Raw genomic sequence first — 57,671 nt, forward strand, 5'->3', positions numbered from 1 at the left:
CACGACTTGGCGATGTAGTAGCGGTATTTGGAGCTGGAACGATTGGCATTTTAACGATACAGTGGCTGAAAATTGCCGGAGCAAAAGAAATTATCGCAATTGATATTTCCGATGATAAATTAGCTGAGGCAGCTGCCTTGGGATGCGAGAGAACCATCAATCCAATGAAAGAGGATTTAACTGAAAAAATTAGCGAGTACACAAGTGGAATAGGCGTGGACATTGCGCTCGAGTGTGCGGGGTCTAAAGTAACACAGGAACAGTGCTTGCTGGTTACGCGAAAAAAAGGAAAAGTCGGCTATTTAGGAATCGCTTATTCAGATGTTCATCTTTCCGAACAAGCATTTGAGAGTATTTTTAGAAGAGAATTAACATTAAAAGGGTTTTGGAATTCATATTCAGCTCCATTCCCGGGTGAAGAATGGACGAAGAGCATCGATTTTATCAATAAAGGGAGAATCGTGCTAAAAGAATTAATTTCTCATCGTTTTGGGCTCGAAGATACGCAAAAGGCCTTTAACATGATCATAAATCGGGATGAGACGTATGGAAAAGTGCTGATCATCCCAAATAAGGAGTGAATAGACATGAAAGCAGTAATGAAAACAGCACCGGGACAGGACAATATGTCACTTGAAAATCTACCGGAACCAAAAGTGCAAAATGATCTGGTCAAAATCAAAGTGGCCTATACAGGAATCTGCGGTACAGACATTCATACCTTTACTGGGGAATATCGAAATTCAAAAACGCCTGTTGTGCTTGGGCATGAATTTTCTGGGACGGTTGTAGAAGTTGGGAATGGTGTTACAAAAGTTAAAGTAGGAGATAAAGTAACGAGCGAAACCACATATACTACGTGCGGAAATTGTGTATATTGCTTGGAAAAAGATTATAACCTGTGTTCAAACCGCACCGGAATAGGCACACAAGTAAACGGAAGCTTTGCAGAATATGTACTCTCCCGTGAAGAAAGCATTCACGTACTGCCAGAGGACATTAGCCTGAAAGCAGCCGCTTTGACCGAGCCGCTTGCTTGCTGTGTACATGCAGCATTAGAAAAAACAACTATAGAAGAAGACGATAAAGTCCTTATTTTTGGACCGGGTCCCATTGGTCTTCTGCAATGTCAGGTAGTCAAGGCTCAAGGTGCTTTCGTCATTATGGCGGGTATTACAAAGGATAAAAATCGGCTCGATTTGGCTAAATCACTGGGTGCAGATGTTATTGTTGATATTCAGGAAGAGAACTTGGAAGAAATCGTTTTTAAGCAAACAAACGGTTACGGAGTGGATAAATTATTTGAGTGTTCTGGTGCAGTGCCGGCTATTAATCAAGGCCTGCCATTGGTGAAGAAAAAAGGTACATTCGTACAAGTTGGCATTTCTAGAGAGAAAATGAATCCAATTGATCAAGAATCGGTCATTCAAAGGGAAATTCAGTATGTTGGCACACGCTCTCAAAAGCCAAGCTCTTGGCATACAGCATTGGAGCTGCTGAAAGAACATAAGATCGATACAGAAAAAATGGTGACGAAAATTGTCTCATTGGAAGATTGGCGCCAAGGATTTGAAGCAGTTCTATCGGGAAATGAAATTAAAGTCCTTGTTAAATCCCTGTCATGATAACACCTTAGTATGCTGAAAATTAAATCATCATACCCGTTCCTCTTAACTGGAGCGGGTATTCCTACAATTTCGGGGAGCATCGATCTTCCTCTGAAGGTGATAAATTATGCAGTCTGCTACATTTCTCACCTAATAATAATAGTCGAAAAGGGCAGTCAATCCCACATATCTTTCCTGCTTCTTTTTAGACTTCAAGCTTAAGAAAAGTTTGAGTTTACGATTGTCTCAACCCTGTGTTTTACTATATATCAATGCCACTGGTTGTTAAGTGACACGATAAAGGAGGATGATAAGTTGTCAAAGGGATATCTTCATCATATTGAGCTGAATGTTACAAATTTAAAGAGGAGCATTGATTTTTGGGCCTGGTTTTTGGACGAGATGGGCTATGAGCCATTTCAGGAGTGGGTAAGCGGGAAGAGTTGGAGATTGGGTGATATGTACATTGTTTTTGTACAAGCGGAAACAAGGTTTCTTGACATTCCCTATCATAGGGGACGAGTGGGTCTTAACCATTTAGCCTTTCACGCCACTTGCCGGCAACAGGTTGATGAGATCGCAAGAAAGTTAAGGGGCAGAGGAGTTACCATCCTTTATGCCGACAAGCATCCATTTGCCGGCGGGAAGGATCATTATGCCGTATATTTCGAAGATCCCGATCGGATGAAGGTCGAACTCGTGGCCCCTTAATCTACGTAATAGTTGGCATAGCTATAATGTCCTTTCTCAGGTTGTTCGGGTTCTGGGCCAAGTGAAAAGGCCTCGATCAATATAAATGCACCGAAAACTTGGGTCCAGCTGCCTAGTAAAAGAATTTGTTCTCCCATCCGTACTTTTTCATTTAAAATGAAGATATTTCCGACCGATTCCAAAAAAGAACCGGCTGCAATGAGTCCATTTCCCTTGACTTCAAAAGAGCGTGAAATGGACTCCTCCGTCAATGATGCCCCGAAGGCTTCAAAAACGGCACCAAGGCCTTGGATTCCACTGCCGATTGCATCGGTTCTGGTGCCCTCCTCCACTGAACCACTCAACTGCATATCTATTCCAACTGCATTTGCGATATTGCCAATAGCCTCAAGCCAAGCACCGAATATGAAATAGGTTTCCGAATGTTCATTTTCCGGGTTCAGCATTTTCGAACGGCAGATTGCTTGCAGCGAATTTCCAACGGCTTCAATACCATTCCCTTTGAGGACGAGATCTTTTCCAAGATTAGTGCTCGTTAAAGTTTGCCGGGTTTGCCCGATTGCACCTACAAGTGTGCCGATGCCGAGTAACCATGCTCCTGAAATAAGGAGGTCATCTCCATGAGTGATCATATCTCAAACGCTCCTTAAAAGTGGTTAGATTATATTATTCAGGTAACAGTGTTTGTTTACATATTGCTTTATCACTTTGGGCTCGGTTGAAAATTACCCACTTATTGGTATAATGACAGCTGGAGGAGATGATATTGACTTTTAATAATTTTTTACAAATGATTATCACTGCACTTTTCTTTATGGTTTTTACGTTTTGTACCTGGTATGAAGGCAGTGAAATTCTGGATAGACCTTCGGAATGGAAGTATTCCACGCCTTTCACACAAGTAAATGATGATCAGGCAATGGATGCAGATGATATTTTGAATTTCGATTATTTCGTGTATGCCGCAAAATTCAAACCGTTATTTCCATTTCTTATGGTCCTAGCCTCATCGTACTTAATCATACTTACGGGATATATCCTGTTCAAAAGAAGGATTAAAAAAATGGCTCTATTCTTGTTGGGATTTGGTGTCCTTTTTCTGTTTTCAAGTGGTTTTGTATCCAATTCCCCGACTGTTGGAGGAAATATCTTTACAGCATTTTTTCTGATAGGCGGAATGATAGCGATAATAGGTGCAGCTCTATATTTTTTCCGGATGCCAACAGGATTCAATACGATCATGAAGTAAGCAAGGCTGCCGATGAGGCAGCTTTTTTTTGTGCAAAATGTTGACACAAAATAACGAAAAATAATAGTCATTTTCGCGAAATTCTTAGATTGAACTTCACTGTAATGTAGTTTATAGTTAAGGCGAAATTTAGTAGACCAGTTGCTATATTACCGGCGATGAACCCTATCGAATGGATAAACCAGTGATTGAAGAATAAAGCGAAAAGGTGATAATATGTCAGGCAAAATCAAAATTGAACAGCCAAAAATCCCCCAAGACTTAACACAAGCGAACTTTCAGGAAATATATTATCAGGATGAGCCTTATCTTGAGTCCCGTATCATAACCAACTGCACGATCGATAGAGAAAAAATGGACAAAATCGTATTATCACAGATTGTTTTTAAAAATGTGACATTCAGTGATGTATCATTCAGGAATATCGAGCTGACGGATGTCATCTTTGATCATTGCGATTTAACGAATGCCGATTTCATGGGCGGCTCGATTCATCGTGTGGAATTCAAAGAGTCCAAACTTTTAGGCATTAACCTGTCTGACGCAAGCTTAGGGAATGTCTTCTTTGAGAATTGCAACCTGAATTTAAGTGCCTTTGGTTATTCCAGTTTAAAGCAAGTGGGGTTCGATCATTGCTCATTGGAAAGTGCTGATTATTATGAGTGTAAATTCATTAAAGTGAAGTTCGAAACATGTAGATTAAATGAAGTGAACTTTTCCCGGACACCGCTCAAAGGAATTGATATTAGCAGTTCTACATTTCAAAGGATTACCGTATCCCCGGAAGATCTGAAAGGATGCGAAGTTTCCCCGGACCAAGCGATAGTTTTTGCAGCCATGCTTGGACTGAAAATTAAAGAGTGAACCTTTCAATAAGGCTGAAACGAGGGACCACCGAATTTGGCGGTCCTTTTTGAGTTATTTGTGGTAAAGATAGGAAGGTTGAATAGAATTATATGGTTTTTGAATAGTACGGAATGTTTGCATAAATGCAGGATATCTTTACAATATTTGTTAAGTGGAAGGGGGATTGGATGTTGATTATCAATAAGGTCACTTTGTATAGTCATGCCTGGATTGAAATGCGGAGTTTTTATGTTGATGTATTAGGATTTGAGTTACTATCGAAAACTGATGATGGTTTTGAAATTAAGGCTGGGGAAAGTGTGCTTGAAATTAAAAAATATCATCACAAGGAAAAGCCTTTTTACCATTTTGCCATGAACATACCGACCAATTTATTTACTTCGGCAAAAGCATGGGCGAAATCAAAAGTGGAATTGACTAGAGAAGATGATGATGACGAAGTTTATTTCAGCTTTTCAGACGCACATTCTTTTTATTTTTTAGACCCTTCAGGCAACATTGTCGAATTCATATCGAGATATTCCGTATCACCCGAATCCGAGGCTGAGTCTTTTTCAGCTCAAAACATCCTGTGCATCAGTGAAATAAACATTACGACAGATGAAGTCAGGGCTTTGGGAAATCAGTTAATAAGTAATGGTGTACCTGTAAGGAAGGGTGAAGCGATAAGTGAAGATGGATTGAATTTCATGGGGGAACATGAAGCAGGTTCGTTTTTACTTTTAGGTCCAAGGAAACGGCGTTGGATTTTCTCGGATAAAGAGTCGGAAATCTTTCCGCTTTCGCTAGTCATAAATCAGCAACTGGATATTTCATTGGATGGCGAAGGATTTATGGAACTGAAAAAGGTGGAATGATGTAGATTTATATTTTGGTAATGAACTTCAAGCGACCGATTGGAATCATGAAAGCTAGCACAGAAGCAGGGCTGCCTGTATTTCCTATGCCGGTTTTATCATCGGGATTGTAAAAGAAGGAATGAAAGAATAATTTTCAATAATAACAAGAAGAAGGTAATTTATGCTTAACATGATAATTCTCCTATCAAGTTACTTAATAGGTTCCATCCCATTTGCTTTGGTCATCGGGAAATCGTTTTACAGTACCGATATCCGCGGATATGGGAGTGGAAATCTTGGCGCAACTAATAGTTTTAGGATATTGGGCAAGACAGCAGGGGCGATTGTGGCATTTGCTGATTTATTGAAAGGTTTCATAGCCTGCGCACTCCCGATGGCGCTGCATACCAACGTTTCCCCTGCACTATGCGGCTTACTTGCGATAATTGGCCACGCCTTTCCTGTTTTCGCGGGATTTAAAGGGGGAAAGGCCGTGGCAACATCGGCGGGGGTGTTTTTATTTTTAGCTCCATTAGGTACATTCATTGCTAGCATGGTATTTCTCATTAGTTTGCTATCTTCAAAATATGTATCTCTCAGTTCGATGCTGGGGTGCATTTCCATATTGATATACAGCTTATTATTTGAAGGCAGGATCATCATTGCACTCTCATCATTTATTTGTTTATTCGTCGTCATTTTGCATCGGGAAAATATAAAGAGAATTTGGAAGGGCACGGAAGCAAAAGTGGGCAGGACCTTTTGATAGCAGGAGAGAATTACATACAAATATTTATGGTTCGCTCAATATTCTAAGTGAATACAATAAACTTCTTTTTTCATGGCTTTGCTCCTTGGGTTATGGTGAAATCAATGTTCGTGTTACTGCCTTATTAGATTTAGTCAATATCATTAGATAAGAGGAGAATTTCATGAAACCAATTTATTTTCTTTCTTTAATTCCTGTAATCGCCATACTTGGCGGGCCTTTTTGGGCTAATAGTATCGAACCGTATATTATTGGCATGCCGCTATTCTTTTTCTGGAACTTTTCGTGGCTGATCTTTACCGCATTAGTGGTTTTTATTATTTATATGTTAGATCCCAAGAATAAAGAGAGGGAAGAGAAATGATTATTGCGATCATCATTATTTTCAGTTTCCTGCTGCTGTCACTATATTTAGGGATTAGGGCTAGAAAAGGCAGGGATATGGACCTTGAACAGGGGACGGTAGGCGGACGCGGGTTCGGTCCCCATTTCGAGGATTTCTTCTTTCATAAACGAGAGATTTGGACTCCAAGAAAAGGCTGCATCGCGCAAAGCATAACCGGGCAAGAGTTAGATTGTTCAGGATAAACCGTTTGTGCTGTGAAGGAATTAATTATATATTAATCCTTGAGTACATTAATTCATGGATTAAAGTATGATGATAAGAAAAGCCCGGAGGAGACAATCATGAAAAATATCAATACAGAACAAGAATATCGTGAACAAATCAACCAAGAGGGACTGACAGTCGGGATTTTTACGACTACATGGTGTCCGGACTGCAAACGTTTAGACATGTTCATCGATGAGATCACTCATGAACATCAAGACAAACAGTGGTTTACGATCGATCGTGACGAGTTCCCTGAGATTTCTGAAGAGCAAACGGTAATGGGAATTCCATCACTATTAGTATTTAAAAATGGGGAAAAGGTTGCGCACCTCCACAGTGCAAATGCTAAAACTCCAGAAGCGGTCAATGAATTTCTAAATGACCTATAAAAGATCTTGAAAAGGTGAACCCCTTATTGTGCTGTAATGAGGGGTTCATCTTTTTTTTTAGAAATTTTTTCTAGAAATGACTTGATTTCTAAGGTGAAACGGGTTTTAATTATAGATACCGAATATCCATTATGGATATATGATATCCACATACATATTAAAAGAGGTGAACTGATTTGCAATTAACAAAAGGGGTGGAGCAAGCCATATGCATCATCGTTATACTCTCTACCCAGGATAAAAATGTCCCGCTTTCGTCTAATGAGATCAGCAGGCGATTAGAGGTGTCTCCTTCTTATTTGAAAAAAATCATAAGGAAATTGGTCGTAAAGCAGATAATCACTTCCGTTCCTGGTAATAACGGCGGCCTTACTCTTGCCAAAAGTGTAGATAAGATTAAAAACCTTGAAATTATTGAGGCGATGGAAGGTCCCATTTCGATGTTTCCGGATACAGGACTTATAGAAAAAGCGTTTAAAGATGGAGAGTATGCAGAGAAGGGAATGGACGTCCTTCGTCGGATGTTTTCTCGGGCGGATCAACTTTTAATAGAGTTCTTTTCCAGCCAAACAGTGGCAGATTTGCTTAAAGAAAGCTTTGGCACCACGGACATACCGACTCTTAATTGGAATACCGCGTCATTGAGTGATGTACTGCGTGAAAAGAAAGGTGAAAAGAAGTGAACATGCTTAAACAAGAATGGAAGCTTTTCCTTACAAATCGAAAACTGGTCGGTGTCGCAATCGTTTTACTGTTCGTCCCGATTATTTATGGGGGGTTATTCCTTAGTTCTGCTTGGAATCCATACGGAAATACAGGCAAATTGCCTGTTGCAGTCGTGAATAAGGATGTGAAGGCGGAATATGAGGGAAAAACCTTAACAGTCGGTAATGAGCTAGTCGAGCAATTAAAGGACAATGATGATTTAGAATGGCATTTCGTAACGGAAAAAGCGGCGAAAAAAGGGTTTGATGATGGTACATATTATATGGTCGTTACCATTCCGGAGGATTTTTCAAAAAATGCTTCTACCGTCATGGATGATAAGCCCAAAAAAATGAATCTGACGTATGATGTGAATCCAGGACGCAGTTTCGTTTCTGAAACGGTCGGGAAACAGGCAACGAATAATTTGAAAACGGAAATTGCCGAAAGTGTCACAAAAGAATATGCGGAAGCGATCTTCTCCCAACTGGATGAAATCGGAGAAGGATTCGGCGATGCGGCAGATGGGGCATCAAAATTGGATGACGGTGCAAAAAAACTGCATGATGGAAACAAAGAAGTGACGGAAAATCTGAATAAGTTAGCTTCGAGCACATTAACTTTTAAAGATGGAGCGAATAAACTTCAAATTGGCGTTGGCGAGTTTTTGGAAGGAGCCAACAAGCTTGAAAGTGGCGCATCGGATCTAAATAAGGGAATTTCACAATATACTTCCGGTGTCGGTCAGTTGCAAAAGGGTGCGGATGAACTAGCATCAGGCACAGGGGAATTAGCTAGTAATAGTGAAGCACTTATACAAGGTTCTTCCCAACTTTCCACTGGTTTGGCCAAAGTGGTTCCAGGAGCGCAAACTTTAAATACTGGATTGGCACAAGCGCAAACAGGCAGTGCGAATTTGAATGATGGGTTGAATCAATTATCACAAAATGCAAGCCAGCTGACGGACCAATCGACAGGAATTCCAAAATTGGCAGCAGGTCAGCAGAGTTTAAATCAGGGAATCAATAAACTGGCAGAAGGTAGCCAGGCATTAAATGACGGCCTGAAAAAAATGGATGGCCAATTGCCCGCAGAAGAACAGCTGAATCAGCTTAAGCAAGGACTGACAAGCATTCAAAGCGGTGTAAATCAATTGCAAGAAGCGGTTCCAGCAGGAAGCAGCACGTCCGGTACCGTATCCGGCATTACCGAAGATCTCAATAACAGTCAAGCGGCTTTAACGGAACTTCAATCAACGATTGCGAATAATGGTCAGAGCACGATCAATGCCGTTCAAAACACGGAAGCCTTCAAAAGCATGACCAGTGAACAGCAATCCGAATTAATCGGAGCGGTTCAAAATGAACTTCAAAGCCAGGCGGAAGCACAAAAACGAATCGCATCGACTCTTGCTGCAAGTGTATCCGACTTATCAACGCAATTAACGGATAAAGTAATGCCTGTATTGAATGGATTAGGCCAGCTTCCGGAACAAGTGGCCAATTTAAATAATGCGGTGAATAAAGTCAATCCAAACGCTGTTTCAGCGTTAAACGGATATACGGCAATAAGGAACGCACTGGAAGAACAATTGATTCCTGGTGCGACCCAATTAAATGGCGGCTTGAATGAAGCTGTCGAAGGAAGCAATCAATTAACGGCGGCAACACAAAGTTTAAATGAACGGACACCAGAATTAGTGAAGGGGATTAACCAGTTAGCACAAGGCGGTTCCTCGTTAAATAATGGCCTTTCAAAACTAACTGAGGGATCTGGTCAGTTGGTTGATGGAGTTTCACAACTGCAATCAGGGTCATCCTCCTTTGGGAATGGTCTTGAGAAGTACGCATTTGGTGTTAGCCAAGTCGGCGAAGGGGCAAGCAAACTGGCTAATGGGGCCAATCAACTGAATGCCAACTCAGCGGCCTTGAACGAGGGCTCATCAGCACTTGTTAAAGGCACTGAACAATTGGCAAGCAATCTGCCTACTTTGAGCAATGGAGTCATCCAGCTTGCTGATGGCGCAGGTAAGATCAATGAAGGTTCATCAGCACTTGCTGAAGGTTCCGGTAAATTGGGTGATGGAATCTCCTCACTTGAAGATGGAACTGTCGAGCTTTCGGAAAAACTCAGTGATGGTGCAGAAGAAATAAGTGAAAATAAAACAAACGATGATAATTACAGCATGATTGCTGAACCGACACAGGTCAAAGAACAAAAAAGCAGTGACGTGCCGAATTATGGTCATGCACTGGCTCCTTATGTATTGTCTCTAGGGTTATTTGTTGGAGCTATTGCCTTCAATATGGGATTCCCGACAGGATTGCCTTCTACAAGGCCTACATCAGGAGTGGCATGGTGGTTCAGTAAATTTACGGTCCTATTCATCCAAGCGACGCTTTCTGCATTAGTGTTGGATGCGATCATGGTTTGGGGAATGGATTTACAGGTCGAGAACATGGGGCAATTCATTGGGGTTTCCATACTGACTTCACTTACGTTCATGTTCATCGTTACTTTCTTGACCGTAGGGTTTGGAAATCCAGGTCGTTTATTGGCGATGATATTCCTTGTATTACAGTTAGGTGCAAGCGGAGGAATGTTCCCTGTGGAGCTGACCAATAACTTCTTCAGTCATGTTCACCCGTTCATACCGATGACATACTCTGTCATGGGCTTCCGTCAGGCGATGAGTACGAGCCTTGGAGCGGATGCATTGACAACGAGTATAGTGTTCCTTACTGGATGCATCATTGTCTTTAATCTGCTGCTATTGCTAACGATGGTCATCAAGAAGCGCAAAGCACACAATATTGAGATGGATGCATAAACTAATGAAGAAAAACCCCGGTGCAATGCGCCGGGGTTTTTCTTCATTATGATGGTTCATTCGTGTCCTTTTCTTTTTCGATGACTTTCAATCCATTTTCCCCTGAATTTTCAATCGCATGTTTAAGGATGGATAATTTGTTATCCCAGAATCGATCGTAAAAAGAAAGCCACTGTTTCAATTCAGCTAAAGGTTCCGGCTGAAGCCGAAAGCGTTTCTCTCTTCCTACCTTCCGGCCACTGACCAATTCAGCTTCAGAAAGGATATGAAGGTGCTTGGCAATCGCTGTACGGCTCATGGAAAAGTGAGAAGTGATTTCTGAAATGGGTAAATCCCCTTCAGCAAGCAATTGCAGGACCTTTCGGCGGGTCGGGTCGGCGATAGCCTGAAATACATCATGTTTTTCTGCTGCAGACACTTAGCCCTCAACAGCCTTTTTAAGACCTTGATTAACGATTTGTTCCCAGCCATGATTCATTCTATCGCGAATCACTGAGCTTTTTTCGTTCGGTTTCGGAAGAATCGTATCAGGCTCTTTCCAACCGCCATGAATAAGGGTGAACTCCGTTTTGCCATCCACTTCTTTTAAAATGAAGGAAATGAACCAACCGTCCGTATCCCAACTGAATGAAAGGCGATGAGGAGCATCTAACTCCATTACCTTACAAGGAGATGGACCGAAGGGGGATTGCACATGGAACTCATGTCCCACTTTCGGTTGAAAATCATTTGGCATGAACCATGAAGCTATGCCCTCTGCAGTGGAAACTGTATCCCAAACTTTTTGGATAGGTGCTTCAAGAATAACCGTCTTCTTGATATCCTGTAATGTATTTTCCATAATGATACTCCTTTTTAAGTGAAAATGTGAAACCAATTGGTTTTGCTTTGTTGATTATATAAAACCTTTTGGTTTCATGTCAATAATTTGTTTCAGGCGAATCCTTTTTATTCATTGCATGATGCTTAATTTCCCAACTCTTCAATTTGTTTTGCCAATCCCGTTATATTATCGATTGATTTCATTATCTCTGAATCTTCCAATGCCTTAGGATCAATTTGGCCCTTTTCAATATTATTCAGATATAATTCAATTCCATCTGAAAGCTGTTGATTTGAGCTGACGATCTTCTCATGGATGCCTTCAGCGATTTGGGGTGGTTCAGTTGCATTGAATTCTTCAATTTCCGTTTTCATCAATTCCAGTTCCTTTTCAAGATTTGCTCTTACTTCGGCATTCGTGACGGCGTCCTGTGACATTGCGGGAACCTCATTGGAAAAATCCTTAACGGTATTTACATACTCCGTCGCATTATCTGCATACTCCAATGATGAATTGACTTCTTCTAAAGCTGAGCATCCGCTTAATGTAAGGATGGACAGCAGAGCAATGGTCATTATTTTTTTCATATGTGCCTCCAATGTGATTTTTTTATAGTAAGGATCAGATGGGCAGAAATCTCTTTTTATAAATCGCTGCAATGGAATTCAGTATGAAGCTTGGAATCTTCTTTGGAAAAAATGACTTCGAATAGAAAAGGTGAAAGGCACTTTTCAAGTCGTGCCACTGATTGCAGGATTTCACTTGCTTAAACCTTGCAACGTCAATGATCTTCACCTTTTTTTCGGAAGTGATGAAGATGTTTCGTAAATGGATATCCGAAGGGTTCAATCCCTCTTTCCTTGCCAATTGCAGGGCATGGTCTATCTCCGCAATGTTTTCTTCCGTTATCGGGATTCCCAATGTTAAACATTCAAAAAGAGTGTTGCCTTCAATGTGATCTATAACCAGGTAATTTACCCCCGCATCATATAGGGTTGGATAGTAATCGATGGATTGGACGGTTTTGTATATTTCAGCTTCAACTTTAGCTGTGTGTGTATGATCCGGGAAAAACACTTTTAGTGCCTTATTGGTGGAATGTATCCGGAATACATATGCGCTGCGGCCTTTTCCGATTAGTGATAAAGATGGGTCGGCATCAAGCAATATATGCTTTTTATCATCGGAAATCTTAACGCTTTTAGCTAATTCATTATAGTTCTGCATACTTTTCACCTCTATTGTGCAATTTTTCGAATCAAAAAAGACGGTATAACCGATTATTGGTTATACCGTCTTTTAAAAATTAAAAGACCTCACCAAATAATCGGCAAGGTCTTGCAAACAACTAAAATCAGTTGCCAATAAAGCCGAGGATTCAATCCTGTACTGACGACTTTATTGTATAGCTACTCCCCTTAACAGAAGGATTCTTATAAGTTATATACAGTAATTATATAGGTTATTGCCTCTATCCGTCAAATATAAGGATTGGTGCTTACCCTATATATATATTCGATTTAGGCAGAAAGATGCTCGTCTCATCCTTATTAATTTGAGTGGTAAGTAATTATATCAATATACTTTATATTCATCATTTGTTTGTCGCACAAGCTTCATTGCGAATATTTCTATTTAATTACTTAAATTTCTATTAGTTTACTATTATGTTACAATCTGCTTCATCTCCATATAGATCAAATGGAATATGATATATTTTAGATGAATAAGTATATTTACCTATATTATTATACTGATTTTAACCGATATTTAAATAAATGTTAAAAATATAATTCTTTAGTAGGGAGAATGAGATGAAGAAATTAATTATACCAACTTTCTGTTTTGCGGTGTTGTCGACAGTTGCTTTCGAAGAAAAAATATCTGCAGCTCCACTACATGCGGAACAGGCCAAAACTGAAGACGTCATGTTTGTACAGGTAAATTCTGGATCGCTCAATATGAGAAAAACCGGGGCGGAAGGTGCAAGCATAGTTGCAAAGCTGGCAAATGGCACACAGGTAACGGTGTATTCGGAATCCAAAGGCTGGGCGAAAATCAAAGCCAATGGGAAAGAAGGATATGTCAGTACCAAGTATTTATCGGCAACAAAGCCAGGGACTTTAACGAAAACTGCAGTAACCATTAAAACGACAACAAAATATGTGAATGTAAGTACAGGTTCACTTAATATGCGAAAAAGCGGCAGTGATAGTGCCAGCATTGTCACGAAACTGACAAGGGGCACACAGGTGACTGTGTATTCGGAATCCAAAGGCTGGGCGAAGATCAAAGCCAATGGAAAAGAAGGATATGTCAGTTCCAAGTATCTCTCGGCAACGAAGCCTGGAGAGGTAAATAAAGCTGCGGCGACCGTTAAAACGACAACAAAATATGTGAATGTGAGCACAGGTTCACTAAATATGCGGAAAAATGGGACAGATAGTGCCAGCATAGTCGCGAAGCTGACAAGAGGTGCACAGGTAACGGTGTATTCGGAATCCAAAGGCTGGGCGAAAATCAAGGCCAATGGAAAAGAAGGATACGTCAATACTAAATATCTCTCGGCAACGAAGCCTGGAACGGTAACCAAAGCTGCGGCAACGGTTAAAACGACAACGAAATATGTGAATGTGAGTAAGGGTTCACTTAATATGCGAAAAAGTGGAAAAGCTACCGCAAGCATTGTTGCCATACTTTCAAAAGGGACGAAAGTGACGGTATATTCGGAATCCAATGGATGGGCGAAAATCAAGGCCAATGGAAAAGAAGGATATGTGAGTACCAAATATCTGTCTGCTTCAAAGCCGGGATCGGGATCAACGGTAGCCACACCTGCCAAAACGACGACGAAATATGTGAATGTAAGCACGGGTTCACTCAATATGCGAAAAAGTGGAAAAGCTACCGCAAGCATAGTCGCCATACTTTCAAAAGGAACGAAAGTGACGGTGTATTCGGAATCCAATGGATGGGCGAAAGTCAAAGCCAATGGAAAGGACGGATATGTCAACACCAAATATCTATCTGTTTCAAAGCCAGGATCGGGATCTTCGGCCGTAACGCCTGAAAAAACGACGACGAAATATGTAAACGTAAGCTCTGGAACTCTCAATATGAGAAAAAGCGGATCGGAAAGCGCGAGCATAGTCGCGAAGCTTTCAAAAGGAACGAAAGTGACGGTTTATTCGGAATCCAAAGGTTGGGCCAAGATCAAAGCAAATGGAAAAGACGGGCATGTCAGTGCGAAATATCTATCGACAACAAAACCATCAACGGCCGTAACACCTGAAAAAACGACGACGAAATATGTAAACGTAAGCTCTGGCACACTCAATATGAGAAAAAGCGGGTCGGAAAGCGCGAGCATAGTCGCAAAGCTGTCAAAAGGAACAGAAGTGACGGTGTATTCGGAATCCAAAGGTTGGGCGAAAATCAAGGCCAATGGGAAGGATGGGTATGTTAGTACTGACTATCTTTCGACGACAAAGCCTGGAATGGAATCCAAACCATCCATACCTGAAAAAACGACAACGAAATATGTAAATGTCAGCACGGGTTCACTGAATATGCGGAATAAGCCGTCAGAAAGTGCTTCCGTCATTGTGAAATTGGCAAGGGGTGTAGAGGTAGAAGTCATCTCGGAATCAAATGGCTGGTCAAAAGTTAAAGCGTATGGCGGAGAGGGTTATGTCAATACGCAATATCTATCAGCAACGAAGCCTGGTCCTTTACCGGGGCTGAATCCAGACGAAGAAGGAAACACGTCAGTTAAATATGTAAATGTGAATGATGGATCCAGTCTGAATATGCGATCTGCTGCATCAGCTTCCGCTTCAATTATAGCCAAGCTTGTGAACAATACGGCCGTAACGGTTTATTCAGAGTCTAATGGTTGGTCAAGAGTCACGGCCAATGGAAAAACCGGATATGTCAGTACGCAATATTTAACGGCCAAAGCACCGGAAGGTCCGGGTAGTTCAAATGGATCGATAATCAGGATTGATAAAGAGTATAATCTTACGATGGAAAAGATGGTTGAAATTCAAATGGCCGTAAATGGTCAAACGGATAAAAAGTATAAAACCTACATACGTGAAGATGGATTAACTTTGATCAATTCAACAAAAGGTACGGTTAAAGGAACCGGATGGCGTGTCAGGGGCGGAGCTGGTTCTAATTATTGGGTAGTCGGTCCTGTCAGCAATAACCAATCATTGAATATTAAATCGAAAGTAAAGGGCTCTGATGGATACTATTGGTATGAGGTGGACTATAACAAGACATGGGTAAATGCCAGTCCGGAAGATATAAAATATAATCTTAACCCAAATAATTTTGTAAATGATCCAGTCAATTCATTCCAATTCGTCAAGCTTTCCCAAGTCACCAACATGAACGTTTCAGAAGTTAATAATAGAATCCTTTCAGGAAAAGGGATTTTACAAGGCCAAGCTGCAACCTTCACTGCGGCAGGGGAAAAATATGGGGTCAATGAAATCTACCTGATATCACATGCTTTGCTGGAGACCGGGAATGGCACATCACCGTTAGCGACTGGCGTAAAGGTAAACGGGAAAACGGTCTATAATATGTATGGAGTGGGAGCATTTGACGGAACGGCGCTAAGCAGCGGCGCTCAATACGCCTATAATGCAGGCTGGTTCACTCCGGAAGCGGCCATCATAGGCGGTGCAGAATTCATCGCCAAAGGATATATATCCTCTGGACAGGACACGCTTTACAAAATGAGATGGAATCCTACAGCTGCAGAGAAATATGGATATGCTTCACACCAGTATGCCACTGATATTGGCTGGGCAACAAAACAAGTGAAACAGATTTATAATTTGTATAGTTTACTAGATTCCTATAAATTGACAATTGAAGTTCCTAAGTATAAATAAGAAAACAGGAAAAAACACATGAGTCCGACTCATGTGTTTTTTTGCTAATTAGTTTTTATCCTTTTCCAGAATACCTCTGACGACATCCTCGATCGTCACCACTCCCAATGCCTTTTCCAAGGCAAGTTCAGCAACTGAAAAGATGGGCTCTATTGTATCTTGTATATTTCTTCCAACAGTGCATGCTGGATTAGGATTTTCATGGATTCCAAATAATTCTTTATCGGAGACAATGTTGACAGCCTGATAAACATCGAGCAAAGTGATATCCGATAATTCCTTGGCCAATGTTGCTCCTGCGATACCCGGCCGAACATTCACTAAACCAGCATTCTTCAGCATGCCGGTGATTTTTCTGATTAAGGCTGGGTTGGTGTTTACACTTTTTGCAATGAAATCAGAAGTGTTAACACCTTCTTTATTTATTTCTAAAAGAGATAATATATGGATTCCTACGGAAAAGCGGGTACTGATGGACATCTCTTTTTTCTCTCCTTTAAAATCTCTATTCTTATATAGTATAAATTATTTAACATGTAATTCAAGTGGTTACAAGTTATAATGGCCTGCAAGAATAATATTTATCCATGATCCGTTTCCTTGTCAAGTCACGCCGTTTCTGCAAAGGCGAAAATAAAAGGTATGTGTAATTGACAAACCAGATGGTGAATCTTATATTATAACGTGTAAATGAATCAGTTACAGGTGAAAGGTGCAGGAAGGGGGAACTGAATTCGGCCGCTATGGCTGGATAAGAAATATCGGCACAACAACAAGTGATGGAGGTATATGATGGCTAATAAAAAAAAGGGTAATCAAAAGCAATCTTCTGCATTCACGTTTTGGATCATCGGGTTAATCGCTGTAATCATTATTGGCTTTATATTTTTAGCAAATGGGAAAGACGAAGATACAGCCGTTAATGAAATCGATTATAAATCACAGCCTTATTTGGGAGAAAAATCAGCTCCTGTCCAAATAGTGGAATTTGGGGATTATAAATGTCCAGTATGTAAGACATTCGAGGAGCAATTCTTCCCTTCTATACAAAGTGAATTGATTGATACAGGAAAAGCGCAATTTTATTTCATGAATTATTCGTTCATTAACGTCGATTCAACCAGATCTGCTAAATTCGCGGAAAGTGTTTATCAGGAATTAGGAAATGAGACCTTTTGGAAATTTCATGAGCTTTTGTTCGAAAAGCAGCCAGCTGACCTGAAATATGAAAAGGAAGATGTCTTTACAGACAAATTCTTAGAAGAAACATTGAAAGAAATCGCAAATGACAAAGATGTGAAAAAAGTCGTTACCTCCTTTAAAGCCAAAAAGTCCGAGGACCAATGGAACAAGGATATGGAGCTGGCCGACGAATTGGGCGTTACTGGAACTCCTTCCTTATTTGTCAATGGCAAGAAGTTTGAAGGAAATACAATCGATGATTTAGTGAAAATGGTTGATGATGCAGCGAAGGAGAAATAGTGATGAACAAGCCACTATTATTTTCTTGGATCCTGTCCATCATCGCCACTGCTGGAAGTCTCTACTTTAGTGAGATTCTCCATTATGTACCCTGTACCTTTTGTTGGTATCAAAGGATCCTGATGTACCCGCTCGTTATCTTATTGGGCCGGGCCTTTTATGAACAGGACCTGAAAATCTATCGATACATCCTCCCATTATCGATTTTGGGCATGTTGGTGTCAGGGTATCACTATAGTCTGCAAAAAATTCCAGCACTACAGCATTTCGAAATGTGCCAAAGCGGTGTTCCCTGCTCAGGTGAGTATATAAATTGGCTAGGATTCATCACGATCCCGTTTTTGGCCTTTATCGCTTTTACGCTCATCACAATCTGCATGGCACTGCTAATGAAAAAGATAAAAAGCATGTAATTAAGCGCGCACCATTCTAATAGGAATGGTGCTTTTTTATATATATCAGATGAAAAATCCGGATATATCTCCGAAATCTGCAATATATCTGCGAAAATCCGTATATATCTTCGAAAATTGCAATATATCGACGAAAACTCCAATATATCTACAAAAATCCTCAAAATAAAAAATGTTGACAAGATAATACCTGTAACTTATATTATTACATGTAATAAATTTAGTTACAATCGAAGTTTCTAAAACAATATATAGGAGGAATTTAATATGAAAATCGGTATTATTGGTGCGAGCGGTAAAGCTGGAAGTCTGATTTTAAAGGAAGCATTGACTAGGGGACATGAAGTTACGGCCATTGTCAGGGATGAAGCTAAAGTCCAAATTCAAGGAGCATCCGTACTGGAAAAAGACGTATTCGATCTGAAAGCAGAGGACATTAAAGAATTCGATGTGGTAGTGAATGCCTTTGGCGCTGCTCCGGGGAAAGAACATCTGCATGTCGATGCAGGAAAAATCCTGATTGACGCAATGAAAGGGGCGCCTCAAACTAGACTGATCGTTGTTGGCGGAGCTGGAAGCCTTTTCGTTGACGAGGCAAAAACGGTCCGTGTACTGGATACGCCTGAGTTCCCTAAAGAATACTTTGCAACAGCCTTTAATCAATCAAAGAACCTTGGAGATCTGCAAAATGCGACTGGCATCCAATGGACGTTCATCAGTCCTTCCGCCTTCTTTGATCCGCAAGGAAATAGAACAGGCGGGTATAAACTGGGTAAAGATAACCTTCTTGTAAACTCAAAGGGTGAAAGCTATGTAAGTTATGCCGATTTTGCCCTTGCCGCACTTGATGAAATTGAAATTCCAAAGCACATCAACCAACGCTTTACCGTTGTTGCCGAAGCTGAATAATTAAGTGGACGTCGCTCCTTGTGGTGACGTCCATTTTTTCGACCTATTATGTATAACGAATTTAATATTGACTGATGTCCATTTATTGCAGATAATATAGCGAGAAAGTCCTATAGAGGCTTTTTTTTATTAATTTGTATTGTTAGTTTTTAGTAGAAAAATCTAGATTTCCCAACAAAGAAAGAAGGACTATGCGAAGATGAATTGGAAATGTTCTTACGACTCATGGGTGAATTTCGAAGCCCTTGATAATGAAATGAAATCATTACTTAACGAGATGCAAGATGATGAAAAAAATATAGAAGATGCGTTTTATAAAAACCTGGAATTCGGCACAGGCGGTATGCGCGGGGAAATTGGGGCAGGTACGAATAGGATGAATCTATATACAGTCCGTAAAGCAACTTTGGGATTAGCCCATTATCTGCAATCGATGGGTGATGAAGCAAAACGCAGAGGTGTCGCGATTGCTTACGATTCACGTTTTAAATCGCCTGAATTTGCCTTGGAAGCAGCCAAGACCCTGGCTACAGAAGGAATCAAGGCTTATCTATTTGATGAGTTAAGACCAACGCCGGAGTTATCCTTTGCCGTTCGTGAACTGAATGCATATGCTGGGATCGTTATTACAGCAAGTCATAATCCCCCTGAATATAATGGCTATAAAGTGTACGGGCCAGATGGCGCACAGCTTCCACCGGCAACGGCTGATGTAGTGATAGAATTCGTGAATGCGATTGAAAACGAACTTGCCATTTCGGTTAAAGATGAAGAGACATTGAAAGCGCAAGGCCTAATTGAGATTATCGGAGAGGAAATCGATACCGCATATAATGATAAATTGCTTACTGTGCCCGAAAACAAAGATTTAAGTGAAGAAGTGGATGTGACAGTTGTATTCACACCTCTTCATGGCACGGCAAATAAGTCTGTCAGACGTGCTTTACAAGATCTGGGATACGACAAGGTACACGTTGTAAAAGAGCAGGAATTGCCTGATCCCAATTTTTCGACAGTTCAATCCCCGAACCCGGAAGAGCATGCAGCTTTTGAAATGGCCATTGAATTAGGAAATGAAGTATCGGCAGACCTTTTGATCGCAACAGATCCGGATGCAGATCGACTCGGTATTGCCGTTAAAAATAAAGATGGCGAATATGTGGTGCTTACAGGTAATCAGACAGGTGCACTAATATTGGATTATCTTTTAAAAGAAAAGAAAGCGAAAGGCACTTTACCTCCCAATGGAGTTGTCTTAAAAACGATAGTAACTTCTGAAATCGGGCGCAGAATCGCTAAGGAATACGGTTTAGGGACCGTTGATGTATTAACGGGTTTTAAATTCATCGCTGAAAAGATCAATGAATATGAGGATAGCGGCAAGCACACGTTCTTATTCGGATATGAAGAAAGTTATGGCTATTTAATCAAGGATTTTGCCCGTGACAAAGATGCGATCCAAGCGGCCGTTCTTGCGGTGGAGGTTTGTGCCCACTATAAAAAACAGGGCATGGATCTATATGAAGGATTGCTTAGCATCTTTGAAAAGTACGGATATTATCTGGAGGGACTTCAGTCATTGACCTTAAAGGGGATTGAAGGCGCCGGGCAGATTCAAGGGATACTGAATCAGTTCCGTGAGGCTCCTCCAAAGCAAATTGCCAAAAATGCTGTAATGGTGCAGGAGGATTATCAAAGCGGTGTGAGACTGACGGTGGGCACCAATAAGGAAGAAGTCATCGATTTACCTAAATCAAATGTAATCAAGTACTTCCTTGAGGACGGCACATGGGTATGCTTGCGGCCATCTGGTACTGAACCTAAAATCAAATTCTATTTCGGGATCCAAGGTGAAACGATGGAAGAAGCCGAGCTGAAATTGAAGCAGGTCATGAATGATTTCATGGAAAAAATAAATGGAATGATCAATAGTGCTAAATAAATAAGTCTTTGGACCTGCCAATCATATAAGTAAGAAAAATAAGGCCTTTCCCTGAAATATCGGGGAAAGGCATTTACTTTAATCCATTAAGCGATCAAGAGGATGACGGTCAGCCAGTTGGAATCCTGTCTTTAAAGTTGTGGATGGTCAAATTTCCAGCCAATAAAGTAAAAAATTGACTTAATAAGTTTTGAATCTTGAAGAAATTGGTATATAATAAATGCATATGAAAGTATTGAATATACTAACATTTTAACAAAAAACCAGACTATGTTACTATGAATATGGTGATTAAGAAAACTTGTAATTATTAGGATTTTAATTATTAAGTTGATATGGAGGAGTTACAAGAGAATGAAAAAAGTAAAAAAGGCCATAATACCTGCAGCGGGATTGGGAACCAGATTTTTGCCTGCTACGAAGGCAATGCCAAAAGAAATGCTGCCAATAGTGGACAAACCAACTATTCAATATATTATAGAAGAGGCCGTTAAGTCGGGAATCGAAGATATAATCATTGTCACAGGAAAGAATAAACGAGCGATAGAAGATCATTTTGATAATGCGTACGAGCTTGAGAACAACTTGAGGGAAAAAGGGAAATTCGATTTATTGGAGAAGGTGCAATACCCATCCAATTTAGCTAATATCCACTACATTAGGCAAAAAGAGCCAAAAGGCCTTGGACATGCCGTTTGGTGTGCACGTAACTTTATTGGTGATGAGCCATTTGCCGTCCTTTTAGGCGATGATATCGTAGAAAGCGATGTGCCTTCCCTACGTCAATTAATGAATGAGTATGATGCGACAGGTTCGTCCATCATTGGAGTGCAGCCAGTCAATGAGAACGAAACACATAGATATGGCATAATTGACCCGCTTACGCAAGAGGGCAGAAGATACGAAGTGAATAGTTTCGTTGAAAAACCGAAACAAGGAACGGCCCCATCCAATTTAGCCATCATGGGTAGATATATATTAACCCCGGAAATATTCGATTTCCTAGCCAAGCAGGAAACAGGGGCTGGCGGTGAAATCCAGTTGACGGATGCCATCCAGAATTTGAATGAAATCCAAAAAGTCTTCGCTTACGATTTTGAAGGGAAACGCTATGATGTCGGAGTTGTCGATGGCTTTGTGAAAACGACAATTGAATTTGCCCTGCAACGTCCTGATTTAAGAGACGACATTATAGAAGTAATGGAAAATATCATCAAAGAGCATAAGGCAGGTATCAAATAACCCATTTTAAATAGGGTCCCTATGATAATATTCCCTTTAGGTAGAAAGTGTACTAAAATCACCAACAATTGTGGGTGGTACATGACTATTTAGAGGGGATTATTATGCCTGAAAAAGGACTGAATTCCGATCCAAGGATACGTCCAAAGCTTTTAGGAGCCGGACGTTGGTTGGGGAACCTTATAACGTGATGAAGATAGGGGAAATTCTATATGATTTTGGTCGTTGGCGGTGCAGGATATATTGGAAGTCATCTTGTAAAAGAGTTAGTGAATACTGAAGAGGTTGTCATTCTGGATAATCTCTCAACCGGTTTTCGTTCGCTGGTCGATTCGAAGGCCGTCTTGGTGGAAGGAAACTTAGGGGACGAAGCGGTTTTGAATGAAATATTCCTTAAGTATCCCATTAAAGCTGTTATGCACTTTGCCGCTAATAGCTTGGTGGGGGAGTCTGTTCAAGATCCTTATAAATACTATGATAATAATGTTGGTGCAACTCTTACATTATTGAATACCATGCTCAAGCATGATGTTAAGAATTTCATTTTCTCATCAACGGCAGCTACGTACGGGATACCAAATGTTGATATGATTGATGAAGATCAGCCAACCAATCCGATTAATCCATATGGCCGCTCGAAATTGATGGTTGAGCAGATCTTAGGGGACTTTGCAAATGCGTATGGACTTCATTATGTCGTCTTGCGTTACTTTAATGCGGCTGGAGCGCATGCGTCGGCAGAAATCGGTGAAAGTCATGAACCGGAAACACACCTGATTCCTATTATTTTACAGCATTTATTAGGACAACGTGAGAAAATTTCAGTGTTTGGAACGGACTACGACACAGAAGATGGCACATGCATTCGTGACTATATCCATGTAACGGATTTAGCCCAAGCTCATATAATCGCCCTTCAAGCCCTATTATCCGGGAAGAAGGATACGGCCACCTACAATCTTGGGAATGGAAAAGGATTTTCGGTTAAGGATGTAATCGACACTTGTGAAAAAGTCACAGGAGTGAAACCGACCATAGAGTATGCAGACCGTCGCCCTGGAGATCCAGCGCGTCTGGTTGCTTCGGCAAATAAGATATATGAAGAGCTTGGATGGAAAGCATCGATAGATTTGGAAGAAATCATTGAAAGTGCATGGAAATGGCATAAATCTCAAATGAATTAGTGGTCCCTTGGGACTCGGTAGACTGTAGACAAACTCGAAGAAAAGCGAGTTTGCCTGCAGTTTTTTTATTTAAAGGAAGTTACAGTAAAAAAACATGTAGTATAACCAAGTCTTGTTTTAAAATCCTGGTACGCACTTTATTCGACCGTTCCCGCCAGTTATTCGACCTACCGCGCACTTTATTCTGCCGTTCCCGCCAGTTATTCGACCTACCGCGCACTTTATTCGACCTACCGCGCACTTTATTCGACCGTTCGCGCACTTTATTCAACCTACACCAAACTTTATTCTGCCGTCCACGAATTCTAAGCTTGCAGAGCTTTTTGGATTGATTTTTTCATGGCTTCTACAAAATTGTGACGTGTTTCATTCGTTAATTCCAGCAGGGACAGATAGGGGTTTAAATCCTCCAGTTCTACTAATAAAAGTTCACCTTGCTCATTCCGGCAGGCATCAACTCGTTGGATGCCCCAATCAAGATTGTTCCATTCTATAAATCGTTTAGCAAAAGCCAGGTCTGCTTCAGTAGGGGCATATTCTTTTAATTCCCATCTTTTCTCTTTATCAGGCGCATAAAGGGCGTACTGAAATTCCTTATCGATAAAATAAAAAGAGACTTCATACTCAAAGTTGATAAATGGCTGTACCAATGTGTTCTTTGATTCCAAATCCATTTTATCTCCCAGTTCTTCTTTCGTGGCAAATTCCAAACCGATGGAATCCGCGCCATCTTTCGGCTTCACTATATACGTTTCCACATTAGGAAGTTTATTTAAAGATTCAAGTGTATCGATGGTCGGAATGACAGGGAATTGGGCATTCGTCAGTTCGATTAAGTATTCCTTCCCGTTCATATCAGCCTTTCCAACAAATGAATTGTACGTTTTCAAACAACCGGCAGCCACTCTATTACGGAATGCTAGATACTTATCTTTAAAATTGGCTACTGGACCGGCATTTCGAAAGACGATCAAGTCAAAATCCTTTTCAAACGTTTCAATGTCTTCAGGATGGCAAAGTACTAACTGAAAATCTTCTCTAAGCTTCGAAGTAAGGAACAAATCCTCCTCATAATAATTTCTTCCTTTTGCTTCATAGTATAAATCCGTTACGAATAATAGTGTCTGCATGACTCCTGCACCTGCTTTCCCGTTATTTTCATTGAATAGGTTAAAAACAAAAAATCCCGTCTCATTAAGAGACGAGATTTGAACTCGCGGCACCACTCTTGTTTAATGACAAACGCACATTAATGCGTTGTCCCATTTAACGGGGGAAACCGGAAAAGCTTACTGAGGCTTCGGCTTTACTTCTCGGGGATGATCTTCGGTTATATTCTGGACACTGGCTTTCAGCAAAGCACCAGCTCTCTTTGGAACAGAACGACAACGTACTCCTTCCCTTCATGGAATTTTACATTTGATGAATTTGAGTAATTGTATAATATTCAGAAAATAAAATCAATGGTTGTTTCACTTAATATAGGACGAAAAAGGGATATTGAAAGAGATATAGAATTACTATTCAAGAGAAGCGCCATCATTTAATAGGAGATGTTAGATTTGAAAATGGTAAGGGTTTTTCATTACGTTGCGTTCAGCAGTAAACCGAATAAAGGAAATCCGGCAGGTGTGGTTTTAGATGCGGATGGACTGACAGAAAAGGAAATGCAGGAAATAGCGGAGAAGGTGGGGTTCAATGAAACCTCTTTTCCGATGGATTCCGATATTGCCGATCTTAGAATCCGTTATTTTACACCGGGACATGAAATGAATCTTTGCGGACACGCGACAATGGCTACCATCCATGCACTGAAGACCAGGGGATTATTGGATAAAGATGAGCTGATGATTGAAACAGGAGCGGGAATATTGCCAATCAAGATTCATACCACGACGGATCAAGATATATATATTACGATGAAAAGCAGGCCGCGCCTCAGTTTGAAGCGTTTAACGGAGATAAGGGTGGCTTAGCCAGTTCCCTCGGCCTGGATATAGAAGATCTTGAAAGTGAATTACCTATTGTTTATGGAAGTACAGGTTTATGGACTTTACTGGTTCCGGTAAAAGAAAGAAGTTCATTTAAAAGGATGAAGGCGAACAATAGCATGTTTTCGCAATTATTAAAGGAAATGCCAAGAGCATCCGTTCATCCCTTTTGCCTGGAAACGTACGATAGTGACGCCCATATGCATGCCCGGCATTTTTCCTCGCCATTTTCAGGTACGCTTGAAGACCCGGTTACAGGAACGGCTTCAGGTGTAATGGGTGCTTATTATGCAAAATACATAAAGGATGGTCTTGAAGATGAAGTGCACCTGTTAATCGAACAAGGACATGAAATCGGAAAGGATGGCAGAGTTCGCGTTTCGGCTACCCAAAACGATGGCACATATGATATTGAAATCACGGGGAATGCTGTCTACGTTAAAGAATTTGAAGTGGAAGTCTAAAGGTCAGGCTGGGAGGATGGGCGGTTGAATGGTAAGCAAATCTGAGAAAGGTATATGAATATATAAAAACCCTGTGCTAAGACGTTGTATGTCTTAGCACAGGGTTCGTGTAGATCATTCTCCCATTTCATTCCTTTTTAAACGACTGCAGTCAGAAACACGGTCTCGCAAATGATTGAGGTGGATGCGACAATCGCCGTCCTTTAGATGAGGGTCACGTTTTTTTTATAAATGCTGTTCTTGAAATAAATTTGCACTTTTAAATAAGGTGCCAGTTAAATTGGCGTTTTCAAAGATGCGATTATCTAAGTTACTGCTTTTAAATGTGCTGTTCGTCAGGTCGGAATGGCTGAAGTCAGAACGGCTTAAATCGCAGGAATTAAACTTCCCATCATGCACCGAAACCGAGCGGAAGTCGGAATCCAATAAGCGATGCCTGGAATAGTCCATGTTTATCGCCTGCTCAAGCACATTGTATTGTAGGTTGAGTGTTTCCATTAGCTCTGATACCTCCCCAATCGAATCAACAGTCTAATTTACCAGATATAATATCCGCTTGGAATGGATTTATCATGCTTCATGGAAGTAGTATGTAAGGGGGTGGGGATGTTGAATAATTCGTGGAATAAAGTGATTTATAAATTTTGGTCGCCAATTTATGACAAAATCTTCAACTCTCCTCTCTTTTTAGATGCCAGGAAAAGAATGTTTGAAGAGATGGATTTTCATGATGATGCAAAGGTTCTGTTTGTGGGCGTAGGTACGGGGGCCGATTTGGAGCTGATCAAGAACCTTGACCTTGAGATAACGGCGATAGACCTGTCAGCCGATATGCTAAAAAAAGCGATGGGGAAATTTGATGATGCATCGATCAATTTCCTCGAGATGGATGCACAGCATATGGAATTCGATAACGAAGCGTTTGACTATATAGTGGGAAGTTTGGTTCTTTCCGTCGTACCTGATGCCAATGAATGCCTTCGGGAAATGATCAGAGTTTTAAAAGGGGATGGAAAAATAATACTATTCGACAAGTTTATTTCTAAAGATGAAGTGCCTTCACTACCCAAAAAGCTTCTGAGGCCTATCATTCGATTTTTAGGAACGGATATTGGCTTGAGGTTTGAAGACTTGTTAAGTAGACATGTTAAGAATATGAAAATTGAAGAAGATCGACCAATCATGCTGAATGGAATGTATAGAAAGATAATCATCAGTAAACGGATGTGACAGGAAGGTGGCGGAGGGATGTTTCAGAAGTGGATTGGGAGTCGGATTCAAAGACATCAGGATACATCATAGAGCTGAGTTTTGTTGTTTGGAAGCTAAACTTGATTTGCTGTAAAGAGCATGTAATATTTGACATGCTTATATAAAACCCATGTCCTTTCTAACATGGATAATGAGCCGATCATCGGGTTATTTAGTAAGAATGTAACATACTATCAGAAGGCTGTTCGAACGCATCTTTGATACCTTTAAATTCCAGTGATCATCATATAATCAACAAGTCCAATTGTGTCTGAACATTCTATGTCACTCATTTTTGATGCAGCTGTTACATAGGCACAGGCCGAAATCAGTATAATTAAATGGTTGGATACAATGGGAAGAGGTGATGGTTTTGTCCGAGACGATAACAACCTATGAAGATCTATTGAATATGCTCGACTCGTTATTGCGTGAGCCAACTGGATTCTGGAATGGTTTTTATGAAGACCGCTCCAAAGGGGTTCCCTTTTTCGAAAATTTCCCTGATGAAAATTTGGTTGCATATTTTGATGGTGGGTTAATCCGGCCAGGAAAGGTTCTTGAGCTTGGGTGCGGACCTGGGAGAAATGCCATTTACCTTGCTCAAAAGGGCTTTACCGTCGATGCGGTGGATCTTTCAAAGGAAGCCCTTGAATGGGGGAAAGAACGATCGGCAGAAAAGAAAGTGCACGTGAACTTCATTCAAAGGAATATATTTGATTTGGACATTGAGGAAGGGCAATATGACTTCGTCTTTGATTCAGGTTGTTTTCACCATATTGCTCCACATAGAAGGATCAATTATTTGGAGATGGTGAAAAAGGCGTTAAGGCCTAAGGGATTGTATTCGATTACTTGTTTTGTCGAGGGCGGCATATTGGGTGGTGCCGATATTTCGGATTGGGAAGTATATAGGCAAAGAAGCCTTAAAGGCGGATTAGGTTTTACGGAAGAAAAACTCAGAAAGATATTCAAGGATTTTGAAGTGGTGGAAATACGTAAAATGAGGAAAATGGAACAATCGGATGAAACCTTTGGGGTGCAAGGTTTATGGACGGCTTTATTTATGAAATGAGAAGGCGAAAGGGTTTTAAACGGAGGATCTGGGATCAGGTCCTATTTGCGTGGAAATTGTTAACAAAAAATAAAAATGGTAAACTATAACAATACAATAGAATTTTAGGAACGTAGATTTACCAGAATGATAGATGAAGGCTTTTGCTGATCTTTTTTTTAAAAAAAACAGTGGTTGCATGGTTTCAAAAACAGCTGGGAAGGTATATGGAAAGAGGGGCAATTGGGCATCAGAGCATAAGATTTTAAGTATGGAAGAGGTTATCTTCGATGCTTACTTTGTTGATAATATTTCAATACCCTGACAATGCCGTTTTCAGCGTTAGATTTATCGATTGCTTTTTATAAAAAACTAAATAGGAGGAGTTTATGCACGTAAATAAAGAATTATATTCCTTTTTATTGGGTGTGGCAGCACAACTGACTGAGGATTGGTACGCATCATTGAATAAAAGTGATAAGGCGGGTGTTTATAGTTCATCCGATCCCAAAGTGATTAAAAAACTTAAGCAGCAAAATAATGAATTCCATTTACGTTTCTTTCAGGTCTTTGATACAGAGGAGAGGGAATTCTTTAAGCAGCTTGGTGATTGGATTGAAGATATCGGTCAGGATGAGCAGCATTTAAACACACCCATCTATTTTATATTGAGGGAGTTTTTCCGAACGCAAGAGCAATACCTGGATTATATTGACCGGTTTGTGAAATTGCATGGAGATCAATATACACAGGAGGAAATAAACTCCTGGTATCGGATAGTGGTGAAGGTGTTCAGTGAAGTGATGGAGAGGTTTACGGAAGCCAATCATAGATATGCCAATAAAATTATGAAAGCCCAACAGGCAACGATCGATGAATTGAGCACGCCCATCATTTCGCTAAAAGATAACACGGCATTGCTTCCCCTGATAGGCGATATTGACACGGCGAGGGGCATGTCCTTGCTTGAAATCACATTACAAAAGTGCGCTGAAAAAAATGTCACCAGACTTTTCATTGACCTATCTGGCGTTCATGCGATAGACAGCGGATCCGCACACCAGCTGTCTCAATTGATTGAATCCTTACATTTGATCGGAATTCAAACAACCCTTTCAGGACTTCGGCCGGAAATCGCCATGACTGCCGTTAAGCTTCAACTGCCTTTTGATAAAGTGACGATAAAGTCCACTCTTGCCCAAGCGATCAGTACGATAAAATAATACATACATATCCAGGGCACGGGGATGCTCGTTATGAATTTCATCGAGAAGACCTCCATATGGCGGTCTTCTCGTAGTATTAGCATTCAAAATAGGTATCGGGCTACATAAAGCAAGAGCCGGAACCTGCCGGATTATTCAATATTGGCAAAGACGGCCAGATCTTCTTTATTGCCAACCACTAAAAGCATATCTTTTTCATGGATATCCTGATCCGGTGAGGGTGCAATGATAATTTCTCCATTACTCACGATGGCAATGACGCTGATATTATATTTTGCCCGTAAATCAAGCTCCCTGAGGCTTTTTCCCTTCATGCTCATGGGGAGGATGATTTCCTCGATATTGTATTCTTTAGAGAGCTCTATATAGTTCAGCATGTTAGGGGAAAGGAGCTGATTCGCGACCCGTTCCCCCATATCCCTCTCAGGATAGATGACCCAGTCGGCACCGACTTTTGTGAGCACCTGACCGTGATTTTTATTAAGTGCTTTGGCAATGACCTTTTTGATCCCAAGCTCTTTTAAAAGCAAGGTAGTTAAAATGCTCGATTGCATGTCATTTCCGATGGCTACGATGACACAATCGAAATTACGGATTCCGATTGCTTTCAATGTCTCTTCTTCAGTCGTGTCCGCCATGACCGCATGGGTAACGTTCAGTTCCGCATTCTCGACTCTTTCCTCGTTGACATCAATACCCAAAACCTCTTGACCGGCCGTATATAATCTATGGGCCACACTGGTTCCAAATCTGCCTAAACCTATCACGGCGTATTGTCGTTTTCCCATCTTTTACACTCCTCCATTCATTATTAACCAATCATGATTTTCCCTTTTGGCCGGCGGAACGGATCTGGCTTGCGCCTCATGGCGATAGCAAAGGCCAAAGTCAAAGGACCCACCCGGCCTGCAAACATCGTGAAAATGATGAGCATCCGGCCAACCGGTGATAATTCTGGGGTCAAACCCATTGAAAGTCCCACGGTGGCGAAAGCTGAAGTGGCTTCGAACAAAATCATCAAGAAGTCAGTTCCGCTTTCAGTGATGGTCAGCAGAATGGAGATGATTGAAACCACGAATACACCAATGAATGTGACGGATAATGCTTTAAAAATCGTTTCACTCACGATGCGGTGGCGGAACAATACCACATCACCCTTACCTTTGATCTGTGACCAAACCGTTCCGACAAGCGTCGCCAATGTAGTCGTTTTAATCCCGCCGCCAGTCGATCCGGGTGATGCCCCAACGAACATCAAGAAAATGATGAGCAGTAATGTAGGCTGAGTTAAATCAGGGATATTCAGCGTGTTGGAGCCTGCCGTCCGTGGTGATACCGATTGAAATAAAGACGACAGCGTTTTACCCATGAAAGATAAAGGCTGCAATGTCTTTGGGTTATCAAACTCGAATAAAAAGATTAAAACCGCTCCGGCAATCGTAAGGGTCAAGCTAGTCGTCAGAACTATCTTCGTATGTACGGATAAACGATGTGTATTCCGATATTCGTATATTTCATTCATCACGATAAAGCCTATCCCGCCAAACGTGATGAGGAAGGCGACGGTAAGGGTTACGAATGGATCCGATACATAAGGGGTCAAACTCCTGAATTCCCCCATTAAATCAAATCCGGCATTATTGAAATTCGAGATGGAATGAAAAACACCGTAATAGATCGCCTTGCCGATTGGCATGTCAAAAGAAAAGCGAATCGATAAAATAAGTGCACCCATGCCCTCAATGATGGCCGTGAAAATTAAAAGCCGTTTCACTAATCTGACTACACCCGCCATGGATAGATTATTTAAGGACTCCTGCAGAACTAACCTGCCTTTTAAAGAAATCTTTTTGCCTAATAATAAAAAGAAAAACGTCGCAAATGTCATGAACCCTAAGCCGCCTACCTGAATCAATGTTAGGATGACCAACTCACCAAAAGTGGTGAAGGTCGATCCCGTATCCACTACGACCAGTCCTGTTACACATGTAGCTGAAGTCGAGGTGAATAAAGCATCCAGAAAAGAAAGACCATTGCCATTTTCTGTGGAAATCGGCAGGGTCAATAAATAGGCCCCAATAAGTATCAGGATGGCAAAGCCGAGTACAAGTATTTTTGGCGGATCCAATAAAATTTTTGTCATTCTCAAATGATCATCCCTACCCATAAAAAAATTGTGTAAAACTGTATGACATTTCAATCATCAATCTGCTTTTCGAATCTTTTTAAAGGCATAATAAAAAGACCTGCGAAAACATCGAATAGCTGTATTGCCACAAAAAGCGTGCAAAAAAGCTCCCGAAATAGGCGGTCTTATGACCTCCTTCGCTTTAGCCGACGAAGTTAGCTGACGGGTAGGATGGCGAAAGAGCTGATCTCATCCCTTCTGCAAGGCAGAATTAACCCCAAATGATTGGGTCCTCCGTACTCATTTTCCATGAGTTTTGGCCGAAATGCATTAAATTGATAAACGTATTCTACTCCCATCATTTAGCAGTTGTAAACCCCTAAATCGTAAAAAAATATTTCTTTAACAAAACTGAAAATTTACGTTTTATTTACATTTAGAAAACGTATTGACAAATATTAGTTAGCACATTATGATAGGTTCGATTAATCCAATTATGATAACCGGCATCGATGTACTTTATTCAATAGTTTCAAACAAAACATGCTATTGCGAATCAAAATTTGTAACATATATATTATGTTTCTTTTGTAAAAGATAAAGGTAAAAGCAGTACATTATTATTTAAATTCAATACATTTTATTAAAAAGGCGGGCAATTATGGAGAAGACGTTCAATAGATATGTTATTAATGCTACAGGCAAGGGTGGCCAAACATATTTAACACAATGCCAGGATAAAGATGCACTTAGGAAATGGATAGCCGATCATGAGGATCAAATCATCATGAATGAGTTAAGGATAACGGATAAGAAAAAGAATCCGTTTTTAAAATTGTTTTCCCTAAGGTAATTCAACTGAATCCAACATTCATTAGCGGTATTCAATTATGTATTCCTGTGTTCTATCCGGAACGCTGAGCGAAAAATCCATATCTTGTTTTGCTTTTAAACTCATTTATTTTGAATGAGTTTTTTTGCGTTATTTACATTATAAAAACATTAATGTTAAAATTTAGTAGTTAAGTAGGCGTAAAGAGGAGAAAAGTAAATGAAATGACCACTTTCCAAAAGAGCCTTTAACGACAGCCGAGGATAGTTAGGGGGGGCACCGCAAATTGATCTCGTCCCGAGACGCATTGCTGGGGGACCGGGTTTTTTATTGTTCGGTCAAAGGGGGAGAAGCGATGAAATTAAGAAATACATTAGTATCTTGGAAATACCCTTCCATTCTTTTGTGCGGAATAGGAATCTCCAACTTTGGTTCTTGGGTTTATTTCATTGCCCTTAATTTAATCGTTCTGGATATGACTGATTCAGCCTTGGCGGTAGCTGGTCTTTATATCGTTAAACCGATGGCTTCCATATTAACGAATGTGTGGGCAGGCAGCGTGATCGACCGGATAAATAAGCGGAATCTGATGGTGGCACTTGACCTATTTCGCACGGTATTCATAGCATTGCTGCCATTGACTTCTTCTATTTGGGTCATCTATTCCCTTGTCTTCGTGGTCAATATGGCAGGGGCCATGTTCGTAACAACATCAAGGTCGTATATTACAAAATTAATTCCCATTGAACAGAGGAAACGATTTAACTCATTACGAAGCTTAATGGATTCTGGAGCTTTTTTGATTGGACCGGCGCTAGCGGGGATCCTTTTCATGATCGGTACGCCCGTTTTAGCGATTTATATTAACGCGGCTGCCTTATTACTATCCGGTATCATCACCCTATTCATGCCTAATCTTGAAAAGGATCATCCCCTTGAACAATCCAGTCATTACCTGTCTTGGACCATCATGAAAAAGGATTGGGGCATCGTCCTGGACTTCAGCCGGAAATCTTCCTACATCATGCTCATTTATTTCTTATTCAGCTGCATGGTGGTGATGGAAACGGCCATCGATTCCCAAGAAGCGGCGTTTGCCAAGGCCGTGCTCCTTTTGTCGGACAGCGATTACGGATTCCTTGTAAGCATCGCCGGGGCAGGCATCATTGCTGGGGCCATAGTCAATGTCGTATTCATCAGTAAAGTGAAAATCTCGCACATGATCGGTCTTGGATTTTTATTTGTCTCGATAGGTTATATGATCTTTGCCTTTTCGAATTCCTTTTCAATGGCCGCCATCGGTTTTTTCATCATTGCCTTTTCATTGGCTTTTGCCAACACCGGCTTTCAAACCTTTTATCAAAATAATATTCCGGTGGACATCATGGGCAGGGTCGGAAGTGTTTTTGGCTTGTTAGAAGCATTATTGATCATCATATCTACCGCAATTGTTGGTGTTTCAGCTCATTTCATTTCGATTCGGTTCGTGGTGATTTCAGGTTCCATGATCATGTTCGCTTTATCAATTTTATTGTCGATGCTTAGTATGAATACCTCCAAAAGGAGGTATTATTCCGTTGGTGATGTAGAGGTAGAAGCTAAGGAAAAGATGTAATCCGATTTAAAGGCATGTTGATGGAACATGCCTTTAATGAATCGTTCATTGGATGAATGTGCGCAATTGGCTGATGAAGTTCAAGATTTGAAAATGGATTTTCGCCATTTCTTCCGCCGTTTGTTCTTCACAGTTCTCTAGCCACTCAGTAATCACCCCTAAAATCGCCGATGTAAGGAAGGCGTGCATATACATGCGGAATGCTTCTTCTTTAGCTGCTGGATGCAGGCTGATCAAACGCTCCAACAGTACTTCACCGAAAACTCGCTTTATTTTTTTCGCAAAAGAAGGATCGCCCTGATCACCAAGAATGGCCCTTAATGCGTGAGCATGTTCACTGATGAATTGAAAAATCGCTATGAAAGGCGGGTAAAGTTGTTGTTGATGAAGAGCCAAAAAAGCCTCTTTCGGCAAAATGGCAGTAATGCGGGTTTGAAGTTCATGTAACAATTCTTGCTGTAAGTGATCCATCAATTCATATTTATCTGTGTAATGCAAATAGAATGTGCCCCGATTAATGTTGGCTCGCTCTGCAATTTTCTTCACTGATACATGTGAGAACCCCTCTGCTTCAATGAGTGCAATAAAATGATGTTGTATCTGCTTTTTCGTCTTTTGTACCATATCCTCATGAATCGATGCCATGGAATGTCTCCTTCACTAAACATTTTTCCAAATGTGTTGATTGTATTAGACCGACTGCTGCCTTAGAATGATGATACACTCAACACCGTGTTAATTAAAGAGGGAGGATGTGTGTGAATGAAAAATGCGATTTCCATTGAAGGAATGGCTAAGGGTTTTCAGCAGAAGAAGGTCATTCAGCCATTGAGCCTGAATATTGAAAAAAGCGGAATTTTTGGATTATTAGGTCCATCCGGATGCGGAAAGACGACCTTGATTAAAATGATTGTCGGATTGATTAAGCCCGATGCGGGTAAAGTCACGGTTCTGGATCATGAAGTGCCAAATGAAGCATTGTTAATGGATGTCGGCTATATGGCACAGTCCGATGCTTTATATACAGAACTGACGGGAGCTGAAAACCTCGAATTTTTTGCGAAGCTATACCGTTTTTCGAAAAAGGAACGAAGGGAACGCATTCAATATGCAGCTGAAATCGTACAGTTGACGAATGATTTGAACGTACGGGTTGCCCATTATTCAGGGGGAATGAAACGCCGTCTGTCACTTGCGGTTGCACTCATCCAAAATCCGGAGATTCTCATTTTGGATGAACCGACAGTAGGAATAGACCCTTTGCTGAAACAATCGATTTGGCAGGAACTTGAGCGTTTAAGAAATGAAGATGATAAGACGATCATCATCACGACGCATGTGATGGATGAAGCGGAACGATGCGATAAACTGGCGATGCTGCGTGAAGGTGAAATCATCGCGGCAGGAACCCCTGCAGCTTTAAAAGCAAAATTTGCCGTAGAAACGCTAGATGATGTTTTTTTAAGGATTGGAGGCAGCATGAAATGAGAATTGCCTCTCTTGTTACTCGTATTACCCAGCAGATGCGCCGGGATCGAAGGACGCTCGCTTTATTTTTCCTGGCTCCATTGCTCATTTTAACGCTCATGTATTTTATTTTCGATACAGAAGCAAGTGATTTGAAAATCGTTGTTACAGGCAGTGATGAAACGATCGTTAAAGCATTGAAAAAAGCGGATTTTCAAGTAACGGCTGCTAAGGAATTCTCACAGGAAAAGATGATTGAAAAGGATACGGATGGCTGGCTGCATGTTGAAAATGGCAAAATGAAACTCACACTATTGAACGACGAACCGACCCGTGCAAAGGCCGTTCAAATGCAAATGATGCAAGGCTTGCAAGGGAATGAAAAAAACACACCTTCCATTGAGGAGCAATATGTTTACGGAGATGCCAACACGAAGGGTTTTGATACCTTCAGTCCGATGCTCGTCAGCTTTTTTGTTTTCTTCTTTGTATTTTTAATAGCGGGGATTGCGCTTTTGAAGGAGCGTACAAGTGGTACGTTGGAACGGCTGCTTGCCACCCCGATTAAAAGATACGAAATCGTAGCGGGCTATGTGATCGGATATGGCTTATTTGCTCTCGTTCAAACGATAATTGTCGTACTATATGCTGTCAATGTGTTGGACATCGTCCTTGTTGGCTCCATTTGGCTCGTTTTACTGACGAATATACTGGTCGCGCTCGTTGCATTATCGCTCGGTACATTACTATCGAGTTTCGCGACATCTGAATTCCAAATGGTACAATTCATTCCGCTGGTCATCGTGCCGCAAGTCTTCTTTACAGGGATTTTCCCATTGGATGGCATGTCAGACTGGCTCCAAAAAATCGGCAAGATCATGCCTCTCTATTACGCATCTGATGCCATGAACGGCATTATGTACAAAGGCTTCACGTTCAATGAGGTCTTACTGGATCTGCTCATTCTCCTGACCTTTGCCATCGTTTTTATCACCATCAATATCATTAGTTTAAAAAAATACCGTGCACTATAGCTCTTTAAAAAAAGCCGGATTCCTGGAACATGAGGAACCGGCTTTTTTGTTTTCTGGACATACTTTTGAGTTAAAAAGGATATAGATACTTATACCTTTTTGATCATGACCTTTTCATTGTTATAATCTGATTCGCCATTGAATGCAAAGCCGAATTTCCTATACAAATTAAGGGCAGCCTGATTATCTTCGACTATGCTTAAATAGATTTCAGGACAATCATATTCTTCTATTATTCTTTTTATTAAAGCCTCCAACATGATGCTTCCAAGCCCGAAACCCTGATGTGCAGCGTCAATGAAAAAGCGGTCTAACCACACTCTGCCATTTTCGCCTTCCCCAGGGAAAAATCCATACATCGCAAAGCCGACCAAGATATCATCATAATAGAGCCCAACTGGCCTGTAATATTTACATTCCTTAGCGTCTTTTAAACATTGTTCAGTCGTTTCGATGTAAGCCTTTTGCTTTTCGTATATTCGCAATTTCAAAATATCCGTCACATTTTCGTTCGAGACTTCATATATAGTGGTCTTCATCATTTATTTTCCTTCCTCATTTCGCACCTGGTTATCCGCTTTGTTATCATGATATATTAATACCCTAAGGTATATGGTTACCATATAGTCAAGAGGAGAGATCGTAATGCCCGATGGAAATGTAGGCAAATATTTTACTACTGGCGAATTCGCCAAATTATGCAATGTAAAAAAACAAACGCTCATTCATTATGATGAGATTGGGCTTCTTACTCCCGATTTAAAAAACGAAAAGGGCTATCGGTATTACTCTTATCAACAATTTGAAGTTTTTTCGGTCATCACGCTTTTAAAAGAATTCAATATGCCTTTGAAAGAGATCAAATGGTTTCTTACTAACAGGTCACCTATGGAACTAATTGAACTTTTCAAAGAAAAGACCATAGAATTAGAAAAAAAGATAAAGAACCTTCACAGAGTGCAGAAGATCATTGAAACGAAAATATCCCTCACTGAAAAAGCGATTTGTATGGATGACTCTCAAATCACCTTGAAACTTCAGGAGGAAGAACAGCTCTTCCTTAGTGAATCCATCCTGAACTCTTCTGATGCCGTATTCTTAAAATCTACATCTGACTTCATTGATTTCTGTAATGAGAATGAATTTTATACAGGATTCCCTATCGGTGCCATGATTAGTAAAGAAAACATCATCGATGGGAATCATGATGACTATTCATTTTTGTACACGAAAGTCATGGAAAAGCACCCAGCCCACACTTTCTATTCAAAACCTAAGGGACTCTATGTTGTTGCCTATCATAAAGGCAGTTATAAAAATATCTCCGAAACGTACGAAAGAATATTACAATTCATGGAGAGTGAAAACTTGAACCTCAAATCGTTTGCGTACGAAGAATACATCTTGGATGAAGTCGCGGTAAAGGGGTATGAAAATTACCTGACGCAAATCATGGTTGAGGTGGAATGAGATTGGGGGGATTTTACATAGTTCAGGCGAGGACTAAAACATGCGAATGAATCATTCCAAGCAATGCCATTAGCCTTGAAAAAGCTTTTCCTTGACGGTTTTCTAATGACAGGTTAATGCAGTTTGTTGACGGGTTGTTAAAGTTGTCCTAGGATATAAGGATATGAATTGATTTGGTAATAAATAGAAGGGGGAGTTATATGTCTCTAAAATCGGTCATGCTTTCCCTTTTGCTGTCGCAAGTAATGTTTTTGTGCGGTTTGCCTTTTTTTCTTCAGCTTCTATTATTTTTGAATCCTTTGGTGATCATGGTTGTCTGGTTTTGTATCCTTCTTTTCGTTTCGTTTGCGGTTCTTTATTTTCGAGGTGAAACGATCAGAATTCCGCGCCTTTTATGGCAGGCAGTATTGTTTGGCTACAGTTTATCATTATTGGTTTTGCTGTTCTTTCGACCAGAGGGGCAGGTATATTCGTATAATTTGATTCCTTTTTCTACGATTCTTTCCTATTTATCGAATGAAATGAATGGGCTTGTATCATTTTATAACCTTAGCGCAAATGTGGGGCTGTTCATTCCATTCGGTCTGTATTTGTTGTCCGGGGAAGGGGAAGAGCTCTCCGCTAAAAGGAAATTTCTATATCCATTACTTTCGATTTCAGTCATCGAAATCTGTCAGTTTGTTTTTCGGCGCGGAAGTTTGGATGTCGATGACCTGATCCTGAATATGATAGGTGTTTACCTAGGGTATATTCTGAAACCTTTGTTCAAGAAAGTCGTTATGTTCAGTTCTGGAAAAGTAAAAGGATGAGAGGCAGTACAAATATGTTAAATGAAAGGGTGTATTTCCATGTATAGCACGTTAGAAGAATTAGCGAGCCATCCGGTGTTCCATTATTTTGCAGCGATTTCCAAAATCCCGAGAGGATCGGCTAATGAAAAAGCGATCAGTGACTATCTCGTTCGCTTCGCTAAGGATAGGAACCTGGAGGTGATCCAGGATGAGTCGCTGAATGTGATTATCAAAAAGCCTGCCACAATTGGATATGAAAGTGCACCTCCAGTCATTATCCAGGGGCATATGGATATGGTTTGCGAAAAGAACAAGGGAACGCTTCATGATTTTGAGAAAGATCCGCTTCAATTAAGGGTTGTCGGAGACATGTTGTATGCGACGGAGACAACATTGGGGGCGGATAATGGGATTGCAGTCGCTTATGCTTTGGCATTATTGGATGCAAATGATATTCCGCATCCCTCTCTTGAAATAGTCATAACGACTGAAGAAGAAACGACAATGAACGGTGCACTTGCCGTGGATCCGGCTCACTTCAAGGGGAAAATGATGATCAATATCGATTCGGAGGAAGATGGAAAGCTGCTGGTCAGCTCTGCTGGAGGAATACGCGTGCGGCAGATCCTGCCAATCGGATGGGAATCGGCTTCCATTGTTGATGCGGTATCTTATAACATCAGGATTAAAGGGTTGAAGGGCGGACACTCCGGTATGTCCATCCATAAGGAAAGAGGGAACTCCAATAAACTTTTGGGCAGAGTATTACATGAATTGACGACAGACTTCCCTTGCTGCATCCAGCAAATGAACGGGGGCCTGAAAGGGAATGCAATCCCTCGTGAAGCAGAGGCGACTGTACTGATTTCTGTAGAAGATGTTCAGAAGATAGAGGAGAGACTCCAGCAATGGGAAGATACTTTTAAAAATGAACTGCAATCTTCCGACCCTGAGCTATCGATTAGGTTTGAAAAAATCGAAACGATTTCTTCAAACGTTTTTTCAAAAGAGACGGTGACTAAAGCCATTACCTCCTTACTGCTAATCCCGCATGGCGTTCAAGGAATGAGCATGGGAATAGAAGGGTTAGTCGAAAGTTCGACGAATCTAGGGGTCGTTACAACGAATGAAGCGGAAATGATATTCGAAAGTGAAATCAGGAGTTCGGTCAAAAGCATCAAATATAATATGGTCACGCAGGCAAAAGCGATTGCCGACATGCTTGGGTGCGAGCTATTGATTGATGCGGATTATCCGGAATGGCCCTATAATCCTGATTCTAAACTCAAGAAATTATTTGAAGAGACATACAAAGAAAAATATCATGAGGATATTGAAATCATCGCTGTGCATGCAGGGATCGAGTGTGGGGTATTCATAGATAAGATACCAGGGTTGGATACTGTTTCATTAGGGCCGGATATGTTTTCCGTACATACACCTGAAGAACACTTAAGCATCCCTTCGACCATAAACAACTGGGAATATTTTGTTTACACACTAAAGCGGATGAAGAATCTATAAACAACTGCATGTTTGGGGAACAATTGAAATTCAATAGATTTGGAGATATCCTATCGTTCAACGATAGGATGTCTTTTTTTCGTTGAAAAAAGGAACAGCCCGAGGATATGGAACATGATCAATTCCATGAGCCTAGTTAAAAATATAATTGAAGTTATATTAATTTTAGAAAGAGTAAGAAAGAGCCATTAAAGAGAACCAGTCTATCAAAGGTAGATATTATCCTGTTTTGTTGACTTGATATTCAAGTGAAAAAAGCGTTTACAATTATATGTAAACGCTTTATAATTCATTTGTACCTATAAATTCATACCAATGAATTTAATGTATACTTATCAATATGAATTAAAAATGCCAGAATTCCCTTTAATTAAGGATGGAAGTTATTAATGAAGAGTGGCTTTTAAATTCAGAACATTCTGTTTTTTATTCAATCATCTTCTAAATAATTAGATTAGCAGAAACATATTTCATATCTTTCTTTAAAGGGGGTGACATACATCTTCATTTCGTTTTGAGATTTACCTGGATCAGAAGCAAAAAGTAATCTAAATCAAATAATGGAGGAGAAAAATGAGAAAAACCATTTCGATAATAATTTTGTGTATTTTTACCATTACTTTGTTCGTCGGGAATATACCAGGAACAGTCAAGGCAAAGCAAGCAGGGAAACCATTATACATGAATGAGAAGGCACCTGATGAAGAAAGAGTCAAAGATTTGTTAAAACGAATGACAATCGATGAAAAGGTCGGTCAGATGATACAGGCTGAGCGAGCCTCAGTAACCCCAAATGATGTAAAGGAATATAAATTAGGTTCGGTATTAAGCGGGGGAGGTTCTTTTCCGGATGGAAAGGAGGAAAACAGCACCCGTGAAAAGTGGTCAAACTTAGTGGATTCATATCAATCCGGGGCTGTTTCTACCCGATTGGGCATTCCACTATTATATGGAGCAGATGCTGTCCACGGTCATAATAACGTAAAAGGCGCTACCATTTTCCCGCATAATATTGGTTTAGGTGCCACTAGGAATACAGAATTAATAGAGAAAATTGGACATGCTGCCGCATCAGAAATCAAATCTACAGGCGTGAATTGGACGTTTGCCCCGACAATGGCAAATGTCCAAAACATCCGATGGGGAAGAACGTATGAAGGGTTTGGAGAAAACTCAAAACTTGTTGCCACCATGGGTGCAGCCTATATTGACGGGCTTCAAGGCAAAAACCTTAAGAAAACGGAAAATGTTCTAGCTACCGCTAAACATTTCATTGGTGAAGGATATACAAAAGGCGGAGTCAATCAAGGTGATGTGACTGAGTATACAGAAGAAGAGATACTTAAGAATGACAGGAAGATATATGAGGAGGCTATCGAATCAGGAGCCAGAACGGTGATGGCTTCTTTTCATAGTATCGAAGGGTTGAAAATGCATGCGAACAAACGGCTGCTTACCGATGTATTGAAGAAGGATATGGGCTTTACGGGATTTGTCATTTCTGATTGGTATGGGATACAGCAAATCACGAAGGATCAAAATGGGAATGCGGTTTCCGGGTTAAAGCAGCAGATTGACGTGGCAGTGAATGCTGGGGTCGATATGTTGATGCAGCCTGAAAACTGGAAAGAGACACTTAAACTTACAAAAGAACTGGTGAATGAAGGTGAAATTTCAGAAAAAAGGCTAGATGATGCCGTTACACGGATTCTTCGGGTCAAGTTTGAGTCTGGTGTTTTTGAAAAACCAATGACAGATCCAAAGTTGGCTAAGTCATTTGGGTCTGAAAAGAACAGGGAAATAGCGCGTCAATCCGTCAGTGAATCTCTAGTCCTATTAAAAAATGATAAAGTGAATGGTAAACCGATTCTTTCTCAATTAAAGAAAATGGACAAAATATTTGTGGCAGGCAGAAGCGCTGATGATATCGGAAAGCAGTCGGGTGGCTGGACGATATCATGGCAAGGGAAATCAGGTGATACGACTGAAGGTACGACTATTCTAGAAGGATTAAAAGAAGTTGGTGGAAAACAAAAGAAAATCACTTATAACAAACATGGAAGAGGAGCAAAAGGAAATGATGCTGCTATCGTTGTTGTAGGTGAAGAACCATATGCAGAAACTGATGGTGATGCCACTGATCTTCATTTAAATCGGATGGATCTATTAACATTGGAGAATGTCCGCAAGGCAGATCCGAATATTCCGATCGTTGTCGTATTAGTATCTGGCCGGCCGATGATCATTACGGATGAAATGAAGGATTGGTCAGGTCTGGTTGCAGCGTGGCTTCCTGGTACTGAGGGTGCAGGAGTTGCTGATGTCTTGCTCGGTGTTGAGGAATTTTCAGGTAAATTGCCAGTCAGTTGGCCTTTCTATTTGGAAGCCTATGGAAATAGGGAGGACAAAAAGGATTATTTTATGTTTAATTATGGATATGGTCTGACGAAGAAGCAGGCTACGCCAAAGCTGCCTGAAAAACCAGAGCTCCCTGAAAAGTCTGGCTTAAAAGTACCAGGGAAAATTGAAGCAGAGGATTTTGCCGCCCAATACGGATTGCAAACGGAAAATTCATCTGAAGGGTCATTAAATATGGGGTATGCGGATGGAAGAGATTGGTTGGAGTACGAAATAAATGTAGAACAGGATGGCCTTTATCAAGCCGATTTTCGTTATGCGGCGAATCTAAGTGGTCAAACCGGGATTAATATCGTTAGCGAAGAAAAGAAGCTGCTTGGTAAGTTACGAGTCGGATCCACTGGGGGATGGCAAAATTGGGACACATCTACAGTTGACGGCGTCATCTTGAAGAAGGGTAAACAAAATATCAAATTTGAATATATCGAGGGATCATTGAACTTAAACTGGTTCGAATTCAAGCGGGTTGGCAATATTCCGGCAATACCTCCTCCGACTGAGGATGTACCCGCAGAAGTGATTAAGGCAAAGGCAGTTGAATCATGGATTACGAATGAACGGGAACCAAGTGATGTTGCTTGGTACTTTGATTCCAGGTATCAACGAGGTGATAAGAAGTTGTCTAAGCAGGAAAAAATGGATATCACCAAACCGGATGCATCAAATCTTACTACCATAAACATTGATCCGACCAAACAATACCAAAGCATATTGGGGATCGGTTCTTCAATGGATGAGTCGACCGTTCATAATTTGACGAAAATGTCTTCTGATAAGAGACAGGAAGTTCTCGATAAATTGATAGATCCGAATAAAGGCATAGGAATGAGCCTTATTCGAACAACGATAGGCACATCTGACTTCACGGCACAGAAATTTTATACGTATGACGACATGCCGCCAGGGAAAACGGATGTTAATCTGAAGCATTTTTCAATCCAAAAGGATATCGATTATAAGATTATTGAAACGTTAAAACAAATTAAGGAAATTAATCCGAATGTTACATTCTTTGCCTCACCATGGAGTCCTCCAGGCTGGATGAAAACGTCTGACAGCATGATCAAAGGACAGGTGAAAGACGAATACCTGCCAATCCTGGCCAAATATTATTTGAAATACTTTCAAGCATATAAGAAACAGGGAATCGATATAAGTGCAATGACCTTGCAAAATGAACCGATGCTGGAGATTGAGTACCCGAGTACCAATATGCCTTACAGTCAGGCAGCGGAATTAGCGACACTCCTAAGAAAAGAGCTCGATAACAACGGTTTCAAGCATGTAAAACTTTGGGGATTTGATCATAACCCAAGTGATACAGGAACATACGCGGAACAATTGTTAAAAGATAAGGGAGCATATGATGCTTTAGATGGTACGGCTTTCCACGATTACGGCGGATCCTTGTCTGAAATGACTAGATTACACAACTTATTTCCAGAGAAAAACGTGTATTTAACGGAGCGTGCAGTTTGGGGAACGTATGGTGCGGATCGAATTGCACAATATATGAGAAACTGGGCGAGGAGTTATAATTCCTGGGTGGTCATGCTGGATAGCGACATTCAAACGCATCAATGGGTGGGTCAGCCGGATCCTACACTATTGATTCAAGATTCAGCTGATAGGGATAATTACTGGTTGACTCCGGAATATTATTTAACTGGGCATTTCTCCAAGTTTGTTAAGCCAGGGTTCATCCGTGTTGAAAGTGATTATGGTTCTTCGGATACGGTTACAAATGTAACATTCTTAAGTCCTGACCAAAAGACACTTGTATCTATAGTTATCAATCAATCCTATGAACCTCAAAAATTCAAGTTCATTAGCGAGGATGAACAAATCAAGGGTGAGCTGCCGGCCAAATCCGTGGCTACTTACCAATGGCAAAGATAATGAACACCAAAATTGAAGGAAGGGGCCAATCAAAAAGATTGGCTTCTTTTGTTGCTGAATAAAAACGCATGAAATTATTTGAATAGATGGAATATAAGCGTTTACATTTCTGTGTGTACGTTTTATACTATATTCATACCAATGAATTTGTACCAATAAATATAAATCATTCTTATGAAATGGAGGGGTATTTTAGATGCCTTATACTTCTGAAGAAGATGTACAGATGATCATATTTGGCTTGATTGCTGGAGCGTGAGATGCCAAATCCAACTTTTATCAAGCGATTTCCCTTGTGCGGGACCATAAATATGAAGAAGCAGAGGAATTGATACATCAAGGGGAAACAGCCTTACTAGAAGCACACAAAGCCCAAACTAGATTAATAACAAAATGAGGCAAATGGAAACAAAACGGATATTGGCATCTTAATGATTCATGCTCAGGATCATTTAATGAATGCCATTCTAGTGAAAGAACTATTAAACAATCTAATCTTGATGCAAAAAGATATAAATGCATTAAAAGAAAAATTGGAGGGAAATGACAATGGTTAAAATCGGTTTGTTCTGTTCGGCAGGAATGTCAACAAGTATGTTAGTGACAAAAATGAAAAAAGAAGTTCAAGCAAATAGTTTGGAAGTAGAAATCAATGCATATCCAGAATCTGAATTGGAACAGATCGCAGATTCAATTGATGTGGCTCTATTAGGACCCCAAGTTAAGTTCCTTCTGTCTAAAGCAAAAGCCGTTTGCGAACCGAAATCGGTTCCTGTCGAGGTGATAAATACAATGGACTATGGCATGATGAACGGCAAGAAGGTTTTAGAAACAGCATTGAATCTAGTGAAAAAGCAATAGTGGGAGGTACAACATGAAATTTCCAAAAGACTTTTTATTCGGAGCTGCATCTGCATCATATCAAGTGGAGGGTGCCTGGAATGAAGATGGAAAAGGGCTGAGTAATTGGGACGTCTTTTCAAAGATTCCAGGTAAAACATTCGAAAATACAAATGGTGATGTAGCGATTGATCATTACCATAGATATAAAGAAGATATAAAACTAATGGCAGAAATGGGATTGGAGTCTTATAGATTTTCAGTTTCCTGGGCGCGCATCATCCCGGACGGTGACGGTGAAATAAACGAAAAAGGAATCGGATTTTACAATAATGTCATAGACGAATGTTTGAAATATGGAATCGTCCCGTTCGTTACACTATACCATTGGGATTTACCACAGAGTTTAGAAGCGGACGGGGGCTGGGTGAATAAAAGAACGATACGGGCATTCGCTAAATACGCCGAGGTTTGTTTCAGGGCTTTCGGTGACAGGGTGAAACATTGGATCACTTTTAATGAAACCGTTGTATTCTGCACATTAGGATATTTGAATGGAGCCCATCCACCAGGCCTTGTAAACGATCAAAAAAAATACTTTCAAGCTACTCATAATGTATTCGTGGCTCATGCTGAAGCCGTTCAAATCTATAAAAGCTTAAAGTACTACGGAGAAATTGGCATAACACATGTTTTTAACCCTGCTTTTAGCATTGATGGCAAAGAAGAAAATATTTTTGCCTCGATGCATGCGAATCACTATCAAACATTTTGGTATTATGATCCGATTTTAAAAGGGGAATATCCAAGTTATGTAGTGGATGCCTTAAAGGAAAAAGGCCTGACACCTGATTGGACAGAAGCAGAGTTGACTTTGTTGAAGGATACGGCTGATTACAATGATTTCATGGGCTTGAATTATTATCAGCCAGCAAGGGTGGCCAAAATTGATGGAGCGATTGAAAGCACGAAAATTGATCGTGATAAGTCGACCGGGAAACCTGGCAACCCATCATTCGACGGTGTATACAGAACGGTCATGATGGAGGATAAAGTATATACAAAATGGGGCTGGGAAATTTCTTCCGAGGGCTTCTTGGATGGCTTAAGGATGCTGAAGGAACGTTATGGCGATGTAAAACTTTATATCACTGAAAATGGTCTGGGCGACGAAGATCCGATCATAGATGGTGAAATTGTCGATGTCCCAAGAATCAAGTATATTGAAGAGCATTTAAAAGTGATTAAAAGTGCAATAAGTGAAGGAATTAACTTAAAAGGCTATTATGCTTGGTCAGTCATTGACTTATTAAGCTGGTTAAACGGCTATAAAAAACAATATGGTTTTATTTATGTGGATCATAAAAATAATTTGGAAAGAAAGAAGAAGTTATCGTTCCATTGGTATAAGCACATTATTGAAACAAGAGGAGAAGAGCTGTAACGCTTTCAGACATCAAAAGACTGACCTAATCCATTTCCAGGATAAGGTCAGTCTTACTTAGTAAGTATCATTCACTTTTGACTAGGAGGGGTAGTTATGTCGCGTATTGAAAAACTATTCGAGAAAATGATGCCTGCATTCATGAAATTTTCAAATGCAAAAGCAACCGTAGCACTTAAGGATGGTTTCGTACTTACGATGCCGTTGACACTTATTGGCTCCATTTTCTTATTAATAGCAAACCTGCCGATCAAGAATTGGAATAAAATCATGGCTAATTTATTTGGTGCAGATTGGATGGTGCCATTGAATCAAGTTACAGGAGCCACCTTTGACATTCTTGCTCTCATAGCCGTTTTTGGAATCGCTTACTCCTATGTGAAAGCAAGCAATATTGAAGCCGTTCCAGCAGGGATAATCGGTATCATTTCATTTTTGATTCTCAGCAATTCATTTGTTGAAAGTCCTTCTGGGGAAGTGGTTGGCGGAGTCATTCCTAAAGCCTGGACAGGCGGACAAGGGATGATAACATCCATATTGGTAGGGTTGGCTGTCGGTGCGATTTACACATGGTTCATCAAAAAAAATATCAGGATCAAAATGCCGGAAAGCGTGCCATCTGGTGTTTCAAATGCCTTCTCGGCATTAGTTCCTGGATTTGTGATCATGTTATTATCGATGTTCATTTTCCTCATTTGTGATAAGATTCAAGGCGTATCAATGACTGAAATCATTTATAAAGTATTACAGATCCCCATGCAAAATCTATCAGATACATTACCTGGAATCATCATTATCATGGCACTAATATCCATTTTCTGGTGGTTTGGATTACACGGTCCGAATATCGTGATGGGAATCATGGCACCTATTTTAACTTCAAATGCCTTGGCGAATCAAGCTGTCATAGATGCCGGTAACACGCTGGCCGTAGGCGGAAATGCAAAAATCGTTACGGTTCAGCTAGTGGATATTTACGCGAAATTCGGTGGTGCGGGCATAACATTAGGTTTAATTGCAGCAGCGCTGCTTGTCGCTAAATCACAGCAAGTGAATCAGTTATCTAAAATGTCCCTGGTTCCAGGTTTATTCAATATTAATGAACCAATCATTTTCGGGCTTCCCATCATATTTAACCCTTTAATGATCGTTCCGTTTGTTTTGGTTCCTGTCATTGCCGTATTGATGACGTATTTTTCAATTATTTTAGGGTTTATCCATCCATTTACAGCGGTACAGGTCCCGTGGACAACCCCGCCAATCATTTCAGGCTTTTTATTATCGGGATGGCAAGGGGCAGTCGTCCAACTAGCTATATTGGGTATGGCTACCGTGGTATATTTCCCATTCGTTAAAATGCTTGATAAAGTAGCACTGGAACAAGAAACCCCAATTGAAAAAGTTAGTTGATTTAAAAAGAAACAGAGGTTTCTTTACAATCGTTATGAAATAAACTATTGTAAAGAAAACCTCTCTTTTAGTCTAAACTATTGTTCGAAAACGTTCGAAATCATTATGTATAGAGGAAGGTATATGGAAATATGGGTGTAAAGTATAGAATGGTCGTAGAACAAATGGAGAAAGAAATATTAGATGGAAAATATACATTAAATACTAAGTTACCTACTGAAGAAGAGTTGATGAAGAAGTTCGATGTCAGCAGGAATACCATAAGAAAAGCAATCAATATATTGGTTGAACAGGGTTATATATATCAAGTTCAAGGTAGCGGCATATTCCTAAGGGAATTTTCCAGACCCGGCTGTATTTCTATGAAGGATATGAATGGCTTAACCAAAGAGTTTGCAAAGGATGAAATGACAAGTAAAGTGCTGAAGTTGGAATTAATAGAAGCTGATGAAAAATTGGCCGAACAAATGAAATGTAATGTGAATACCAAAATCTATAACCTCAAACGGGTTAGGTACTTAAATGGTGAACCCATTGTAATAGAAGAGTCCTTTTTCAATAAAGACATCATTCCCATTTTAAATAAAGAAATTGCAAATGGTTCCATTTATGAATATATAGTCGAGGATTTAAAGTTGAATATTGGTTTTGCAGATAAAATCATTTCGTGTGAGAAACTAAATGACGATGATGCAAAGCTTTTGGACTTGCAAGCAGGAGATCCGACTTTAATTGTTGAAAATACGGTCTTCTTAAAAGCGGGAGTCGTTTTCGATTTTTCAATTGAGAAATATAATTATACTTCCGCCAAATTATTAACATTGACCACGAATTAATGGGCTTTCGGGATCTGAATGGAAGAGTCGAAACAAAAAAAGAGCGACTGCATTTCTTAGCAATCGCTCTTTTTTTTATTTCTCGTTCTATAATGATTTTCAGCTGTGGAAATAGGGAGCTCAAAATGCTTCACTTTTTTGCAATAGGTCTAAGAAGATTCCAAAATAAATTAAGCATGAAAGTCAGGAAGATAAAAGTTTGGGTTGCTCCCTGGTATTTCGCATAGTTTGCTGCGCCTACCTCTGCAAATTCCCCAGCAATGACCACCAGCTTCGCGTGTAACTTCTCTTTGTCGTACTGATAGATATGGATCCAGCTTCTACACGGTCACCGTTATAGGTACGGTTTTGGCAATGTCCCTGTCTTTGGTGGATTTGTTTAACTTTTTTCCTCTACTGAAATCACTCTCTTGTTTTTCTTAGATAAAGAATCCTGGCTCATAATGGGAAACAAAAATTATAAACAATAAGAGCAAAAAAACTAAGGATTCTGGAATGTTGAACTCAAAAAAACATATTAGGACTATTTAGGGAATAAAATGAATGGAATATTTTGAAGGAAAGTGGGGCAGTGCATGTGAAAATCCATGTGGTGAATAGGGGGGATTCGTTGTGGGGAATTTCCCAGCAATATGGTGTCAGTACCAACCGAATTGTTCGGATCAATGGCCTTGAAAATCCAGATAAGCTAGTGATTGGTCTAGCACTTTTGATTCCTGAACCTTATCTTCGATACAGGGTTCAGCAAGGGGATACTCTAAATAAAATCGCAAATAAGTTTGGAATTACGGTACAGGAAATCATGCAATCGAATCGCATCACAAATCCTTCTGCTATCTATCCAGGGCAGAGACTAACCATCCCGGTTATTTATCATACCGTAAGGGAACGAGATACCCTTTATGATATAGCAAGACGTTATGGAACGACAGTTCAAGCCATAATGCAGATGAACCGGATTACAGATCCGTCCAATATTTATATCGGACTGATAATAAGGATTCCCCAGAAACCAAAACCCATCATTGATGTAAATGGTTTTACAAACGTTTACGGGCAAGCCGGTGCGGAACAGGTACGTGAAGTGGCCTACGATTTGACCTACGTAAGTCCATTTGGTTATAGAATGAGGCAAGATGGCAGCTTAGAAGCCATAGATGACACCCCGACGATACGGGCGGCACAGTCAACTGGCGTAATACCCATGATGTGCATAACGAATTTTTCCGCGACGGAAGCGGGAACTCAGCTTGCACATACGATACTTTCCGATTTAAGTTTAGTGGAAAAATTATTAACGAACGTCATAAAAACGATGAAAGATAAAGGGTACCGTGGGTTGAATATAGATTTTGAAAGTGTAGCACCAGATGACCGTGATTTCTATAATCGCTTTCTCCAAAGAGCAGTGGATCGATTGCATCCTGAGGGCTACTTTGTGTCATCCTCCCTTGCCCCAAAAACTAGCGCCAATCAAAAGGGACCATTAGTTGAGGCACATGATTATCCAGTTCACGGACGGCTGCTAGACTTCGTGGTGCTGATGACATATGAATGGGGTTACCGAAAAGGGCCGCCACAGGCAATCTCTCCCATTAATGAAATAAAGCGTGTCCTTGACTATGCCGTAACGGCTATACCAACAAATAAAATCTTCATAGGATTTCAAATTTATGCACGGGACTGGCTTATTCCTCATGAAGAGGGGCAGGAAGCAGAGACTTTCGACATGCAGGAAGCCATCAGACGCGCCGTCCAATATAATGTAGAAATAAAATATGACGAGACAGCCCAATCACCTTATTATAGGTACAAAGATAATCAGGGACGCACACATGAAGTTTGGTTTGAGGACGCACGCAGTGCTAAAGCCAAATTCGACCTGGTGAAGATTTACAGGTCAAGGGGTCTCAGTTATTGGGTACTTGGTTATCCTTTTCCCCAAAATTGGGAACTGCTTGGGGATACATTTATTGTAAGGAAACGGTAGGGTGTTTTGTTACAGCAAGGTGGATGGGCAGCTTTTTTTATAAAGCTGTCTATTTTAGTGAAAACCCTTTAGGTTTCGAAATGGACTACAAGAATTACCGGATTTTTATAACAACGTTAACAATCATTTGGAATCCGAGTCCATAAAGGGGCTTAATCGAGGACGCCATATTGAAACTGAAAAATATAGAATTCGAAAAGACCGCTATATGGTGATCTTTTTCATTTTATGAGATAAAGAGAACTCCTTAAAAACAGGTAAGGGTGATTACCATAAAGGAAATGTGTTCTTCATTGTGGAAATGTATTACGGACAATCCCATTTAAGGAGGCATCTTTTTGGAATTAACCATCATTAATACGTTTACAGATCAACCTTTTAAAGGAAATCCTGCGGCTGTCTGCCTGCTTACCGGGGAAAGTGGTAGCGAGTGGATGCAGCGAATAGCTAAAGAGATTAATATGCCTGTTACTGCGTTTATTCACCTTCATAAAGGCGAATGGCAGCTGCGTTGGTTCACACCCTCCGTTGAAATCCCGATTTGTGGACATGGGACGCTGGCAAGCTCTTTCTTTTTGTGGGGTAAAGGATACGTGCCAAGGGATAAACCAATTGCCTATCAGACGAAAAGCGGGATTCTCACTGCAAAATTCGTTGATGGAATGGTTCAGTTGGAATTTCCATCATTAATCGAACAGGAGACCGCTGCCCCTGAATTACTGATAAAAGCTTTAGGTGTTGTGCCTGTGTATGTTGGACAAAACAAATGGGATTATCTAGTTGAAGTTCAATCAGAAGAAATCGTAAGGAATTTAAAGCCGGATTTCAATTCCATTGCCCGAATGCAGATTCGGGGCGTCATTGTAACTAGTCTATCGGATAGCGGTGAATATGATTTCGTTTCCCGTTTCTTTTCCCCTGCCCAAGGCCTTGACGAAGATTATGTAACGGGCTCAGCCCATTGTTGTCTCGGACCCTATTGGAAAAACAAGCTGGACAAAAGTATCACCATAGCCTATCAGGCATCGGAAAGAGGAGGACTATTGAAGGTTGAAGTATCGGAAGACACAGTTAAACTTTCTGGCCATGCCGTGACAATATACGAAGGGAACTTAACCATTTAATGCAGGAGCCGTTTTTGATTTATCAATCGAGAAATATCATTACACTTCAGCCAAATTATTAACATTGACTTAAAGAGTGCAGGAAATTCTTAAGATTTTACGGTGTGAATTGGAGATATTGATTCACACCGTTTTTTTAATTCATTTCTCTTTTTCCCCAACAATCCCATAAAACAAAATCTTCATAATATCCTCAGTCAAAGGCAGGATGCTTTGATAAACCTCTTCCCGTTGGATATATTCATTCATCGCTTTTATATAAAATAAAATCGCTTCATTAGATAAGTCCGGATCAACATATCCTTGTTCCTTGCCCTGGTTAAACAGATCAATAAAGCGTGGCAGGGCCTTTTCTGTATATATTTTTTCCATATAATTGATTCCGGAAGTATATTCCCTCATTAAATATTGATAAAAATCTTCATGAATTTGTTTCGCAGTTTCATTCTTCGTGAACATGAGTTGCTTTATTTTTTCAGGGAAAGCAATGTTGCTGGCAAGTATTTGTTCAAATTCATCCAATGCCTTATCTGTATAATAAACAAAAACCTCATGAATTAGATTATGTTTGCTTTCGAAGTAATTATATATCGTTACTTGAGATACATTCGCTTTTTTGGCTATTTCCCCAATCGAAATCTTTTGGACACCATACTCCATGAACAAAGTTAAGGCAGCCTTTAGTATATTCAATTTTTTTTGTTCCCTGCGGCGTTGAAATCCGTCCATTTATTTCACCTCAACCTTAGTTTAATTAAAAATATGTAATAGAACAATAAAATAAGTTCATAAACTATTGTCAGGAATTATTATTTTATATATTATGAACTAAATCAATTAAAATATTTCATAATTTCATTTCAGAGGAAGAGGTGGATGAGGAATGTCAGTATTGAAAACAACGAATTTAACGAAAAAGTTTGGAAAGTTTTCCGCTTTAAATGGTGTGAACATTGAAGTGAATAAAGGTGAGGTATTTGGATTCATCGGTCCTAATGGTGCTGGAAAATCAACAACGATCCGTGTGCTGCTCGGGATTTTAAAAGCGACGGATGGAGAAGTGAAGATTTTTGGGAAGGATGCATGGAAAGATGCGGTTGAAATTCACAAGCGAATCGCGTATGTTCCGGGAGATGTGAACCTATGGCCCAACTTAACAGGCGGGGAAGTTATTGATCTATTTGTTGAATTACGCGGGGCGAACAATAAAAGCAGACGCGAAGAACTAATAAAAAAATTCGATTTGGACCCTTCCAAGAAATGTGGAACATATTCAAAGGGGAACAGGCAAAAGGTTGCTTTGATTGCTGCTTTCTCATCTGATGCCGACCTTTATATCTTGGATGAACCAACATCAGGTCTAGATCCTTTGATGGAAAGGGTTTTCCAAGAATGTGTGATGGAAGCGAAAAATGAAGGGAAAAGCATTTTACTTTCCAGTCACATTCTTTCTGAAGTGGAAAGGTTATGCGATAAAGTGAGCATCATTCGGCAAGGACAAATCATTGAAACGGGAACATTGGATGAGCTGCGTCATTTGACGAGAACAAGCTTGCTTGTCGAAACGAAGCAGCCTATTCCTGCTTTAGGGAGTGTAAACGGAGTTCGGGATATCGTAATGAAAGACCAAGCACTTTCATTCCAAGTGGATACAGATGAATTGGATAATGTCATGAAGTATATAAGCCAGTTTGGAATTGTGAAATTGGAAAGCGCGCCGCCTACATTGGAAGATTTATTCATGAGCCATTATGAAGGTGAAAGGAAGACTTCTGATTCTGGGGCGGGAGGTGCGTTATAATGGCGAATCAGTCCTATCAGAATACAGGAAGACTCTCCCGATTCATCGTACGGCAAGATCGGATTCGGATACCCGTTTGGATAATTTCCCTATCTGTCCTTACATTTATGGTTGCAATGGCATTCACCGATCTGTACCCGACTGCGCTAGAAAGGCAAACCATTGCAGAAACGATGAGGAACCCTGCTATGACAGCGATGGTGGGGAAAGGTTACGGCCTGGATGACTATACAAACGGAGCGATGATGGCGCATCAAATGTTACTTTTAACCGCTATGGCAGTTGGGATAATGAGTATTTTACTTGTTACGCGCCATACACGCGCAGATGAAGAGGACGGCCGTATCGAAATGATCCGTTCTTTGCCGGCTGGCCGGTTGGCTAATTTATATGCAACCATTTCCGTATCGTTTGGTACGAATGCATTGATCGCGTTAATAACGGGTTTCGGATTATATGCTCTGGGAATTGAAAGCATGGATTTGGAGGGTTCCCTTATGTATGGAGCTGCGTTAGGGGCAACCGGTATTTTCTTCTCGGCGATAACGGCATTATTTGCCCAGCTTACGGAGAGTGCGCGAGGTACGATTGGTTACTCCATCACTGTTTTGCTTCTTTCCTATCTTATTCGGGCGATAGGGGATGTCAGCAATGAAACACTTTCGTGGTTTTCACCATTGGGTTGGGTTTTAGGTTCAGAAGTATACGTGGATAATTATTGGGGGCCAATCATCCTTACGATCGGTGCGGCAATCATTTTGGGTGCCTTATCTCTATATTTGAATGCCATCCGTGATTTGGAAGCTGGTTTCATTCCGGCTAAGCCCGGCCGGAAATATGCTTCATCGTTTTTAAAAAGTCCGCTTGGTCTCGCGCTAAGGCTTCAGCGTACAGGATTGATTGCCTGGGCAGCCGGGATGTTCATTTTAGGAGCTTCTTACGGTTCCGTTTTAGGTGATTTAGAATCCTTTTTTACAAAAAATGAAATGATGGCCGAACTATTGACGCCAGTTGAAGGTTATTCGCTGACGGAACAATTCTTGACAATGTTGATGTCAGTCATCTCCATGATATGCACCATCCCGCCTTTAATGGCGTTGTTAAAACTTAAAGGGGAAGAAAAAAAGAACCATACTGAACATTTACTGAGCCGCGCTGTATCCCGTACAAGGCTTATGGGCAGCTATATTATCATCTCCGTTATTGGCGGTTTTCTCATGATTACGCTTGCTGCAATCGGTCTTTGGGCAGTCGGGAATTCAGTGATGGATGAAGGGGTTGCTTTCGGCACTATATTTAGTGCAGCGATGGTCTACCTGCCTGCGATGTGGATCATGATTGGCATTGCCGTGCTGTTTATTGGCTTTGCACCAAAATTATCCGGCTTGACTTGGCTTTACTTGACATACTCAATCTTAGTCGTTTATTTAGGGGGAATGCTTCAATTCCCGGAATGGATGGATAAACTAACACCATTTGGCCATATTCCGAAACTTCCTGTTGAAGATATGAACTTCATGAAAGTATCCATACTTACCATCATAGCCATAGTATTACTGGCTGTTGGTTTTATCGGATATAACAAACGGGATATCCGAGGTTGACGATTCAACTATGATTCTATTATTCCTGAAAAAAGCCTGATTCCTCGTTGTTTCAATGAGAAATCAGGCTTTTGGTTATCGGTCATGGGTAATTAATAATAGTACACCTAGCGCAATGATGATAAAGAATAAATAACTTTCGAATTTTTTCGCAGGAATTCGCTTATTCATGAAGATTCCGAGACCTGTCGCAAGTAATATGGCTGGAATGGAATAAGCGTAAAGAATAAGTGAATCGGCGGTCCACAGTCCGCCTAGCGCATGACCCGTCACGACCAGGATTCCGGATATAAGAAAATGGGCTTGCAATGTTCCGCGAAATCGATCTGGATTCCATCTTCGTAACGTTCCATAGACGACGACCGGCACTCCGTTAAAGTTATAGGCGCTGCCAAGGACTCCCGACGCAAAACCGAACGGCCATACCCAGCCCTTCGAGTTGAGTAAGGGTTTATCCACAGCCTGAAAAAGTTTTTGCTTTAGAAGAGAATATCCTCCATATGCAATCAAAAAAACACCGAGTGCAGAAGTGATGATCATAGAAGGTGCGTAATGCAGCAAAGCGAGGCCGGCTGGTATGCCGATGACCGTTGAAGCCGCCAACCTGATTAAAACCGAGCGTTCGATATGCCGCCATCCGCTAACGACGGTAAGTGAAGCTACGGTAAGACCAGCCAATCCAATCAGGGAAACCGAAGTATTAAGCGGAATGTGAAGTAAGGCAAGCAGCGGCATGCTGACAATCGCTTCACCGAAACCGAACATCGTCCGCATCAAGGCGCCGATAAAGACTGCCGCGACCACCAATATGATGCTGCTGATCGTCATTTTTTTACCTCCTGAAGCAAAAATTAACCCTTCTGTAATTATACCATACCAAACTGGTATTTGATCGAGGTAACCATGATTTAAAACAGGTGATTTAAGGCCTTTATTACTCTTTATAATGCGTTTAGTTCACCTTTTAATGGAGAGGTACACGATGTAATTTCCGTCGCTTAGGAGTCTGGAATGAAGATGAAATGTGGGTGTGCATCTTTTGGTGTTGTGTGGTGATAAAGACTTAATTGAATTTGATGTGAAGGTTGTTTTGCAGATTAATAAAGATAACGAAGGGTGGTTTGTGGAAAATATGTTACGGGCAATACTTTTTAGGGAGGCTTTTTCCATACAAGCAGATTTAAAGAAAGAGTCATAGCCTTTCATTGGATTTCTCACCAGGAAAGGCTATGAATGCGTTCACCTTTTATCAAGCTTAGCAGAAAGGTAATTTCCGGCGAATTGGACGGATTGAACAATGATGATAAGAAGGAATACGGTTGTTATCATGATGTCAGTCTGAAAACGGTAGTATCCATAACGAATGGCCAAGTCACCAATTCCCCCGCCGCCCACGACCCCGGCAATAGCCGAGTAGGATATGAAAGAAACGGCAGTAACAGTGAGTCCCAACAGGAGACCGGAACGCGCTTCTAATAATAGTACTTTGAAAATGATCTGGAAGGGGGATCCACCCATAGCAACAGCTGCCTCAATTGTTCCCTTTGGTACCTCACGTAAAGATTGTTCAACAAGCCGAGCTAAAAATGGAATGGCAGCTATCGATAATGGGATGGAGGCGGCCAGCGGACCTACAGATGTTCCCAATATCGTTCTTGTAAATGGGATAAGAGCAATGAGTAAAATGATGAATGGGAAGGAACGGACCGTGTTGATCATTGCGTTTAAAACGTTATTTAAGATAGTCTGTTCGAGTAATTGCTCCTTTGAAGTTAAAAATGTAATGAAACCAAGTGGGAGGCCTAATAAGATAGCTGCAAATATCGCTATTCCCACCATTAAAAATGTTTGGCCTGCACCTAAGTAAATTTCAGGAAGTAAGGAAATGATATTATCAAACACTTACCTTCACCTCCTCTTCAGATTCATGTTTTAATAGAATTTTACCGATTTTCGTTGTGGGTACGGTTCTATTAT

At 40.6% G+C, this 57,671-nt stretch carries 56 protein-coding genes, 2 pseudogenes, 1 riboswitch and 1 other annotated feature (2 of these 60 running past the window's edge); of the genes and pseudogenes, 42 read left to right on the plus strand and 16 right to left on the minus strand.

Going from position 1 to position 57,671, the window contains the following annotated elements; all coding sequences use genetic code 11:
• The 3 genes from ABC374_RS01460 to ABC374_RS01470 form a co-directional block, all read left to right on the plus strand.
• Positions 1 to 581, plus strand: the 3' portion of a protein-coding gene (locus ABC374_RS01460) for a galactitol-1-phosphate 5-dehydrogenase (RefSeq protein WP_413015411.1). The gene continues 466 nt to the left of window position 1, outside the view; 581 of the gene's 1,047 nt are visible here — the last part of the coding sequence; the start codon falls outside the window, past its left edge; its stop codon occupies positions 579 to 581.
• Between the two features lie 6 nt (positions 582 to 587).
• A complete protein-coding gene (locus tag ABC374_RS01465; RefSeq protein ID WP_413015413.1) occupies positions 588 to 1,625 on the plus strand; it encodes a zinc-binding dehydrogenase in 1,038 nt (345 codons plus the stop codon).
• A gap of 297 nt (positions 1,626 to 1,922) precedes the next feature.
• Positions 1,923 to 2,318, plus strand: coding sequence for a VOC family protein (locus tag ABC374_RS01470; RefSeq protein WP_350301212.1), 396 nt, complete (start codon positions 1,923 to 1,925; stop codon positions 2,316 to 2,318).
• Here the strand turns inward: ABC374_RS01470 and ABC374_RS01475 are convergent.
• Positions 2,315 to 2,950, minus strand: a complete 636-nt coding sequence (locus tag ABC374_RS01475) for a DUF6944 family repetitive protein (RefSeq protein WP_413015416.1) — start codon at positions 2,948 to 2,950, stop codon at positions 2,315 to 2,317. The two genes, ABC374_RS01470 and ABC374_RS01475, sit on opposite strands and share 4 nt — an antisense overlap.
• 134 nt (positions 2,951 to 3,084) lie before the next feature.
• Here ABC374_RS01475 and ABC374_RS01480 point away from each other — a divergent pair, with 134 nt between their 5' ends.
• From ABC374_RS01480 to ABC374_RS01520, 9 genes and pseudogenes are all read left to right on the plus strand, one after another.
• The gene (locus ABC374_RS01480; RefSeq protein WP_413015418.1) at positions 3,085 to 3,567 is read left to right on the plus strand and encodes a DUF4306 domain-containing protein; all 483 of its coding nucleotides are present in this window, start codon (positions 3,085 to 3,087) and stop codon (positions 3,565 to 3,567) included.
• A gap of 216 nt (positions 3,568 to 3,783) precedes the next feature.
• Complete coding sequence (locus tag ABC374_RS01485) at positions 3,784 to 4,431, plus strand: pentapeptide repeat-containing protein (RefSeq protein ID WP_413015420.1); 648 nt, start codon at positions 3,784 to 3,786, stop codon at positions 4,429 to 4,431.
• Between the two features lie 170 nt (positions 4,432 to 4,601).
• On the plus strand, positions 4,602 to 5,291 hold the full coding sequence (locus tag ABC374_RS01490) for a VOC family protein (protein WP_413015422.1): 690 nt from the start codon (positions 4,602 to 4,604) through the stop codon (positions 5,289 to 5,291).
• 163 nt (positions 5,292 to 5,454) lie between these two features.
• The gene (gene plsY, locus ABC374_RS01495; RefSeq protein ID WP_413015424.1) at positions 5,455 to 6,039 is read left to right on the plus strand and encodes a glycerol-3-phosphate 1-O-acyltransferase PlsY; all 585 of its coding nucleotides are present in this window, start codon (positions 5,455 to 5,457) and stop codon (positions 6,037 to 6,039) included.
• A gap of 166 nt (positions 6,040 to 6,205) precedes the next feature.
• A complete protein-coding gene (locus ABC374_RS01500; RefSeq protein WP_413015427.1) occupies positions 6,206 to 6,406 on the plus strand; it encodes a DUF3311 domain-containing protein in 201 nt (66 codons plus the stop codon).
• Positions 6,403 to 6,570 (plus strand): annotated as a pseudogene (locus ABC374_RS01505) (sodium:solute symporter family protein); the annotation flags it as partial. The gene ABC374_RS01500 and the pseudogene ABC374_RS01505, both read left to right, overlap by 4 nt.
• Before the next feature lie 111 nt (positions 6,571 to 6,681).
• Positions 6,682 to 7,044: a thioredoxin family protein gene (locus ABC374_RS01510; protein ID WP_413020226.1), complete on the plus strand. Its 363-nt coding sequence runs from the start codon at positions 6,682 to 6,684 to the stop codon at positions 7,042 to 7,044.
• Positions 7,045 to 7,220: 176 nt separating this feature from the next.
• Entirely contained in the window at positions 7,221 to 7,727 is a 507-nt protein-coding gene (locus ABC374_RS01515) for an RrF2 family transcriptional regulator (RefSeq protein ID WP_034310735.1), read from the plus strand.
• 2 nt (positions 7,728 to 7,729) lie between these two features.
• The gene (locus ABC374_RS01520) at positions 7,730 to 10,579 is read left to right on the plus strand and encodes a YhgE/Pip family protein (RefSeq protein ID WP_413020228.1); all 2,850 of its coding nucleotides are present in this window, start codon (positions 7,730 to 7,732) and stop codon (positions 10,577 to 10,579) included.
• A 46-nt stretch (positions 10,580 to 10,625) separates the two neighbouring features.
• Here the strand turns inward: ABC374_RS01520 and ABC374_RS01525 are convergent, their stop codons facing one another.
• From ABC374_RS01525 to ABC374_RS01540, 4 genes are all read right to left on the minus strand, one after another.
• Positions 10,626 to 10,997 carry an ArsR/SmtB family transcription factor gene (locus tag ABC374_RS01525; protein ID WP_350301220.1) on the minus strand — a complete coding sequence of 124 codons (372 nt, stop codon included), beginning with the start codon at positions 10,995 to 10,997 and terminating at the stop codon, positions 10,626 to 10,628.
• A complete protein-coding gene (locus ABC374_RS01530) occupies positions 10,998 to 11,426 on the minus strand; it encodes an SRPBCC family protein (protein ID WP_350302780.1) in 429 nt (142 codons plus the stop codon). It abuts the gene before it with no gap.
• Positions 11,427 to 11,545: 119 nt separating this feature from the next.
• A complete protein-coding gene (locus ABC374_RS01535; RefSeq protein ID WP_413015430.1) occupies positions 11,546 to 11,989 on the minus strand; it encodes a DUF6376 family protein in 444 nt (147 codons plus the stop codon).
• 34 nt (positions 11,990 to 12,023) lie between these two features.
• On the minus strand, positions 12,024 to 12,629 hold the full coding sequence (locus ABC374_RS01540) for a protein kinase family protein (protein ID WP_350301222.1): 606 nt from the start codon (positions 12,627 to 12,629) through the stop codon (positions 12,024 to 12,026).
• 587 nt (positions 12,630 to 13,216) lie between these two features.
• Here ABC374_RS01540 and ABC374_RS01545 point away from each other — a divergent pair.
• Positions 13,217 to 16,309 (plus strand): SH3 domain-containing protein, encoded by a 3,093-nt coding sequence (locus ABC374_RS01545; RefSeq protein ID WP_413015432.1) that lies wholly within the window; start codon positions 13,217 to 13,219, stop codon positions 16,307 to 16,309.
• Positions 16,310 to 16,357: 48 nt separating this feature from the next.
• Here the strand turns inward: ABC374_RS01545 and ABC374_RS01550 are convergent, their stop codons facing one another.
• Positions 16,358 to 16,789 (minus strand): Rrf2 family transcriptional regulator, encoded by a 432-nt coding sequence (locus tag ABC374_RS01550; protein ID WP_413015434.1) that lies wholly within the window; start codon positions 16,787 to 16,789, stop codon positions 16,358 to 16,360.
• Positions 16,790 to 17,101: 312 nt separating this feature from the next.
• Here ABC374_RS01550 and ABC374_RS01555 point away from each other — a divergent pair, with 312 nt between their 5' ends.
• From ABC374_RS01555 to galE, 6 genes are all read left to right on the plus strand, one after another.
• Complete coding sequence (locus ABC374_RS01555; RefSeq protein ID WP_350301225.1) at positions 17,102 to 17,791, plus strand: DsbA family protein; 690 nt, start codon at positions 17,102 to 17,104, stop codon at positions 17,789 to 17,791.
• A gap of 2 nt (positions 17,792 to 17,793) precedes the next feature.
• Entirely contained in the window at positions 17,794 to 18,204 is a 411-nt protein-coding gene (locus tag ABC374_RS01560; protein WP_413015436.1) for a disulfide oxidoreductase, read from the plus strand.
• A 267-nt stretch (positions 18,205 to 18,471) separates the two neighbouring features.
• Positions 18,472 to 19,113 carry an NAD(P)-dependent oxidoreductase gene (locus tag ABC374_RS01565; protein ID WP_350301227.1) on the plus strand — a complete coding sequence of 214 codons (642 nt, stop codon included), beginning with the start codon at positions 18,472 to 18,474 and terminating at the stop codon, positions 19,111 to 19,113.
• Between the two features lie 199 nt (positions 19,114 to 19,312).
• Entirely contained in the window at positions 19,313 to 21,055 is a 1,743-nt protein-coding gene (locus ABC374_RS01570; protein ID WP_413015438.1) for a phospho-sugar mutase, read from the plus strand.
• Positions 21,056 to 21,409: 354 nt separating this feature from the next.
• Entirely contained in the window at positions 21,410 to 22,297 is an 888-nt protein-coding gene (galU, locus tag ABC374_RS01575) for a UTP--glucose-1-phosphate uridylyltransferase GalU (protein ID WP_350301229.1), read from the plus strand.
• A 212-nt stretch (positions 22,298 to 22,509) separates the two neighbouring features.
• The gene (gene galE, locus ABC374_RS01580) at positions 22,510 to 23,481 is read left to right on the plus strand and encodes a UDP-glucose 4-epimerase GalE (protein WP_350301230.1); all 972 of its coding nucleotides are present in this window, start codon (positions 22,510 to 22,512) and stop codon (positions 23,479 to 23,481) included.
• Between the two features lie 305 nt (positions 23,482 to 23,786).
• Here the strand turns inward: galE and ABC374_RS01585 are convergent, their stop codons facing one another.
• Entirely contained in the window at positions 23,787 to 24,611 is an 825-nt protein-coding gene (locus ABC374_RS01585) for an ATP-grasp domain-containing protein (protein ID WP_413015441.1), read from the minus strand.
• 64 nt (positions 24,612 to 24,675) lie between these two features.
• Positions 24,676 to 24,897: a binding site (T-box leader), on the minus strand.
• Positions 24,898 to 25,043: 146 nt separating this feature from the next.
• Between ABC374_RS01585 and ABC374_RS01590 the strand changes: the two are divergent.
• Positions 25,044 to 25,936: pseudogene (locus ABC374_RS01590) on the plus strand (PhzF family phenazine biosynthesis protein).
• A 225-nt stretch (positions 25,937 to 26,161) separates the two neighbouring features.
• Here ABC374_RS01590 and ABC374_RS01595 read toward each other — a convergent pair.
• Positions 26,162 to 26,434 (minus strand): pentapeptide repeat-containing protein, encoded by a 273-nt coding sequence (locus ABC374_RS01595; protein ID WP_413015443.1) that lies wholly within the window; start codon positions 26,432 to 26,434, stop codon positions 26,162 to 26,164.
• A gap of 111 nt (positions 26,435 to 26,545) precedes the next feature.
• On the opposite strand from ABC374_RS01595, the gene ABC374_RS01600 reads away from it, so the two are divergent.
• The 3 genes from ABC374_RS01600 to ABC374_RS01610 all read left to right on the plus strand — a co-directional run bounded on the left by ABC374_RS01600 (position 26,546) and on the right by ABC374_RS01610 (position 29,464).
• Entirely contained in the window at positions 26,546 to 27,166 is a 621-nt protein-coding gene (locus ABC374_RS01600; RefSeq protein WP_413020230.1) for a class I SAM-dependent methyltransferase, read from the plus strand.
• Between the two features lie 394 nt (positions 27,167 to 27,560).
• A complete protein-coding gene (locus tag ABC374_RS01605; RefSeq protein ID WP_413015445.1) occupies positions 27,561 to 28,262 on the plus strand; it encodes a class I SAM-dependent methyltransferase in 702 nt (233 codons plus the stop codon).
• 368 nt (positions 28,263 to 28,630) lie between these two features.
• Complete coding sequence (locus ABC374_RS01610; protein WP_350301235.1) at positions 28,631 to 29,464, plus strand: STAS domain-containing protein; 834 nt, start codon at positions 28,631 to 28,633, stop codon at positions 29,462 to 29,464.
• A 134-nt stretch (positions 29,465 to 29,598) separates the two neighbouring features.
• Here ABC374_RS01610 and ABC374_RS01615 read toward each other — a convergent pair whose 3' ends face one another.
• Both ABC374_RS01615 and ABC374_RS01620 read right to left on the minus strand, forming a co-directional pair.
• On the minus strand, positions 29,599 to 30,255 hold the full coding sequence (locus ABC374_RS01615; protein WP_034310793.1) for a potassium channel family protein: 657 nt from the start codon (positions 30,253 to 30,255) through the stop codon (positions 29,599 to 29,601).
• 23 nt (positions 30,256 to 30,278) lie between these two features.
• Positions 30,279 to 31,610 carry a TrkH family potassium uptake protein gene (locus tag ABC374_RS01620; protein ID WP_413015448.1) on the minus strand — a complete coding sequence of 444 codons (1,332 nt, stop codon included), beginning with the start codon at positions 31,608 to 31,610 and terminating at the stop codon, positions 30,279 to 30,281.
• Between the two features lie 174 nt (positions 31,611 to 31,784).
• Positions 31,785 to 31,927, minus strand: a riboswitch (cyclic di-AMP (ydaO/yuaA leader).
• A gap of 329 nt (positions 31,928 to 32,256) precedes the next feature.
• On the opposite strand from ABC374_RS01620, the gene ABC374_RS01625 reads away from it, so the two are divergent.
• Both ABC374_RS01625 and ABC374_RS01630 read left to right on the plus strand, forming a co-directional pair.
• Positions 32,257 to 32,448, plus strand: a complete 192-nt coding sequence (locus ABC374_RS01625; RefSeq protein WP_063236327.1) for a hypothetical protein — start codon at positions 32,257 to 32,259, stop codon at positions 32,446 to 32,448.
• A 334-nt stretch (positions 32,449 to 32,782) separates the two neighbouring features.
• Positions 32,783 to 34,042 (plus strand): MFS transporter, encoded by a 1,260-nt coding sequence (locus ABC374_RS01630; RefSeq protein WP_413015450.1) that lies wholly within the window; start codon positions 32,783 to 32,785, stop codon positions 34,040 to 34,042.
• A gap of 45 nt (positions 34,043 to 34,087) precedes the next feature.
• Here ABC374_RS01630 and ABC374_RS01635 read toward each other — a convergent pair whose 3' ends face one another.
• Positions 34,088 to 34,687: a TetR/AcrR family transcriptional regulator gene (locus ABC374_RS01635; protein WP_413015452.1), complete on the minus strand. Its 600-nt coding sequence runs from the start codon at positions 34,685 to 34,687 to the stop codon at positions 34,088 to 34,090.
• A gap of 117 nt (positions 34,688 to 34,804) precedes the next feature.
• Between ABC374_RS01635 and ABC374_RS01640 the strand changes: the two genes are divergently transcribed.
• Together ABC374_RS01640 and ABC374_RS01645 are read left to right on the plus strand one after the other, a co-directional pair.
• Positions 34,805 to 35,530, plus strand: coding sequence for an ABC transporter ATP-binding protein (locus ABC374_RS01640; RefSeq protein ID WP_413015454.1), 726 nt, complete (start codon positions 34,805 to 34,807; stop codon positions 35,528 to 35,530).
• Positions 35,527 to 36,543, plus strand: coding sequence for an ABC transporter permease (locus ABC374_RS01645; protein WP_413015456.1), 1,017 nt, complete (start codon positions 35,527 to 35,529; stop codon positions 36,541 to 36,543). Before ABC374_RS01640 ends, ABC374_RS01645 begins: the two co-directional genes overlap by 4 nt.
• 89 nt (positions 36,544 to 36,632) lie before the next feature.
• On the opposite strand, the gene ABC374_RS01650 is transcribed toward ABC374_RS01645, so the two are convergent.
• The gene (locus ABC374_RS01650) at positions 36,633 to 37,082 is read right to left on the minus strand and encodes a GNAT family N-acetyltransferase (RefSeq protein WP_413020232.1); all 450 of its coding nucleotides are present in this window, start codon (positions 37,080 to 37,082) and stop codon (positions 36,633 to 36,635) included.
• A gap of 106 nt (positions 37,083 to 37,188) precedes the next feature.
• Between ABC374_RS01650 and ABC374_RS01655 the strand changes: the two genes are divergently transcribed.
• The 12 genes from ABC374_RS01655 (at position 37,189) to ABC374_RS01710 (ending at position 52,289) form a co-directional block, all read left to right on the plus strand.
• Positions 37,189 to 38,013 carry a MerR family transcriptional regulator gene (locus ABC374_RS01655; protein WP_413015458.1) on the plus strand — a complete coding sequence of 275 codons (825 nt, stop codon included), beginning with the start codon at positions 37,189 to 37,191 and terminating at the stop codon, positions 38,011 to 38,013.
• 200 nt (positions 38,014 to 38,213) lie between these two features.
• Positions 38,214 to 38,822 carry a VanZ family protein gene (locus ABC374_RS01660; protein WP_413015460.1) on the plus strand — a complete coding sequence of 203 codons (609 nt, stop codon included), beginning with the start codon at positions 38,214 to 38,216 and terminating at the stop codon, positions 38,820 to 38,822.
• 39 nt (positions 38,823 to 38,861) lie between these two features.
• Positions 38,862 to 40,328, plus strand: a complete 1,467-nt coding sequence (locus tag ABC374_RS01665; RefSeq protein ID WP_413015462.1) for an aminoacyl-histidine dipeptidase — start codon at positions 38,862 to 38,864, stop codon at positions 40,326 to 40,328.
• A 573-nt stretch (positions 40,329 to 40,901) separates the two neighbouring features.
• Positions 40,902 to 44,645, plus strand: a complete 3,744-nt coding sequence (locus ABC374_RS01670) for a glycoside hydrolase family 3 N-terminal domain-containing protein (RefSeq protein WP_413015464.1) — start codon at positions 40,902 to 40,904, stop codon at positions 44,643 to 44,645.
• A gap of 295 nt (positions 44,646 to 44,940) precedes the next feature.
• Entirely contained in the window at positions 44,941 to 45,042 is a 102-nt protein-coding gene (locus ABC374_RS01675) for a PTS lactose/cellobiose transporter subunit IIA (RefSeq protein WP_413015466.1), read from the plus strand.
• 34 nt (positions 45,043 to 45,076) lie between these two features.
• Positions 45,077 to 45,202: a PTS lactose/cellobiose transporter subunit IIA gene (locus tag ABC374_RS01680; protein ID WP_413015468.1), complete on the plus strand. Its 126-nt coding sequence runs from the start codon at positions 45,077 to 45,079 to the stop codon at positions 45,200 to 45,202.
• On the plus strand, positions 45,195 to 45,506 hold the full coding sequence (locus tag ABC374_RS01685; RefSeq protein ID WP_350301246.1) for a PTS sugar transporter subunit IIB: 312 nt from the start codon (positions 45,195 to 45,197) through the stop codon (positions 45,504 to 45,506). Before ABC374_RS01680 ends, ABC374_RS01685 begins: the two co-directional genes overlap by 8 nt.
• A 13-nt stretch (positions 45,507 to 45,519) precedes the next feature.
• The gene (locus ABC374_RS01690; protein ID WP_413015470.1) at positions 45,520 to 46,929 is read left to right on the plus strand and encodes a glycoside hydrolase family 1 protein; all 1,410 of its coding nucleotides are present in this window, start codon (positions 45,520 to 45,522) and stop codon (positions 46,927 to 46,929) included.
• Between the two features lie 96 nt (positions 46,930 to 47,025).
• A complete protein-coding gene (locus ABC374_RS01695; protein ID WP_413015472.1) occupies positions 47,026 to 48,339 on the plus strand; it encodes a PTS sugar transporter subunit IIC in 1,314 nt (437 codons plus the stop codon).
• A gap of 131 nt (positions 48,340 to 48,470) precedes the next feature.
• Positions 48,471 to 49,175 (plus strand): GntR family transcriptional regulator, encoded by a 705-nt coding sequence (locus ABC374_RS01700; RefSeq protein ID WP_413015474.1) that lies wholly within the window; start codon positions 48,471 to 48,473, stop codon positions 49,173 to 49,175.
• A 577-nt stretch (positions 49,176 to 49,752) separates the two neighbouring features.
• Entirely contained in the window at positions 49,753 to 51,165 is a 1,413-nt protein-coding gene (locus ABC374_RS01705) for a glycoside hydrolase family 18 protein (RefSeq protein WP_350301250.1), read from the plus strand.
• Between the two features lie 338 nt (positions 51,166 to 51,503).
• Entirely contained in the window at positions 51,504 to 52,289 is a 786-nt protein-coding gene (locus ABC374_RS01710) for a PhzF family phenazine biosynthesis protein (protein WP_413015476.1), read from the plus strand.
• A gap of 141 nt (positions 52,290 to 52,430) precedes the next feature.
• On the opposite strand, the gene ABC374_RS01715 is transcribed toward ABC374_RS01710, so the two are convergent.
• The gene (locus ABC374_RS01715; protein WP_413015478.1) at positions 52,431 to 53,018 is read right to left on the minus strand and encodes a TetR/AcrR family transcriptional regulator; all 588 of its coding nucleotides are present in this window, start codon (positions 53,016 to 53,018) and stop codon (positions 52,431 to 52,433) included.
• Positions 53,019 to 53,172: 154 nt separating this feature from the next.
• Between ABC374_RS01715 and ABC374_RS01720 the strand changes: the two genes are divergently transcribed.
• On the plus strand, positions 53,173 to 54,090 hold the full coding sequence (locus tag ABC374_RS01720) for an ABC transporter ATP-binding protein (protein ID WP_413015480.1): 918 nt from the start codon (positions 53,173 to 53,175) through the stop codon (positions 54,088 to 54,090).
• Positions 54,090 to 55,694: an ABC transporter permease gene (locus ABC374_RS01725; RefSeq protein ID WP_413015482.1), complete on the plus strand. Its 1,605-nt coding sequence runs from the start codon at positions 54,090 to 54,092 to the stop codon at positions 55,692 to 55,694. Before ABC374_RS01720 ends, ABC374_RS01725 begins: the two co-directional genes overlap by 1 nt.
• A 75-nt stretch (positions 55,695 to 55,769) precedes the next feature.
• Here the strand turns inward: ABC374_RS01725 and ABC374_RS01730 are convergent, their stop codons facing one another.
• Positions 55,770 to 56,522, minus strand: a complete 753-nt coding sequence (locus tag ABC374_RS01730) for a sulfite exporter TauE/SafE family protein (RefSeq protein WP_413015484.1) — start codon at positions 56,520 to 56,522, stop codon at positions 55,770 to 55,772.
• Positions 56,523 to 56,718: 196 nt separating this feature from the next.
• Here ABC374_RS01730 and ABC374_RS01735 point away from each other — a divergent pair, with 196 nt between their 5' ends.
• Positions 56,719 to 56,892 (plus strand): hypothetical protein, encoded by a 174-nt coding sequence (locus tag ABC374_RS01735; protein ID WP_413015486.1) that lies wholly within the window; start codon positions 56,719 to 56,721, stop codon positions 56,890 to 56,892.
• A gap of 41 nt (positions 56,893 to 56,933) precedes the next feature.
• On the opposite strand, the gene ABC374_RS01740 is transcribed toward ABC374_RS01735, so the two are convergent.
• Together ABC374_RS01740 and ABC374_RS01745 are read right to left on the minus strand one after the other, a co-directional pair.
• Positions 56,934 to 57,596: a methionine ABC transporter permease gene (locus tag ABC374_RS01740; protein ID WP_350301257.1), complete on the minus strand. Its 663-nt coding sequence runs from the start codon at positions 57,594 to 57,596 to the stop codon at positions 56,934 to 56,936.
• A protein-coding gene (locus ABC374_RS01745; protein WP_413015489.1) for a methionine ABC transporter ATP-binding protein crosses the window boundary here: on the minus strand, positions 57,589 to 57,671 show its 3' portion. Its footprint extends 679 nt past the window's final position; the window shows 83 of its 762 coding nt (coding positions 680-762); its start codon lies beyond the right edge, outside the window; the stop codon is at positions 57,589 to 57,591. The genes ABC374_RS01740 and ABC374_RS01745 overlap by 8 nt, the downstream gene beginning before the upstream one ends.

The organism is Peribacillus phoenicis (assembly GCF_047238085.1).
Classification (GTDB): domain Bacteria; phylum Bacillota; class Bacilli; order Bacillales; family DSM-1321; genus Peribacillus.

Bases quoted from the DNA above. Each gene is read 5' to 3' on its own strand.
- ABC374_RS01490 (WP_413015422.1), top strand. From the start codon at position 4,602: ATGTTGATTATCAATAAGGTCACTTTGTATAGTCATGCCTGGATTGAA.
- ABC374_RS01560 (WP_413015436.1), top strand. From the start codon at position 17,794: ATGAACAAGCCACTATTATTTTCTTGGATCCTGTCCATCATCGCCACT.
- ABC374_RS01680 (WP_413015468.1), top strand. From the start codon at position 45,077: ATGATTCATGCTCAGGATCATTTAATGAATGCCATTCTAGTGAAAGAA.
- ABC374_RS01485 (WP_413015420.1), top strand. From the start codon at position 3,784: ATGTCAGGCAAAATCAAAATTGAACAGCCAAAAATCCCCCAAGACTTA.
- ABC374_RS01570 (WP_413015438.1), top strand. From the start codon at position 19,313: ATGAATTGGAAATGTTCTTACGACTCATGGGTGAATTTCGAAGCCCTT.
- ABC374_RS01545 (WP_413015432.1), top strand. From the start codon at position 13,217: ATGAAGAAATTAATTATACCAACTTTCTGTTTTGCGGTGTTGTCGACA.
- ABC374_RS01700 (WP_413015474.1), top strand. From the start codon at position 48,471: ATGGGTGTAAAGTATAGAATGGTCGTAGAACAAATGGAGAAAGAAATA.
- ABC374_RS01685 (WP_350301246.1), top strand. From the start codon at position 45,195: ATGGTTAAAATCGGTTTGTTCTGTTCGGCAGGAATGTCAACAAGTATG.
- ABC374_RS01625 (WP_063236327.1), top strand. From the start codon at position 32,257: ATGGAGAAGACGTTCAATAGATATGTTATTAATGCTACAGGCAAGGGT.
- ABC374_RS01650 (WP_413020232.1), bottom strand. From the start codon at position 37,082: ATGAAGACCACTATATATGAAGTCTCGAACGAAAATGTGACGGATATT.
- ABC374_RS01725 (WP_413015482.1), top strand. From the start codon at position 54,090: ATGGCGAATCAGTCCTATCAGAATACAGGAAGACTCTCCCGATTCATC.
- plsY (WP_413015424.1), top strand. From the start codon at position 5,455: ATGCTTAACATGATAATTCTCCTATCAAGTTACTTAATAGGTTCCATC.
- ABC374_RS01640 (WP_413015454.1), top strand. From the start codon at position 34,805: ATGAAAAATGCGATTTCCATTGAAGGAATGGCTAAGGGTTTTCAGCAG.
- ABC374_RS01465 (WP_413015413.1), top strand. From the start codon at position 588: ATGAAAGCAGTAATGAAAACAGCACCGGGACAGGACAATATGTCACTT.
- ABC374_RS01655 (WP_413015458.1), top strand. From the start codon at position 37,189: ATGCCCGATGGAAATGTAGGCAAATATTTTACTACTGGCGAATTCGCC.
- ABC374_RS01565 (WP_350301227.1), top strand. From the start codon at position 18,472: ATGAAAATCGGTATTATTGGTGCGAGCGGTAAAGCTGGAAGTCTGATT.
- ABC374_RS01535 (WP_413015430.1), bottom strand. From the start codon at position 11,989: ATGAAAAAAATAATGACCATTGCTCTGCTGTCCATCCTTACATTAAGC.
- ABC374_RS01520 (WP_413020228.1), top strand. From the start codon at position 7,730: ATGCTTAAACAAGAATGGAAGCTTTTCCTTACAAATCGAAAACTGGTC.
- ABC374_RS01615 (WP_034310793.1), bottom strand. From the start codon at position 30,255: ATGGGAAAACGACAATACGCCGTGATAGGTTTAGGCAGATTTGGAACC.
- ABC374_RS01715 (WP_413015478.1), bottom strand. From the start codon at position 53,018: ATGGACGGATTTCAACGCCGCAGGGAACAAAAAAAATTGAATATACTA.
- ABC374_RS01540 (WP_350301222.1), bottom strand. From the start codon at position 12,629: ATGCAGAACTATAATGAATTAGCTAAAAGCGTTAAGATTTCCGATGAT.
- ABC374_RS01500 (WP_413015427.1), top strand. From the start codon at position 6,206: ATGAAACCAATTTATTTTCTTTCTTTAATTCCTGTAATCGCCATACTT.
- ABC374_RS01595 (WP_413015443.1), bottom strand. From the start codon at position 26,434: ATGGAAACACTCAACCTACAATACAATGTGCTTGAGCAGGCGATAAAC.
- ABC374_RS01670 (WP_413015464.1), top strand. From the start codon at position 40,902: ATGAGAAAAACCATTTCGATAATAATTTTGTGTATTTTTACCATTACT.
- ABC374_RS01630 (WP_413015450.1), top strand. From the start codon at position 32,783: ATGAAATTAAGAAATACATTAGTATCTTGGAAATACCCTTCCATTCTT.
- ABC374_RS01660 (WP_413015460.1), top strand. From the start codon at position 38,214: ATGTCTCTAAAATCGGTCATGCTTTCCCTTTTGCTGTCGCAAGTAATG.
- ABC374_RS01635 (WP_413015452.1), bottom strand. From the start codon at position 34,687: ATGGCATCGATTCATGAGGATATGGTACAAAAGACGAAAAAGCAGATA.
- galU (WP_350301229.1), top strand. From the start codon at position 21,410: ATGAAAAAAGTAAAAAAGGCCATAATACCTGCAGCGGGATTGGGAACC.
- ABC374_RS01585 (WP_413015441.1), bottom strand. From the start codon at position 24,611: ATGCAGACACTATTATTCGTAACGGATTTATACTATGAAGCAAAAGGA.
- ABC374_RS01610 (WP_350301235.1), top strand. From the start codon at position 28,631: ATGCACGTAAATAAAGAATTATATTCCTTTTTATTGGGTGTGGCAGCA.
- ABC374_RS01665 (WP_413015462.1), top strand. From the start codon at position 38,862: ATGTATAGCACGTTAGAAGAATTAGCGAGCCATCCGGTGTTCCATTAT.
- ABC374_RS01690 (WP_413015470.1), top strand. From the start codon at position 45,520: ATGAAATTTCCAAAAGACTTTTTATTCGGAGCTGCATCTGCATCATAT.
- ABC374_RS01550 (WP_413015434.1), bottom strand. From the start codon at position 16,789: ATGTCCATCAGTACCCGCTTTTCCGTAGGAATCCATATATTATCTCTT.
- ABC374_RS01620 (WP_413015448.1), bottom strand. From the start codon at position 31,610: ATGACAAAAATTTTATTGGATCCGCCAAAAATACTTGTACTCGGCTTT.
- galE (WP_350301230.1), top strand. From the start codon at position 22,510: ATGATTTTGGTCGTTGGCGGTGCAGGATATATTGGAAGTCATCTTGTA.
- ABC374_RS01720 (WP_413015480.1), top strand. From the start codon at position 53,173: ATGTCAGTATTGAAAACAACGAATTTAACGAAAAAGTTTGGAAAGTTT.
- ABC374_RS01475 (WP_413015416.1), bottom strand. From the start codon at position 2,950: ATGATCACTCATGGAGATGACCTCCTTATTTCAGGAGCATGGTTACTC.
- ABC374_RS01730 (WP_413015484.1), bottom strand. From the start codon at position 56,522: ATGACGATCAGCAGCATCATATTGGTGGTCGCGGCAGTCTTTATCGGC.
- ABC374_RS01555 (WP_350301225.1), top strand. From the start codon at position 17,102: ATGGCTAATAAAAAAAAGGGTAATCAAAAGCAATCTTCTGCATTCACG.
- ABC374_RS01645 (WP_413015456.1), top strand. From the start codon at position 35,527: ATGAGAATTGCCTCTCTTGTTACTCGTATTACCCAGCAGATGCGCCGG.
- ABC374_RS01695 (WP_413015472.1), top strand. From the start codon at position 47,026: ATGTCGCGTATTGAAAAACTATTCGAGAAAATGATGCCTGCATTCATG.